Origin of the sequence: Marinobacter sp. (assembly GCF_034669625.1) — a bacterium.
GTDB lineage: Bacteria > Pseudomonadota > Gammaproteobacteria > Pseudomonadales > Oleiphilaceae > Marinobacter.
The window spans coordinates 57,672-113,335 of sequence record NZ_JAXMOY010000008.1; the positions used below are offsets into that span (position 1 = coordinate 57,672).

The following is a 55,664-nucleotide window of genomic DNA, read 5'->3' on the forward strand; positions in this document are numbered from 1 at the left end:
ATCGGGCACGTTTGGTGGTACGAACGCCGACATTGGCAGACACCACCGACTTGGTCCGGAAGATTCGCACAGAAGTCGCTCAGAACCTGCCGGAACTGGATATCTCCGTCGGGATTCTCGGGCAGGGGCCGCCACGCACCGCTCCGGTTGAAGTGCGTGTCTATCATGCCGATGACGGCGCCCGAGCGTTGGCGACCGAACATATTTATTCGATCCTTCGTGAGGTTGATGGCACCGTAGACGTCCGCCACGATCTGGATATCGGCGTGCCCAGCATTGCCATCAATGTTGACGACGCCACCGCGGCCCGTTATGGCTTGACCCGTGCCGACGTTGCCCAAAGCCTGTATGGCCAGAGTTTTGGTGCTATGGCTGAACGCTATCGCCAGGAAGATGACCCGATACCCATCGTGCTTCGCTCGCGCGAAGGTACCTTGTTGTCGTTGTCGCGCCTGTTGTCAGTGAACATCTACAACAATCGTGGCGATGCCATCCCGTTATCTGCGGTGGCTACGGTAGAAACCACTTGGGAACCTGCGGCCAGGTACCTTCGCAACGGAGTGCGAGTGAACGCTGTAACTGCCAATCTGGAAAAAGGTTACAGCTTCAGTCAGGCGCTGGATGGATTGAACGCGAAGCTGGCGGACCATCCGCTGCCACCGGGAATACGGTTGGAAATGGGGGGCGATGCCGAAGGCTCAAACAACGCCAACAGCGCGCTGCTCACCGCCGCGCCCATTGGCATGCTGCTGTTGCTGTTCTTCCTGTTGCTTCAGTTCAACTCGTTCCGGCGGGTCGGCATTATCCTGCTGACGGTACCCTTGGCCACGGTGGGCATATTCCCGGGACTGGTGCTGTCTGGCTCTCCCTTTGGCTTTCAATCGCTGCTGGGGGTCATTGCTCTGGTGGGCATCGTGGTCAATAACGCCATTGTTCTGCTGGACGTAATGGATCGGGAGCTGGAAAAAGGCCGCGCCATTAAAGATGCGGTCAGAATCGCAGTAGAACGCCGCACCCGGCCGATTCTGCTGACCACCGCCACCACTGTGGCTGGTCTGTTGCCGTTGGCGCTTTCCAGCTCCACCCTGTGGCCACCCATGGCGTGGGCGATCATCTCCGGTTTGCTGGCCTCGACCGTGCTGACTCTTCTGGTGATTCCAGCTGTGTGTACCAAGCTGATCAAGTTGCCTGTGGCTGAGCCTGAAAACGCTCCCGCATAACGAATTCAGGCCGGGTAGCTACCCGGCCTGAAACCTGTTCGTCACCTTAACCATCAAACCAGCCCGCTGACCCACCGGCACCTCCCGATTCGGGAATACAATCGCCTCCGGCTCGGCGCCCACTTTGTAGCACGTCTCGCCATCTTCCCAAATCACCGTGCCCTTTGGGTACAGCGTGAAATTCGACACATCATCCGGCACATGAAACCGGAAAGCCGGGCCGGTATTCAAAACCTCATGGACTACCTCAAACACCGTCAGCTGCTCCGGGCTCTGAGTCGTTGATGCGGGTGCACCACAAAACCGCCGCCGCAAAGCCCGATCAATGCCGTTAAAACGCTGCAAATTATTCTGACCAAATGGCCGAACCTTCCCAAGCTCAACCGTAAAACTCTCAGCACTTAGCTGGCTGGCGGAAAACGAAGAAAACACCGTTGATTCTTTATGCTGAAGCAGCAGCGTGCCTACCTCCGCCTCCAGCAAAAACGCACACTGCTCCCGCGGCACCGAACGCCCCGGCACAAACGGATACAATGCAAACCGCTCCTGCTTCGATGGCCGAATCGCCGTATGCAAATCGTAATGGCTCAAAGCCAAGGCCGAGTGTCCTGCCGCAAACTTCCGACAGATCGCTTCAATGAATCGAGCCCTATCCGCTTCCGGCAAATGCGCATACTCAGCTTTCCCGTGGGCCCCGTTAAATAGCCGGTTCATATTCACATCCAAAAACCGTTTCCCGGCTGCCATTGCGGGCGGGTTACCGAGTATTAGCAGCAGCGGGCAAGCCAACGGCCACGCACCTGAGAGTAACTCCGACACCAGCCCGTTTAACACCTCAATCGGCGCAGTCTCGTTACCATGAATTCCAGCAGAAACGATCACCGCCTCGCGGTTTGGGTTCTGCCTATCGGCAGGAGGCGTTAGCCACAGCGCGCCTGCGGCTATCCGGGCAATATGGGTGCCGTCGGCAAGCTGTGCGGTGACTTCAGGAAGCTCAGAGGATGCGTGAGAAAGGGTATGTGAAAGCCAGTCGGGAGAAGTACTGAAAAGGTGTGTTTGAACGTTCATAAGCCCCTCCTGCCAGCCTTCCGCGAAAGTCGAAGCCAAAACCAAGAGAATCAGGAGTTAGCCGGCCGCTGATGCCGCAACAAATAGTTTTCCAGTTTACGAAACACGAAAACCAGAATGAACGTCAAAACCAAATATATCAGCGCGACAAAAATAAACGCATCAAACGGCGCATAGAACCGCGAATAAATATTTCGCGCTGCACCGGTAAGATCCACAATTGTTACGATGCTCGCAATCGCACTCGCATGAAGCATAAAAATAACCTCATTAGAATACGCCTGCACCGCCCTGCGCGCAGCGCTCGGAAGAATAATTCTACGCATCCGCAAAAACCAATTCATACCGTAGGCCTTCGCTGCCTCAATCTCACTATTGGGCGTAGACATAATGGATCCGCGAATAATCTCAGTGGTGTAGGCCGCGGTATTCAGCGTAAACGCCAACAAAGCTGGGTAAAGCGGCTCCCTGAAAACCTCCCACCAGAAGGTCTCCTGAATCCCCGGAATCTGCGCCACACCGTAGTAAATGATATACAGCTGAATCAGCAGCGGCGTGCCCCGAAATAAATAGGTGTACAGCCAGATAGGCCCCGAAACAAACGGATTCTTCACCGTGCGAAGAATGGCCAAAGGCACCGCCACAGCCAGTCCGATCACCAAAGACAAAAATACCAGGTGCACGGTGGTAACCAGCCCGTCCCAGTACTCCATCAGAGTCATGGCAGTGAAGATTTCGTTGGAATTCAGCCATTCGGCAATAAAATCAGGCATTTTTTAATTCCCCTGAACCACGCCGACGTTGGCTCGCTTATCAAGCCAACGGATAAACAGCTCGGTGCCTGCTGTCAGGGCGAGGTAAACCGCCGCAACAGGAATAAAGAAATGGAACGGCATCCGCTCAGCCTTCGCCGCTTCCTCTGCTACCTGCACCATATCGGTGAGGCCGATGATCGATACCAGCGCCGTTGTTTTCAGCAACACTTGCCAGTTATTCCCAATGCCAGGTAAAGCATGGCGCATCATCTGGGGGATCATCACTCTTCGGAACGTATGCCGGCGGGTGAAACCATAGGCCTTAGCCGCTTCAATCTGGCCAACATCCACCGAAAGGAACGCGCCCCGAAACGTTTCCGTCATGTAGGCACCGAATATTAGCCCGATGGTCACTACGCCAGAGATGAACGGGTCGAACTGAAAAAAGAAATCGATTTCCCGGGTTTCCCACAAGTAATCTGAAAGGGCGTTTACCGCTACCTGCCCGCCGTAATAGAACAGCAGCATCATTACCAGGTCGGGTACACCACGGATCAGCGTGGTATAAGCGGTTGCGATGCCTGTCAGTACGCGGTTGCCAGAAAGCTTGGCAGAGGCGCCTAGAAGGCCAAGGGTAACCGCCAGTGCCAACGACAGAAATGCCAGCTCAATAGTAACCACGGCACCTTCTGCGAGGGCGGGGCCATAGCCTTTCAGGTCAAGCATGAGAGCGTCCGGGATGCTGGGAGCAGCCAGCAGGCTGCTCCCGGAGTGGTTTAAATCTTGATATCGTAGTTAAAATACTTGGCCATGATGGCGTCGTACGTGCCATTCTCTTTCAGTGTCTTGAGAGCGGCGTTGATGTCTTTGGCCAGCTTGGTGTCACGCTTGCGCATGGCAACGGCAACACCTTCGCCCAGCTTCACAGGCTCACCCACCTCTTTGAAACCATCACGGTTCAGAATGGTTTGCTCGCCAACCGGGTAATCCACAAACGCAACATCAATACGCTGACCTTCCAGGTCAAGAACCATGTCTTCAGCGGTGGTGTAACGTTTGATGGATACTATGCTGTGCATGTTTTCTGTCACGTAAGTGTCCATGGTGGTGCCGCGCTGAACGCCTACAGCCTTACCCTTCATGGCGTCCATATCGGTAACGTCAGTATTGAACGATTCAGGGCCGAACCAACCGCCAGGAGTGATGTAGTAAGGGTCGGAGAACAGCACGCGCTTTGCACGCTTCTCGGTGATCGACATGGAAGACATGATCAGATCGAATTTACGGGCGATCAGGCCAGGAATCATGCCTTCCCATTTCTGAATAACGAACTCGCAATTGGCTTCCAGCTCTTCGCACATGGCGCTGGCGAGCTCGACCTCGAAACCGGTCAGTTCGCCATTTTCATCTTTGTACTCAAAAGGCTCGTAAGGTACGTCAAAGGCGATGCTCAGGTCTTGAGCCTGTGCGCCACTTGCGAACATGGCCATGGCGCAACTTGCTGCAATCAATAATTTCTTCATGTGTCACTTCTCCACTCGTTTGCCATCTAGGCTTTATTCTTAACAGAAGTTGTTGATTCTAGTCCCGGGTTCAAGATAGCACCGGTGCTTAGAACTTGGGAGCTAGAAATTGTTGCATCCGTTCGGATTCCGGGTGATCAAACACCTTTTCCGGCGAACCTTGCTCCTCGATCACGCCCTGATGCAAAAACAGGACCTGACTCGACACATCTCTGGCAAAAGCCATTTCATGGGTCACCACGATCATGGTTCGGCCTTCCTCGGCCAGGCTCTGCATTACCTTCAATACTTCGCCCACCAACTCCGGATCCAAAGCAGACGTGGGCTCGTCAAACAGCATGACTTCCGGCTCCATCGCCAGAGCTCGGGCAATGGCTGCCCGTTGCTGTTGCCCGCCAGACATCTGAGCGGGGTAGTAGTCTTTGCGCTCGTAGATGCCGACTTTATTCAAATAGGCTTCGGCCCGCTCGATGGCTTCTTTCTTGGGGACCTTGAGCACGTTGACGGGTGCTTCGATGATGTTTTCCAGCACGGTCATGTGTGACCACAGGTTGAAACCCTGGAATACCATCGATAGTCGTGCCCGAATCAGTTCGACCTGGCGGTTGCTCGCGGGTATCCGCTCGCCTTTGCGGTTGTGTTTGAACCGAACGGGGGCGCCGTGAACGATGATGTCACCGGAGGTCGGGGTTTCCAGCAGGTTGATGCAGCGCAGGAAAGTACTCTTGCCAGAGCCGGAGCTGCCAATTAGAGACACGACGTCGCCCTTACGGGTTTCGAGGGAAATACCCTTGAGGACTTCGAGATCGTTAAAGGTTTTGTGAATGTCCCTACAAATCAGAGGCGCTGCATCCGCCATGGGGTGACTCCTGGGGGCTGTCGTTCAAAGGCGCATGTTTTACGGACTGTCGCCGTGGAAATCAACACCATTTTGTTGGATTTTCGTGAAAGCGGGGATATTAACCTGTCGTACATTTTGGCGGATTCATTCAGCAATGCAAATATTTTGGTTTCGGTCCGTGTTTGAGTTGGGGTTTGGGCTTTTGTCGGCTTGTGCCCAAGCAGGTTTCGGCTACTGTTTAGGCAGGTGCGCATAACAAACGAAGAGCAGATGATGACCAAATCAAAAGCAAGCAAGGCGCAATTGGCTGAGTTGTTTCGTTCTTTTATAAAGTCCGAATTCGTTATCACCGATGACGAAACCCTAAAGCCATATGAATGCGATGGTCTGGCGATGTATCGGGAGCTGCCGTTGATGGTGGTGTTGCCAGAAACCGTAGAACAGGTGCAGCGAGTCATGCGCATCTGTCATGAGTATAAAGTGCCGGTTGTCGCTCGGGGAGCGGGCACAGGATTAAGTGCCGGGGCCATGCCACATAGGGAAGGAGTGGTGTTGTCGCTGGCGAAGTTCAATCGCATTCTCGAGATCGATCCGGTCAGTCGTACAGCGCGCCTGCAACCTGGTGTACGCAATTTGGCAATCAGTGAACAGGCGGCTTCGCATGGCCTTTATTACGGGCCGGACCCATCTTCACAGATCGCCTGCACCATTGGCGGCAACGTGGCTGAGAACGCCGGTGGTGTGCACTGTCTGAAATACGGGCTGACGGTAAACAACCTGCTCAGTGTGGAAATGATTACCGCAGAAGGTGAGCGCGTGACCTTGGGCAGTGATGGGCTGGATGCTTGCGGTATGGATTTGCTGGCTTTGCTCACCGGCTCCGAAGGTTTGCTCGGGGTGGTTACCGAAGTGAAAGTGAAGCTGCTGCCCATTCCGGAGGTGGCCCGAGTGATCATGGCCGGCTTCGACAGTATAGAAAAAGCCGGCGACGCCGTAGGCAGCGTGATCAACCACGGCATCATACCCGGTGGACTGGAAATGATGGATAGCCCGGCGATTATCGCCACCGACGACTTCTGCGGCGCGGGTTATCCCCGGGAAGCCAAAGCTTTGTTGTTGTGTGAGGTGGATGGCACCGAAGAAGAAGTGGGTGAGCATATCGCTGAGGCTGAAACGCTCTTCAGGAAATTAGGGGCTACGTCTATTCGTACCTCGACAAATGACGAAGAGCGTGCTCTGTTGTGGAAAGGTCGTAAATCCGCGTTTCCGGCGGTAGGGCGGATATCGCCCGACTACTACTGCATGGATGGCACTATCCCGCGGCGCTATCTGGCCAAGGTTCTTTTGGAAATGGAACAGATGTCGGAAGAGTTTGGCCTGTTGGTCGCCAATGTTTTTCATGCCGGAGATGGCAATCTTCACCCGTTAATCCTGTTCGATGCCAACGTACCGGGTGAGTTCGAAAAAGCCGAAGCGTTCGGCAGCAAGGTTTTGGAACTGTGTGTGGCTGTTGGGGGCTGCATTACCGGTGAGCATGGTGTGGGGGTGGAGAAAATCCGGCAGATGGCGGTGCAGTTTAACGACCAGGAGCTAGAACAGTTTCACGAGGTAAAAGCGGCCTTTGATCCGTTGGGCATTCTCAACCCCGGCAAAGGCGTGCCTACCCTCAAGTTTTGTCAGGAATACCGCTCCCTGGAGCACAAACAGCATAGGCACGAACAGCCGGGAGCGCATCATGGCTGATCAGATCAACGCTCTGCAGGAGCAGCTACAGCAAGCTCGTAGCAATGGCCGCACGCTCAATATTGTCGGTGGCGGCACCAAGGCGTTCATGGGGCGCGCCGCCGACCCGGATGCCGACACCCTGAGTATGGCGGGGCACACAGGCATTGTTGAATACCATCCGGTGGAGCTGGTTTTGACGGTACGGGCCGGCACCACCCTTACAGAGATTGAAGCGGTGTTGGCCGAACAAGGACAGTGCCTGCACTTTGAGCCACCTCGTTTCGGGGAGTCGTCCACCATTGGCGGCATCTTGGCGTGCAACCTGTCTGGGCCGGCCCGGCCTTGGGCGGGGTCTGTGCGGGATCAGGTGCTGGGTATTCGCTTGCTGAATGGAAAAGGGGAGCATTTACGATTTGGCGGTCAGGTGATGAAAAATGTGGCCGGTTACGATGTCTCGCGCTTGCAGGCCGGGGCGATGGGCACTCTGGGTGTGATGACTGAACTCAGTCTGAAAGTTATGCCCAAGCCGGCCGCGACCATCACATTGGTGAGGGATATGGCCATGGGTGAGGCAGTGAACTACATGAATCGCCGCGCAGGCGAACCTAAGCCGATCACTGGTGCCTGCTGGGTTGATGGCAAGGTTTATGTGCGACTTGCGGGGGCTCGCTCTGCTGTCGAAGCGACGGCGGAGAAGTGGCAAGGCTCGGTGCTGGACGACGGTGAGCAGTTTTGGCAACAGATCCAAGATCAAAAGCACCGTTTTTTCGCCGATACCGACGCACCGCTGTGGCGTTATTCAGTGGGTTCTTCCGCCAATCTGCCAGTTCTGGACGGTCATTGGATGGTGGATTGGGCTGGTTCGCAACGTTGGTATCGCGGGGAAGCGGAGCTTGAGGATCTGGAATCCATTGCCGGAGCTGCTGGCGGGCAGGTCAGCTTGTATCGAGGCGGAGATCGCACCGGTGAAGTGATGCACAGCCAGCCCGAGGCATTGAAAGTTATCCAGCGCCGGGTGAAACAATCCTTTGATCCCGACGGTTTGTTCAATCCCGGCCGTCTCTACAGTTGGTTGTAATTATGCAAACAAATCTGGTTCAACAATTTGCCAACACCTCCGACGGTCAGGAAGCTGAAGATATCCTTCGGGCCTGTGTTCATTGCGGCTTTTGTACCGCCACTTGTCCGACCTATCAGGAGCTGAATGACGAGCGAGACGGCCCGAGGGGCCGGATCTATTTAATGAAGATGTTTTTGGAAGGGGGCGAGGTTACCGAGAAAACCCGCGAGCATCTGGACCGCTGCCTGACTTGCCGAAGCTGCGAGACGACCTGCCCCTCCGGTGTGCAGTATGGCCGGTTGGTGGACATTAGCCGGGGCTTGCTGGAACGGGAGTTACCTCGTCCGCCCCAGCAGCGGTGGCTGCGCTGGGCGCTGACGCGGGTTCTGCCGGAGCGCCGGCTGTTTGGGGCATTGCTGCGCGTGGGGCAAGCTGTTCGACCGGCATTGCCGGGTAAGTTGCGCATTAAAGTGCCTCCGCGCCGAAAGCCCAGCCCTTGGCCTGCCTCGAGTCATTCGCGGGTGGTCTTGGCATTGGCTGGCTGTGCCCAGCCAACGGCGGCACCGAACACCAACGCGGCCGCTGCTCGGGTGCTGGATAAGCTTGGTGTGACGCTGTTGGAAGCACCGGAAGCAGGCTGCTGCGGCGCTGTGAATTATCACTTGTCTGAGCACGAGCGCGGGTTGGAACAGATGCGCCGTAACATCGATGCTTGGTGGCCTGCGATAGAAGCAGGAGCCGAGGCGATTGTGATGACGGCGTCTGGCTGTGGTGCCATGGTTCAGGATTATGGCCACTTGCTGAGAGAAGATCCGGTGTATGCTCGCAAAGCCAAGCGCGTGAGTGAGCTTTGCATGGATCTGGGGGCGTTCTTGCTAAACGAAGATCTGGGGCCGTTAAAGGCTCCCGTCGAGCAGGGCAAAGTGGCCTTCCATTGTCCCTGTACTTTACAGCATGCGATGAAGCAGAGCGGGGTGGTCGAGCAGTTGCTGGCCAAGGCGGGTGTTGAGTTGGCCGCCACCCGAGACTCACACCTGTGTTGTGGCTCCGCGGGCACCTACTCGATTACCCAGCCGGAAATGAGCCAAAAACTGCTCGATAATAAGCTCAATGCGCTGATGGTGGATACACCCGTGCGAATTGTTACCGCCAACATTGGCTGTCAGCTACACCTGGAGACCAAAGCTCAGGTGCCGGTGAATCATTGGATTGAATTGCTGGATCGATAACCCTGTGCCCGAGTGCCGTAGCGGTATGCGGTATAGTTTCGGGCTCGGCCCTATCGGAATTATCGATCGGGTGTTCGCCAACAAGACTTCACAGGATGTGAAACCATGCCAAGGATTGCAGCAGCGTTGCTGTGCTTGCTGGCGGCTGTGTCCGCCCAAGCTGAAATATACCGCTGGACCGATGCGAGCGGATCGATTCATTTTTCTGACACGCCGCCTAACATGACGGGCCATTCCGCCATCACCGTTCGTGAGCCGGTCACCGTGCCGTTAAGCGTTAATATTCGCCAATCCGAAAAGGTTCGCCAGAGCCGGAAATCGATTGAGCGTATGCTTCAGCCGAAGAAAGAGCAGCGATTTGCCAAGGCCGCGCAAGAGAGGCAGCAAAAAGCCTCGCAGTGTGAAACGTACCGAGCACAGCTCGACCGAATACAGGTGCAGTTGCGAGCCGGCTACGGTAATGATCAGGGTAATCGTTTGAGGCAAAAGCGGAGAAAGGTCAGTCAGTTATACAGTAATCACTGTGTTTTGGACTAGGCGCCCTCTCGGTTAGCGCGCATTGTTATTTGTTGCTGGTTGCCGTTAGCTATCTACCTAATAAAAGGAGGTAGACCTTGTCCCATTTTCAACTCGCTTTACTGCTTGGTATGACCGTCGCTCTGGGGCCTTTGGCTCTGGATGCTTACTTGCCGGCTTTCCCGAGTATTGCCCGAGATTTCGCGGTTCCTCATGCAAGCGTAGGGCTGACGCTAAGTGCTTATGTCGCCATTATGGGGCTTGCGCAGCTGGTGGGTGGCCCTTTGTCCGATCGATACGGGCGTCGGCACATATTGCTGTTCGGTTTGGCGGTGTTCGCCGTTGCCTCGGTGATGGTGGCCCAGGCGGGAGCGTTGAGCGAAATGGTGTTCTGGCGCGTGGTGCAGGGTTTTGGCGGCGCTTTCTGTGCCGTTTCAGTGCCGGCGATTGTCCGGGATCAGGTTGGTGGACAAGAAGCTGCCCGGTTGTTCGGTTTGATCGGCTTGATCATGTTTATTGCCCCCGCCGCGGCTCCGGCACTGGGTGCTGCCATGCTGGCGCTCGGTCACTGGAACTGGATCTTTTTGGTGTTGGCGGTGTACAGCGTCTTTTTGGCGGTGGTGCTAAAGCTGGCGTTGTTTCCTAGGCTCAAGCCCAGGCCGAGAACTTTCACGCCAGTGAAAACGCTGGTAACCAATTACATGTTGGTGCTGCGCCATAGAACCACCATGCGTTTTGTGGGTATTCAGGTGTTGTGCTTCAGTTCCATGATGCTCTTTATTACCCACTCTTCCTTTATTTACCAAGAATGGTTTGGTGTATCGAACAGTGCCTTTGCGATGTTGTTTGCCGCTAACATTGTGCTGATGGCGGTGATGAATCTGGCGAACCGACCGTTGCTTCGACGGTTCTCATCCGTTGTCCTGCTCAGAGCTCAGGTGTTGATGCAGTGCACGGCTTTTTTGTTGCTGGTAACGGTGGTTTTGCTTGGCGGGCCTTTCTGGGCGGTGGCCGCATGCTTTATTGCCGCAATTGGCTGCCAGGGCGGTATTGTGCCCAATAACATGGCCAACGCGCTGGAGTTCTTTCCGCACCTTGGCGGCACGGCTTCCGCTATGCTGGGCGCATCCCAGTTCACCATTGCCGGCATCGTGAGTGCGGTGTCGTCATCCGTCAGCGGAGATGCTCTATTGCCAATCGTGGTGAGCATGTTGGTGTGCTCGATAGGTGCTGTACTGCTGGCGTGGGGTGCGCCAAAAGCCGTGGCTCGGGAGCCGGCGGTTTCGTCCAGCTAAATGCAGCGTTTTTTTAACGGAGGGCTCTATGGCTCAGGCTAAAGACAAGTTGTTGGTTTTTTACGATGGTGCCTGTCCGACCTGCATCCGAGATCGCCGTTGGTATGAAAAACTGGCTGGTCGGGGCGGAGACTCTGTTGGCTGGCTGGACATCACCGGACGCGACGAGGAATTTAAAGCCCAGGGTGTAGACCCGGATAAAGCCCTGAGAGAGCTTCATGTGAAAGACAGTGAGGGTAAGATCCATCAGGAAATGGACGCCTACATCTTGCTGATGTCGCGGGTGCCGGTACTGAAGCCGTTGGCTTGGCTGATTGGACGGCCGATTATTCGCCCCAGTTTGGCGGCACTTTATCATCGCTGGGTTGCTCGCAGGCTCTCCACACGCTCCGAAAACTGAAATCCCGGGTCAACTTGTTGACTCAAACGGCCGGATCACTGGTGTAGAAAATTATCGAAGCTGTATGATGCGGCCTCTATTTACCTAATTGACGGGAGACCCCATGGCAGAGTTGAACGCATTGCAGATCGATACCGGTCCTGAGCCCGCACACACCGTTATCTGGTTGCACGGTCTTGGTGCCAGTGGCCATGATTTTGAGCCGGTGGTGCCCGAGTTTGCTTTCTCCCGCGACACACCGGTGCGGTTTATCTTTCCGCACGCTCCTGAACTGCCCGTAACGATTAACGGCGGTATGGTGATGCCTGCCTGGTACGATATTTTGGCCATGGATGTCGATCGCAAAGTGGACGCCGAGCAGCTTCGCGCTTCTGCGGCGATGGTAGCTGACTTGATCAAGGCCGAGCGGGAGCGAGGTATTGCCAGCGAGAACATCATCCTTGGTGGTTTTTCTCAGGGCGGCGCCGTGGCGTACGAACTTGCTTTGAGTTACCCGGAACGTCTGGGGGGCTTGTTTGCATTGTCCACCTACTTTGCCACCGCAGATTCGATTGAATTGAGTGAAGCGAACCGCAGGCTACCGGTTTTTATTGGTCATGGCCGGTTTGACCAAATTGTGATCGAGCGTTTGGGGCAAGCTGCACATCAGGCCCTGCAGGAGCTCGGCTTTGAGCCTGAGTACCAAAGCTATGGCATGGAGCACAGCTTGTGCCTGGAAGAGGTGAGGGATCTGGACGGCTTTTTGGCAAAGCGGGTGACTGAAGCAAAGTGAACGATCAGCCTGCATCCAAGCCTGCGCCGTCCCTGATGGGTGGTGCAAGTATCATTGCCAGCGTTTGCGTGGGCGCAGGTATGCTGGGCTTGCCCAGCTCCGGGGCCGGAGCCTGGACAGTCTGGTCCGGCATGGCGTTGCTGCTTACCATGGTGGTCATGACGCTATCCGGTTGGATGCTGCTGGAGGCTTTCAAGCATTTTGATTTGCGGGCGTCGTTCAATACCGTCACCAAATCTTTGCTGGGTGCCCGGGTGAATGTGTTTAGTAACCTGACGGTTTATTTTGTGGGTGGCATTTTACTGTATGCCTACATCACCTCGTCCGGTTTGATCATTCAAAGCATGACCGGTGTCGACAGCAAGCTGGCATCCGTGGTTTTTGTGCTCCTTTTTTCTCTGGTTGTTTGGCACTCAACGCGCGCGGTAGACCGGCTCTCGGTGGTACTGGTCACCTTTATGCTGCTCAGCTTCGTGCTGGGGGTGTCTGGTCTTGCTGCCCGGATAGATCTCGGCACCCTTTTCGATACAGCCAACGTGAATGGCCAATACGCGCCCTACGCCATGGCCATGTTGCCAGTGGCTTTAACCTCATTTGGCTACCATCACTCGGTCGCGTCATTGCGCGCCTATTACGGCGAAGAGCGAAAGGCACAGAAGGCAATTCTTGGCGGCACAGCGGTGGCGCTGAGCTTCTATCTTGTCTGGCTGGTGAGTATCTTTGGTAATCTGCCGCGGGCGGATTTCGGTCCGGTTGTGGCTCGGGGTGGTGATGTGGATGTGCTGTTGGCCACGCTTGGGTTTGCCATCGATTCAGAGCGAGTGGCTACGACAATCAGTGCCTTCTCGTCTGCTGCGATCCTGTCGTCTTTCGTCGGCGTTGGCTTAGGGACGTTCGATTTCATGGCCGATCTGGTCGGTTTCAACAACGATCGCAAAGGGCGCGCTAAAACCTGGGCTATTACGTTTATCCCGCCGTTGTTGCTGTCTCTGCTTGCTCCATTCGGTTTTGTGTTGGCAATAGGCTATGCCGGTGCGGCAGCGGCCATATGGGCTTGTATCGTGCCGGCGCTGCTGGCCCGTAAATCAAGAATGCTGGCAGATGGCTATACTGGCTTCTTGGCACCGGGTGGCAAGGTCGCCATTATTCTGGTGTTGGTCTTTGGGGGGGCGACCATTGTGTTCCACTTTATGGGGCTGGCGGGGTTGTTGCCGGAGGCTGATCTGGCGGTTATGTAGGTTCTGGGCTGGATCTTTAAGGGTGAGCATGGATACCGCGCCCGATTTATGCTGAATCGGCTTGCCTGTTGCTTACATTGTTTTCTTCAGAAACGAAAAAGCCCGCTAAAAAGCGGGCTAGATCGTGAAATTAGTGGTGCCCGGAGGCGGAATCGAACCACCGACACGAGGATTTTCAATCCTCTGCTCTACCGACTGAGCTATCCGGGCGTGTTGAGCTATGTGCTTCAACGGGGCGCTATTAAACCGGTTTAGGGTTTGCGAGTCAAGGCCAGTCGGCAAAAATTTCTTAAAATTTCCTTGCTTGATCAGACCTTGACCAAAAAGCTTACTTTTCGGGCGGTACGTACCCTTCGGCCTTGTCGAAAGGTTCGTTATTAAAGAAACGATCCATCTGGGCTTGCAGATACTTACGGGTGTTCACATCCATCAGACTTAGGTGCTTTTCGTTGATCAGCATGGTCTGCTGGTTCTGCCATTCATCCCAAGCGGCTTTGGAAATGTTTTCAAAGATATCCTGACCTTTGGGGCCGGGCATCGGAGGCATGGACAGGCCTTCCATTTCCTTCTGGTACTTTCGGCAGAATACAGTGCGGCTCATGATGGCTCCTGTGTTGAGGTTGTTGCTGCGAGCATGATAACAGATCGGGTTAGAGCAGGGTGCTTTGCTCCGGCTCGGTCAGCAGGCTACGAATGGGGGCTGGTAGCCCCAGCGCCAACGCTTCGTCTCGATGCAGCCAGCGTTGGCTACCTGAGTCTGTGATCTTCGTGCTGCCAAAAACTGGCATGCGTGCGGGTTGTATGTGCAAGTGGTAGTGGCTGAACGTGTGGCGAAAACCGCTGATCAGTTCAGGGTCGCGGCACACTAGTCCCAGATCTTTCTCACAGGCTTCCTGGAGCTCTTCGGCACCGTAGGCGGGGTCCAGCTCGGGAAGGCTCCAGAGGCCACCCCAAATGCCGCTGGGCGGACGCCGCTCCAGCAGGATCCGGCCTTCAGTGTCTTCAAGTATCAGCATCCAGGTGGTTTTTTCCGGCTTTTGTTTTTTCGGTTTGGAGCCCGGGTACAGGTGAGTTTGCCTTTCGGCGTAGGCGGTACATCCGTTGCCAAGGGGGCAGCTGTCGCACTTGGGTTTGCTGCGGGTACACACCATAGCGCCCAAATCCATAATGCCCTGGGTGTAATCGCGCACACGCTGATCGGGTGTGTGGGTTTCGGCGTGTTCCCACAGCTGTTTCAGTACGGCGGATTGCCCCGGCCAGCCGGATACGGCGTGGTAACGGGCCAATACGCGCTTTACGTTACCGTCCAGAATCGCTGCGCGCTTTCCGAAGGCTTGAGCCAGAATGGCCGCTGCGGTCGAGCGGCCGATGCCGGTGAGTGACTCCAGTGTTTCCTGGTCTTGTGGGAACTCGCCGTTAAAGTTTTCGACGATTTGCTTGGCGGCTTTGTGCAGGTTGCGAGCCCGAGCGTAGTAACCAAGGCCGGACCAGTGGCTGAGAATGTCATCAACAGGCGCCGAAGCGAGTGCATGAACGTCCGGGAAACTGATCATGAAAGCTTCAAAGTAGGGAATGGCCGTGGCTACCTGGGTTTGCTGAAGCATGATTTCAGAAACCCATACCCGGTAGGCATTTCGGTCATAGTGCCACGGCAGGTCGTGCCTGCCGTGTTTGTCGTACCAGTTAAGCAGATTGTCGGCGAATCGGTCGGGCATTAGTTGAACAGACCTTTGAGAGCATCTTTAACTTTTTCGCCTTCTTCGCCGAGTTTCTCTTTCAGCTTTTCGTCGACCTTATCTTTGGCTTTCTGTTTGGCTTCTTCGACCTTTTCTGCAGCTTTGGCCTTGGCGCTGTCGAGCTCTTCCTTTGCTTTCGCTCGTGCGGCATTGGCGGCAATGTCTTTCAGTGCATCGCGGAAGCGGGATCCGTCAAAAGAACACAGGCCGGCCGGGTCGTCAGCGAAGTTACCACGGCACTCGACCGGAATAACCACGTTTTTGACGTATTCGGTGGTGCGGCAGGCCTGATCGCGGTGGATGTCGCCAATGATCCGTAGCCCGACCTCGTAATCGAGTTCGCTTTGATCCAGTTCAACGGTACCGTTGCCTTCTAGGCGCATGCCGGCTAATTCTGCCACCAGATCGGTGTTGTTCAGAGTGTTGCCGTCGATCTTCAGGGTGCCGCGCATGTCGTTGAATGGCGTAGCTGTGCCCCAGTCCGTAGCAGTCAGCTCATCCTGATTGACCAGGGCGATACCCTGGCAGGCCATGCGGGTCAGGTTCATTTTCCGGAACTCGCCCTCGGCCAGGTTGAAGTTGATTTCGCCCTTGGCGTTATTGCGCAATGCGGAGATGCGATTGCCGTTGGTGTCTACGGCCAGTTTCAGGTTGGCACCGCCGGACAGCATGTCGACTTCAGCGAGTTGGGTGAGCAGCGGCAAGGTCTGAACATTGCTGACGTCAGAGCGGATGTTCCACTTCGGGTTGTCCGTGCGGGCGTCAATCGTGACGTTGGCGCCGAAGGTGCCGTAGTAAAGCTTGCCACTGAACTCGTCAACCTTCAGCAAGCCATTTTTAGCAGTGGTGCTGGCTTTGATTTCGTTGATGGTCAGGTTGCTGACAATCAACTCGCTTAGGCCGAAGTTGACGTCGAGCAGCAGCGAGCGCAGGGTTTCCAGTGGCAGCAGATCGGTTTCCGGCTGGTTGGCCGAGGCGGTTTCTGTTGCCGGGTTTTCGGTCTCGCTTTCAGACGTGGCGGCCGGCTCTGCTTCGGTAGCTGGTGGTAAGTAACGGTCTGCGTTCAGCTTGTCGCCTTGCAGGTTGAATACGAGGCCGCCGTTGCTCAGGGTATAGCTGCCGTTACCGTTGAAGTTGGTGTCGTCCAGAGCAATCTTCAAGTCGCTTAACGCTACGGTTCCGGGCTCGCCGCCAAGGTTAGTAGAAAACGCGATGGCTTTGAGTACATCCGTGTCTGCGGTTTCAATGGCGGGCTGGCCAAGATTGCTAAGAAGCTGCTTCAAAGAAAACTCGGAAATCGCTAGTTGGCCATCCAGTGCGGGCTTTTCGCCGAAGCCTTTTACATTGAGATTGGTGCTTAGCTTCAGATTGGCCAGAGTGGCTGTGAAGTCGCTCAATGACGCGGTTTCATCTTCGAGGTTTGCGGCTAGTGATCCGCTTAACTCGGCTGTTACAGCTTTGCCGCCAAACGGTTCGCCGTTCATGTCGAACACAGCTTTTAGACCGGATACTGCAAATTCATTCAGCGCTTGATTGGCTTTCAGGTTGGCGCTGATGCTGCCATCAACTGCCAGCTTCGGCTGAGCTGTTTCCACTTTAAATTGGATGTCCAGCGGGAACTCCGAGCCCAACGTGATGTTGCTGGCCGCCACAGAAAAGTCTTCCAGTATTACCGACTGCCCCGTGCTCAGGTCGTTGTAATGAATCTGGGCATTGCTGATTTCCACGTTCTCGACGTTGAAGTTAAGGGCTTCACCACCTTCGGTGGCCTCCGCTGTTTCCTCTGTGTTTGTGGGCGCTTCAGTGGTTTCCGCCATCTCAGGTTCTGAATCATCGGCTGGTTTTTCGACCATGATTCGCGACCAATTGCCTTCTCCCTGCTTGTTTACTTCGAGGTGTGCTTCCAGACCGCTGAGGACGAAGGTGTTGACCTGCGGTGACATGGTGATCAGCGACCAAAAATCGATCTGGGCAATCAGTTGTTCGAGCGCTACAAAGCGCTCACCTTCCAGTGTTGCCTCTACGGTATTCAGTTCGAGGCCAAGGGGGATGAACGACCAGCCAATGTCGCCGTCCAGAATCAGGTCCAGGTTGGTTTGCTTTTCGACTACTTCCTCGATCTGCGGCTTATAGTCATTTGGATTGATCACGGCGACAGCAATAGCAACGGCTGCGACCGCCAGAATGACAAGGCCGATGATGGCATAGAGCGCGTAGCGAATGACTTTCATTACGGAGTTCCTTTTCTTCCCTGGTTGGAAAGTTACCTGATGTATTGCGAATGAATTACCCAAAGGATAACGCAGGGTTACTAAATTAACAGTGCAGGAATATGACAATGCGGTAGTCTTGGTTCAAAATACACCGCAAATCGTGTCGGGGAAAATGCTTTGACACGCAAACTAGCATAATAAACATAACAAGGAGTCGGATGTGGCTATCACTGTTTCAATTGAACTGAACCGTGAACTGGACATTCAGGCAAGCTATGACGAAGTGTTCGACCTGCTGGCAGATGTGCCTGAATCCGTCAGCCATTTTCCCAAGGTGGAAAAGCTGGTTGATCTGGGCGACAACACTTATCGCTGGGAAATGGAAAAGGTTGGTATTGATAAACATGCCATCCAGTCTGTTTACGCCTGTAAATACTATGCAGACAAAGACGCCGGGAAAATTACCTGGGAGCCGGTCAAGGGTGAAGGCAATGGTGTGGTGAGTGGTTCTTGGGTCATTAGCGCCAAAGACGCGAACACCACGAGTTTGCGCTTCCAAACCAGTGCAGCCCTGACTCTGCCCCTGCCGAGCTTGCTAAAACTCGCCATCAGCCCTGTTATCAAGCACGAGTTCAATAGCCTGGTTGACACCTACATGAATAACCTGAAAAACGCGTTCTAAGCCTAATTCAAGCGATAAAGCCCTTTGCGGGACTCCTGTTGTGTAAATCGGTATAATTCGTAAACATCAAAGTTTTCGGTAGCAAGCCAGTTTTTACAACGGAGTCTCCATGGCTGAACGTAAGGCTCGGGTAGAGCGAAATACCCTAGAAACCCAGATCACTGTTGAGATCAATCTCGACGGTACCGGCAAAGCCCGTTTCGACACAGGCGTGCCTTTTCTCGAACATATGATGGACCAGATCGCCCGCCATGGTTTGATCGACCTGGATATCACCTGCAAGGGCGATACCTATATTGATGACCACCATACCGTGGAAGATATCGGTATCACCTTGGGCCAAGCCTTTAAACAGGCCGTGGGCGATAAAAAAGGGATTCGTCGATACGGCCACGCCTATGTACCTTTGGATGAAGCTCTGTCCCGCGTTGTGATCGATCTGTCAGGCCGTCCAGGCTTGTGCATGAACATACCCTACACCCGTGCTGTTGTTGGCGGTTTTGACGTGGACCTGTTTGAAGAATTCTTCCGCGGGTTTGTGAACCATTCGATGACAACCGTGCACATCGACAACCTGAAGGGTAAAAATACCCACCACCAGATTGAAACGGTGTATAAAGCATTCGGCCGTGCCCTGCGCATGACGATTGAGATGGACGAGCGCATGGCCGGTATCATGCCGTCTACCAAAGGCGCTCTGTAAACCGGTTGCCAACAGGAATCTGAACCACCATGAAGACCGTCGCCATCATTGACTACGGCATGGGCAACTTGCACTCCGCGCGTAAAGCCGTGGAACATGTTGCCCCGGATTGCACCGTGCTGGTCACCGACAACGCCGATCAGATACGCGAAGCCGACCGGGTGATCCTGCCCGGCGTTGGCGCCATCCGTGATTGCATGGCTGAAATTCGCCGCTTGGGAGTGGATAAGCTGGTTAAAGAAGTCTCCCAGGATCGCCCGTTCTTGGGCATTTGCGTTGGAATGCAGGCGCTGATGGCCAGAAGTGAAGAAAACGGCGGCGTCGAAGGCATCGGCCTGTTTCCCTCAGAAGTACGTTATTTCGGTGACAACCTGACCGAAAACAATGAGCGCCTGAAGGTGCCTCACATGGGTTGGAACCAGGTTCACCAAGCCATGGGCCACCCGTTATGGCACAACATCCCTGACGGTGACCGCTTCTACTTCGTGCACAGTTACTATGCCGAAGCCAACGGCAACGCTCACATGGCTGGCCGCACCCATTATGGTGTGGATCTTGCGGCTGCGGTGGCGAAAGACAACATTTTTGCAGTGCAGTTCCACCCGGAGAAAAGCGCAAGGGCGGGTCTGCAATTACTGGAAAACTTTACAAACTGGACTGGAAACCGCTGAACGCGGGCAGGGAACAAGACATGCTGATCATCCCCGCAATTGATCTTAAAGACGGCAAGTGCGTAAGACTGCGCCAAGGCCGCATGGACGACTCCACCGTGTTCGGAGACGACCCTGTCGACATGGCTACCAAATGGGTCGAAGCTGGCGCCCGCCGCCTGCACTTGGTCGATCTCAACGGCGCTTTTGCCGGTGAGCCTGTTAACGGCGAAATCGTTAAAGCCATCGCCAAAAAGTACCCGGACCTACCGATCCAGATCGGTGGCGGCATTCGCTCGGCTGAAACCATCGAAGCTTACCTGAAGGCGGGCGTTCAATGGGTCATCATCGGCACCAAAGCGGTTAAAGAGCCCGAGTTCGTTACCGAAATGTGTAAACGCTTCCCTGGCCACATCATCGTGGGGCTGGACGCCAAAGACGGCCGAGTAGCCACTGACGGCTGGGCTGAAGTCTCAGAAGTGATGGCCGTTGATCTGGCCAAACGCTTCGCCAACGACGGCGTAGATTCCATCGTCTACACCGACATTGCCCGCGACGGCATGATGCAGGGTGTAAACGTGGAAGCCACAGCCGCTCTGGCAGAGCAGGGTGGTATCCCGGTTATCGCCTCCGGCGGTGTCACCAATATGGACGACCTGAAGCGTCTGGCTACTGTGGCAGACAAAGGTATCCTTGGCGCCATTACCGGTCGTGCTATCTACGAAGGCACTCTGGACGTGGCGGAAGCTCAGGCCTACTGCGACAGCTTGAATAACTGAGGACACATCATGGCACTGGCAAAACGCATCATTCCCTGCCTTGATGTAGATAAAGGCCGCGTGGTTAAAGGCGTAAATTTCGTGGATATCCGTGACGCCGGCGATCCTGTGGAAGTGGCTCGGCGCTACAACGAGCAGGGTGCTGACGAAATCACCTTTCTGGACATTACGGCCAGTCACGAAAGCCGCGATACCACCTATGAAACCGTAGAGCGTATGGCGGCGGAAGTCTTCATCCCGCTGACCGTTGGCGGCGGCGTGCGCACCGTCGATGATATTCGCAATCTGCTGAACGCCGGTGCCGACAAAGTGTCTATCAACACTGCGGCGGTATTTAATCCGGAGTTCGTGCGCGAAGCCGCGGAGCGATTTGGTCGTCAGTGCATTGTGGTCGCCATTGATGCCAAACGAGTCAGTGCCGAAGGCGAAGCGCCCCGTTGGGAAATCTTCACCCACGGTGGCCGGAAGCCGACCGGTCTTGATGCCGTTGAATGGGCTGAAAAGATGGTCGAAATGGGTGCGGGTGAGCTGTTGCTGACCAGTATGGATCGTGACGGAACCAAGATCGGTTTTGACCTTGGCTTAACTCGCGCCATCAGTGATGCGGTATCGGTGCCGGTGATTGCTTCGGGCGGGGTAGGTGAGCTTCAGCATTTGGCTGATGGCGTTACCCAGGGTGGCGCTGATGCCGTGTTGGCGGCGTCTATTTTCCACTTCGGGCAGCACACGATTCCTGAAGCCAAAGCCTTTATGAAGGCTCAGGGTATCGAAGTCCGCGATTAATTGCTTTTGGCGTAAGCAGGTCGAATGGCCTGCTTTTCCCCTTCTGCAAACATCTCTCGATTGTCGTTGCGAATCGCCCAAATCCCTCGAACGGTTGCAATGGCAATGCCCTGTTTATCCAATTCCGACAAGTGCTTTTCAAGGTAGTCCACCGTGACGGTGTGCGGATGGCCGATTCCGATGGCGGTGCCTTTTTCTTTTGCGGTTTTGATCAACCGCTGGAATTGCTTGTCAACAAACGCTTCCGTTTGTTCGTGGTCGAGAAATACGTCGCGGGTCAGGCTCGGGATTTGGTAAGCGCTGGCAACGTCTCCGGCCACAGAGCTGGCAATGGTGCGGCTATCAACAAAGTAAACCGGATAGCGGCTCAGCTCTTTCATCACCCAGTCCATAGGTTGCAATTGCTGGGTTAACAGGCTGCCCATGTGGTTGTTCACCCCTGTTACATGGGGGATGGATTGCAGCGCGCGCCGGAGGGTAGTGGTCACGGTCGCTTCGTCCATGTCCGAGGTCAGTCCGCCCGGACCCAAACCGAAATTACGGGTGTTGGCCATGGGTGCATGCAGCATAATTTCTTTATTATTCGAGTAGGCCTCTTTGGCCAAGCGCACCGTGTGGCGGCGATAGGGTAGGAATGCCAGCGTAAGCGGCTGGTCCAGTTGCACCAATCGCTGACCTTCATGCAGGTTGTGACCTACATCATCAATGATGATAGCGATGGTCGGCGGTAGGGCTTCGGCCGGTGTAGCGCTGTATGCCACTCCTGAACCAAGCGCTAAAACCGCAGCAAGCGCGAAGCCTGTGAGACGCCTGTTCACTGCTCGCTGTCCTTGGTGCCAGACAAAATGCTCATGCCTTTCAGCAGGTTCAGAGCGGAGCGCAGCTGATAATCCCGGTCTTCTGATGACTTGCGTGCTTGCTCATTTTGCTCGCGCTCTTGGCGAGCTTTCTCTTCATTCTCACCTTCCAGGTGACCACTTAAATCAGCCTCGGTAAAGAACGGACGGCTGTCCAGTTCGGTCAGTTCGGCTGGGCGGACTTCGATATCGGGGGTGATGCCTTTTGCCTGAATCGAGCGGCCGTCTGGCGTGAAGTAGCGCGCCGTGGTCATCTTGATGGCGTGGGTTTCGTCCAGCGGAATGATGGTCTGTACGCTGCCTTTGCCAAAAGACTGGGTGCCCATAACAACCGCCCGCTTATGGTCTTGCAAGGCGCCGGCAACAATTTCCGAGGCTGAGGCGGAACCGCCGTTAATCAGAACCACAATGGGAGTGCCTTCCATAAGGTCACCTTTTTTAGCGCTGAATCGAAGGCGAGAGCTTTGAATGCGGCCCTCGGTGTAAACGATCAGACCGCTATCGAGCAGGGCATCGGAGGCTTCAACCGCGGCTTGAAGAACACCGCCCGGATTGTTGCGCAGGTCAATCACCAGGCCCTTAAGGTCGTTGCCGTAATCCTCTTCCAGTTTGCGCAGTGCCTGCCGGAACTGACGGCCGGTTTCAGCCTGAAATTGGGTGATGCGAACGTAGCCATAGCCGCTTTCCAGCATGCGAGATTTTACGCTAGTGACTTTGATGATATTTCGGGTGACGTCAATCTCGATGGGGGCGTTTTGGCCGTCACGCATGATGGTCAAGGTGAGCACCGTGCCGGGTTTGCCGCGCATCAGGCTCACGGCTTCTTCCAGTGACATACCTTTCACCGGCTTTTCGTCGAGCTTGATGATCAAGTCGCCGGCTTGTACTCCGGCCTTTTGGGCCGGAGTGTCGTCGATCGGGGAGATGACTTTCACGAAGCCATTTTCCATGCCCACTTCAATGCCTAGGCCACCGAACTCGCCGGAGGTGCTTTCTTCAAGCTCTTCGTAGTCTTTCGGGGCGAGGTAGGTTGAGTGTGGGTCCAGGTCGGAAAGCATGCCTTTGATGGCGCTTTCAAGAAGCTCGCTGTCGGAGACTTCTTCTACATAAGCGCCTTTGATTCGGGCGAAGACTTCGGTGAACTTGCGCAGGTCTTCCAGTGGAAGCTGTTTCTCCGGGTCCGGTAGCTTAAGTTCAACCTGCTGGCCATCTTGCAGGCCTTGGATCACCTGATGGGGTTGGCTGTCTTGGGCGAAAGCCAGTCCAGGAAAAGTGAAAGAACAGGTTGCCACGAGTGCGAGATAGCGTAATGGTGAAATCTGGAGAGAGCTTGGGACCCGTTTCATTCACATACCCTGTTTGGTTTCCAATAGTTGGACGCGAAAATTGATAGCCACAGTATGGCGTTCACAAGAACGTTTGTCAGCCCTTCAGTTCTCAGCTTAAAGTTTGTTTAGCCAGGTGCGCGGGTTGACCGGTTTGCCGTTCTTGCGCACTTCAAAATAGAGCGCTGGATCTTGAGTGCCACCGGTGCGGCCAGCCAAAGCAATGGTTTGGCCGGGTGTCACCCAGTCGCCAGGAGAGGTGAACAGGCTGCTGCTGTGGCCGTATAGCGTCATGTAGCCATCGCCGTGGTCGATGATGGTCATCAGGCCGAATCCGCGCAGCCAGTTGGCAAAGACTACCCGGCCATGGTGTACGGCGGTTACCTCGGCTTCTTCCGCGGTGTTGATGATCATGCCGTTTCGGCGCAGTTTGCCGTCAGCGTAAAGAGCCCCGTATTGGCTGGCCACTTTCCCTTGTACCGGCCAGCCGAGTTTGCTGCGTTGTGATTTAAAGGGGCGTGACTCGTTGGGAGACGGGATGTTGGCTATCGCCTGCTGGACTTCTTCGAGGAGCTTTTCGAGCCGTTGTTGATCCGCTTCGAGGGTCTTCTTTTCATCGCGGCGTTCTTGAATGTCGCTCTTCAAGGCGATCAAGGTTTTGTTTCGCTCTTTGCGACTCTCGGCCAGGCGGCCTTGGCGTTGCTCCAGGCCGGCTTCGGTCTTGGCCAATTCTACCCTTGTCGCCTGAACGTCAGCGCGAGCTGCTTTTAGTTCACGTAAGCTTTGCTGGAAGGCTTCCAGTCGTTCGACGGTATCTTTGCTCAGATACTCGTAATAGGTCATGGTGCGAGCAAGGTTGCCCGGTTCGGTTTCGTTCAGCAGAACTTTCAGGGCGGGGGCCTCGCCTTCCATCCAGGCCGCCCGGATTTGCTTCATCAGGCTTTGGCGCTGAATGTTCAGGGTGTTGGCGAGTTCGTTCTCTTGCTTTCTCAGCTCGCCCAGCCGCTTTTTCTGCTCGGCCGCCTGATTGCGAAGCTCTCTGCGTTCCCGTGTGAGTTTGCTGATGTTCCGCTCGGTGTTGGCGAGCTGTTGTTCCAGTTTTGAGCGGTCTTCTTCTGCATCGGCCAGCCACTCATCGATATTGGCGATGCGCTGCTTCAGCGCATCAACCTGTTCGGGCGTGACGTCCTGCTCGGCATGCAATGGCGCAGCCCCCATGAGGAGGGCCAGCGCCAATACCGTAAGACGTTTCAAAATACTCGCCGTTATAACAATCAGCCTATGTCAGCCAGATTTTGTCCGGTCATCTCTTCCGGTGCTTTATCTCCCATCAGAGTCAGCAGCGTGGGCGCGATGTCGCTCAGGCTACCGCCATCTTTCAGGGTGACCGCGCGAGGGCCGGTATAGACCAGAGGCACCGGGCCGATGGTGTGAGACGTGTGAACCTGACCCGAAGTGGGGTCGGTCATCTGCTCGCAGTTGCCATGGTCAGCAGTGATCAGTGCTTCACCGCCCACTTCGTTCAGCGCTTCAACCACACGCTGCACGCATTGGTCGAGGCACTCGGCGGCTTTGATTGCAGCGTCCAGCTTACCTGTGTGGCCAACCATGTCGCCGTTGGCGTAGTTGCAGACGATCAGGTCGTACTTGCCGCTCTTGATCGCTTCTACCAGTTTGTCGGTGACTTCCGGTGCGCTCATTTCGGGCTGCAGGTCATAGGTGGCGACTTTGGGAGACGGCACCAGAATGCGATCTTCGCCTTCAAATGGGGTTTCCATGCCACCGTTGAAGAAGAACGTGACGTGAGCATACTTCTCGGTTTCGGAAATCCGAAGCTGGGTCTTCCCCAGTTTCCCCATGTATTCGCCCAAGCCGTTGGTTAACTGTTCGGGGGGGTAGGCGCAAGATGTCTTAATGTCAGCCGCGTATTCCGTCAGCATAACGAAGTCCGCCAGTTCCGGGTGCTTGCGGCGATCGAAACCGTCGAAATCCGGCTCTACAAACGTGCGCGTCATTTCCCGGGCGCGGTCGGCACGGAAGTTCATGAAAATGACCGCGTCGCCATCGTTGATAGTGCCTTCCGCTTGGCCGTCTTTATGGATGCGGGTCGCTTTCACGAACTCGTCGTTCTCGCCGCGCTCGTAGGCTTGTTCCAGTGCGGTTACCGGGTCGGCGCAAGTGAACTCGGCTTCGCCCAGAGTCATTACGTTGTAAGCGGCTTCTACACGGTCCCAGCGGTTATCACGGTCCATGGCGAAATAGCGTCCGACGACGCTGGCAATGCGGCCAACGCCCAGACTTTCCATCTTGGCCGCGGCTTTCTCCAATGATGGACGAGCGCTGCGCGGGGGCATGTCGCGGCCATCCAGGAACGCGTGGATATACACTTCTTTCGCGCCGCGAGCGGCAGCCAGTTCAGCGGCCGCCAGAATATGATTCTCGTGGCTGTGGACACCGCCGGGAGACAGCAAACCCATAATGTGAACCGCTTTGCCGTTGTTGGCGGCTTTATCGATAGCGTTGCACAGGGCCGGGTTGTTCTGGAACTCGCGGTCTTCCAGATCTTTATCGATGCGCGTCAGGCTCTGATACACCACCCGGCCAGCGCCGAGATTCATATGGCCGACTTCCGAATTGCCCATCTGGCCTTGGGGTAGGCCGACAAACATGCCTGAAGTGTTGATCAGAGTTTTCGGCTGGTTGTGCCAGAGCGTGTCCCAAAACGGGGTGTTGGCGTTTGAGATGGCGTTGTCGTCAGCCGGGTCACGGTGGCCCCAGCCGTCGAGGATAATCAGTGCAGTGGGCTTACGCGTCGCGGTCATCGTATTGTCCGGTTGGTTGTAGAATTGACGAATAAAAAGTGGGGTAGATTGTAACCGTTTTCATTTGTTCAGGCCACGCGGTAAAGCTCAGGGCTCCTCGCCTTCTTTGAGCGGGTGTGGGTGTGTATAATCCGGCCAAACTAATTTTCAGGGTAGCGCTCCATGGATCGTCTGTTTGAATTTGTTGTTAATCACTACATTCTGGTGTCAATTTTCGTGGCTCTGATTCTGGCGATTCTGCTCCTTGAGTCTCGTCGCGGTGGCGCAAAAATTTCTGCCCAGGGTGCGGTTAGTCTGATTAACCGGGATGAAGCTGTGGTGCTGGATATTCGTGATCGCAAAGACTTTGGTGAAGGTCGCATTACGGGTGCGATCAACATTCCGTTGAGTGGCCTGAAAGATCGTCTTAACGAATTGAGCAAGCACAAGGAAAAGCAGGTTGTGGTGGTGGATAAAATGGGCCAACACTCTGCGATGGCGGTCAAGCAGCTTAAAGAAGCCGGGTTTTCAGATGTTGTTCGTTTGAACGGCGGCATTGCCGACTGGAAGGCCAGCAACTTGCCTCTGGTTAAAAAGTAATAGGGCTTGATCTGATCGGCGATCTATCGCACTGTTTCATATTACTTGTCCGGAGCAGGCGGTAGACTGTCCCGGCAACGCGCGAACAGGACAATGGGCTCTGCCCATGCTACGAAATAAAACGAAAGGACGGATCATGGCTGAGAATCAGCAAGCCGCAGGCAACGAAAACCAGAACCAACCCCAGTTTGCCCTTCAGCGTATTTATGTGAAGGACCTCTCTTTTGAATCACCGAATGCCCCCATGGTGTTTCAGGAGCAGTGGAAACCGCAGGTAAACCTAGACCTGAATACCGCTCACACCAAAGTCAGCGACAACCAGTACGAAGTGGTGCTGTCGATGACGGTGACGGCTAAGCTGGACGAGAAGGTTGCGTACATTGTTGAGATTCAGCAGGCCGGTGTATTCATGGTGGCTGGTATCGAAGGTGCTCAACTCGGTCAGATGCTCGGTGCTTATTGCCCGACCATTTTGTTCCCCTATGCGCGTGAAGCCATTGATGGAACCGTGAGTAAAGGCAGCTTCCCAGCGTTGATGCTGGCGCCGGTGAACTTTGACGCTATCTATGCTCAGGCACTGAAGAAGAAGCAAGAAGAAGCGGCCGGTGAGGCCGGCTCAGAGCAAACGCACTAAGCATTCCGCGTTTCCAAACAAAAAAACCGGCCAAGGCCGGTTTTTTTGTGCCTGTTTGATTATTGTCAATAAAGAGTTGACGAAATATGTAAACTAAATAATAATCGTTCGCATTACGATTATTGGTGATAGTTTATGTTTAATCAAAAACGGGCGCATTTCTGTTTGCCATTTGCGCTAGCGTTGCTGGGGAATGTCGGGATAGCAGAGGCTGAGGCTCTTTATCTGGATGAGCTGGTGGTTACCGGTACTCGCAGCGAGCGCTCGCTGCTTGATACGCCCGTGCGAACTGAAGTGGTCACTGCCCGGGAACTGAAGAGTACCCACGCTCGCAGTTTGAAAGAAGCGTTGCAGTATGTGCCCGGGCTTCAGCTTCGGGAGATTCATGGCAAACCCGGTTATGAAGTTTGGCTTCAGGGCGTCGAGGCCGATCGCGTATTGGTTCTGATCGATGGTATGCCCATGACGGCAACCACCGGTTCAGCTACTGATGTTAGCCAGCTATCGGTGCTGGACATCGAAAAGATTGAGGTGGTTAAAGGCGCGGTCTCGGCACAGTACGGCAGTTCTGGAATCGGAGGTGTGATCAATGTGATTACGCGCCCGACCCAGCCCGGTATGTCGGGAGAGTTCACTGTCGATGCAGGCTCTTATGGTGACCAGAACCCCTCCGGTGATGCGGCCGATCCGGCGCGTTACAGTGCTCGCGCGACAGTTCAGGGCGGTGTCGATCAGCTAATGCTGCGGCTATCGGCTTCACAGCAGCATTCGGACGGTATTGATCCGGAGCCTGAAAACTGGTCCCAACCTGGCGACGAGTATGATCGGACAGATCTCAGTTTGAGAGCTGATTGGGCATTGGCAGACGAACACCGACTCAGCGCTGCGATTGCCCGCTTCGAGGAAGATTCCGAGTCTCGATATCGGCTTGCCCCCCCGGTGAACGCTGATCAAGGTAAGCGCGAGACCGTACAGAGAACCCGGTTTTCTATTTCTGGTGATCACGGCCTTGCTGGCGCTGTGCGTGCTGGCTGGTCTGCCATCCACGAAACGCTCAATGACGATACTCTGAAGTACTCCGCAAGCGGTCGCTTTGATGACCGGCGCGCTGAATCAGCATTGTCCAAATTTTCGGCCGATCTTGGTAGTCCATTCGGGGCTCGTCATTACTTGCAGGGTGGGGTGGATTTTAGCAAAGGGACGCTCGACCAGACCATTGACGGAACCTCTGAGTTAAATGGTCGGCAGGAGCGTGAAGGCCAAGAACTTTGGTTTCAGGATACTTGGATGGCGACCGGGAATCTGGAGCTGATTCCCGGCGTGCGAATCCAGAATGACTCCAGTTTCGGAATCCATACCGCACCAAAGCTTAACGCTCGTTATGACCTTTTCCAAACTGACACCTTGAGTGCTTTCATCAGAGCCGGTGCCGGTGCAGGTTACCGGGTGCCCAACCTGAAAGAGCGTTATTTCCTGTTTGATCACAGTTCTTTGGGTTACATCGTGAAAGGCTCGGAAAGCCTGAAGCCAGAGGAGTCGCTGAGTTACCAGTTGGGGGCCGGAGTGTCCCGAGGGCGTACCGTCTGGTTGGAAGTCAATGCCTTCTATAACGATATCGAGCAGTTGATCCAAACCTCTGATACCGGCGAGGTCAACGATGGTGTGGCCGAATACCGGTACGAAAACATCGCTGAGGCCCGAACCTGGGGCTTCGAGACAACTGCGGGCTGGGAGCCGGTCGCGCCGTGGCGCTTTACCGCGGGGTACACCTATACCCGCACCGAAGACAAGCAAACCGGAGATGAGCTCAATCAACGGCCCCGGCATCAAGCTGACTTGGGTGTGGATGGCCCGCTGCCTTTGCCAAGCCTAACGTGGAGTGCTCGTGTTCGTTATCAAAGTGACGAGTACACCAACGCATCCGAAAGCAGTAAATCCCCCGGTTACACCACCGCCGATCTTAAGCTCAATTATCAGCTCTCCGACCAAATTCGACTGTTTGCCGGGGCTGACAATATCACCAATGAGCAGCGCGACTTTTCTAATGCCGATGAAGACCTGCGGCCCGTAGCCGGCCGCTTTGCCTACGCAGGACTGTCGGTTTCGTTCAGTAAATAAGCCCACTCCCTTAATGATAAAGGACTAAAAGGAGATTACCGATGACACTTTTTGATGCTCGACCACCAACGCTTGTATTTACGGTACTCATGCTGGCCGCCTGTGGCGGGGGCGGTAGCGAAAAAGACATTAGCAATGCCGACGCTGCCGAAGAACCCGAGCAGGAAGGTATATCGTCCAAGCAGTTGCCGGCCGCCAGCGAGACGGTCTACCTGAATCTGGAAACCGGGGCCTTTGTGGAAGCAAATGGCGATTGGCATATCGCGGCGAATCGTTTGAGTTTTCAACTAAACGGAGGGGCTTCTGGCGACAGCACGGTCGGTGGTGCAATAGCCGTTGAACAGAGCGATTTTTACGACGCAAACGGCGAACCTGATGTCAGTGTGTTTACCAATGCCACCGCCAACTCGGAAGAAGAGCATCTGCTGGGTGTTTTTCAAGAGCCGGACGCTTGGCAGCAGGACGCTTTTTACAGCGCATTCGGCGCTGCTGACGTTTGGTCGACGTACGACCCGGCTACAGGTGTGATCTCCGAGAAAGAGGACGTGGGTTACCTGGTGCGTTCTGCGGAAGGCGATAGCTATGCTCGTATGCGTGTGGTGGATTTCAATTTCCCTACCCGGGCGGGCAATGGCATAGAGAGCTTTACGTTTGAGTTTGATGTGCAAGCTGCCGGAGCGAGTCAATTCAGCTCTACGCCTATTGTCTTCGCAACGCCACCCGATTATGACGGAACAGATGCTTGTTTTGATTTTGATGCTGCAAACGTAGTCGATTGCGCCAGCAGTTCGGCTTGGGATGTCCAAGTGGGTTTCTCTGGGCGAGATTGGTACCTGAAATCGAGCAGTAGCGCATCGGGCCAGGGTGGGGCTGCGGGCCCGATGCCGTGGGCCGAACTTGCGTCCTATAACGCTGATCCCGGGGTGCCTCAGCTGTACACCACCGACTCTACCGGAGGCGTCTTGTCAGAGTACCCCTGGTATGCCTACAACCTGACCGGCCAACACAAAATCTGGCCTAACTTCCGTACCTTCCTGATCAAGTCTGACGTTAGCGACACTGCCTCGAGCGTATGGGCACTGCAAATCGTTGGTTATTACGACGAGAGCGGCGCCAGTGGGCAGCCGGTTGTGCGTTGGTTAGAAGTTAATCCCGAACAAGCTCAGGAGTAAGGTATGGAATCGGCAATGATGGATAAAGAGGTGGGCGAAAAAACGCTGGCGGAATGCTGGGAAGCTTTGCTGGCGACACAGCCAAATATGAGGATTCGCTCGGCGGCCGATGTGTTAGGTGTCAGTGAAATGGAATTGGTGCGGTTGCGTGGCACTGATGCGTTGATTCCTTTGCAGGATCGCTTTCCCGAGCTTCTCGAAGCGCTGGAGAGTGTTGGCCCGGTAATGATCCTGGCGCGTAATAACGAGGTGGTTCATGAAGTGACGGGCACCTTCAAAGGCTTTACCACCGGGAAATCCGGTGTGATGGGGCTTGCGGTCGGGGAGATCGACATCCGAGTGTTTTTCACGCATTGGGCTTGGGGTTACCGGGTTCAGGAGCAAGTGCGCTCTGGTTGTCGGGAGAGTTTTCAGTTTTTCGACCGATATGGAGCCGCGGTTTTCAAGATTTATCGGGTGGCTGAGACCGATGCGGCAGCTTGGTCGCAACTGACTGAGACTTTTGCCGCTGATCGGCTGGCGCCTTTCGAGCCTTGCGGTAAACGCCCGGTGCCTGACCGTGCGGAAGCTGGGAGTGTCGACGTGGACGCGCTGCGTGATGGTTGGCAGAACCTGAAGGACGTTCATCATTTTCACGCATTGCTGAAGCGAGTCGGGGCTGACCGGTTGACGGCGCTGGAGCTTCTGAGGGGCGAATGGGCGACCGAGCTGCAATGTGCCGGTGGTGATGTATTGGATCACCTGCTTGAGTTATTGCGGGATAAGCGCTGTCCGGCCATGTTTTTCGTGGGTAATCCGGGCATTGTCCAGATTTTTACCGGGCAGGTTGCCAATCTGAAACGCTCGGGTCCTTGGATGAACGTGCTGGATCCAAGCTTTAACTTGCACGTTAACACCGCGCAGATCACTTCCTGGTGGCTGGTTCGCCGGCCATCTTCGGATGGCACCATTACCTCTGTCGAAGCTTTCAATGCAAACGGTGAGTTGGTGCTGACGGTGTTTGGTGAACGCAAGCCGGGTATACCGGAATCCGAACTCTGGCGAGAACAGGCGGCCGCTCTGGAGGCTGTTTCATGAGAGCACGGATATTGCTGATGGCATTGAGCTGGTTGATGCCTGTCTTGGTTCAAGCTGAGCCGACGCGGGTGGTGACCGCCGATGGCGCCATTACTGAGACCGTCTATCGGCTGGGAATGGAGTCTCTGTTAGTTGCTGTCGATACCACGAGCGGTTTCCCGGAAGAAACCCAATCGTTGCCCAAGATCGGTTACTTGCGCGCGTTGCCCTTTGAGGGGGTGCTTGCAATGAGGCCGGACGTGTTGATTACGTCGGAACAAGCGGCCCCTCAGGATAATCTGGACCGGCTGGTCAAGGCCGGCGTGCAAGTGGAAACGCTGCCAATGGCGTGGACACCAGAAGCTTCTCTGGAACGGATCGTTGCAGTGGGAGACATACTCCACGCACGCCCTCAGGCCGAAGCTTTGGTCACTGAGCTTTCGTCAAAGATTAGTCGGGTCCAGCAGGATGCAGCCAATCGCGTGAAGCGTCCCAGAGTGTTGTTTATTCTGGCCGCCGGCAATCATTCAGTGATGCTGGCGGGGCAGGGCACTGCAGCTTCGGCATTGCTGGATACCGTGAACGCCGATAACGCTGTGACGGCAATTCAGGGTTATAAGCCGGCCAGCCGAGAAGCAATTCTTGCCTCGCAACCGGACGCCATTGTTATTGCTGAGTCGACGCCGGGGCAGTTCGATATCAATAAATGGCAGGAACTTGCTCACCTGGATGCCTGGAAGTCGGGGCACCATATGGTGGCCGACAGCATGCTTCTGTTGGGGTTCGGGCCCCGATTGCCCGAAGCGATGGATGCGCTAAACCGGGTTTTGCCTTCCGGCTCTGCCGTGGTGAACGATGATTCGTGACGCGGCTGGCCGCTTTGGCTACACCCCTGCTTTGATCATCGTGGTGTGTGCAGCAGTATCCATCGCTTTGCTATCGGTCGCCAGTGGGGCATACCCATTGGCGATCCCCGACATCCTAAGGGTACTTGCGGGCAGGGAAGCCAGCGATCCGGTGGCCTCTCTGGTGTTGCTGGAAGTGCGTATGCCCAGATTCCTGTTGGGGTTTCTGGTGGGAGCTGTGCTCGCCGTCTCCGGGGCTTTGCTCCAAGGGTTATTCCGTAACCCGCTGGCTGACCCGGGCTTGATAGGTGTCTCGGCAGGGGCGTCTTTGGCCGCCATCATGGTCATTGTGCTGGGCGGTACCTGGCTGGGAGGCTGGCTGGAATTCGCAGGAGAATGGGCATTGCCCATCGCGGCATTCCTTGGCGGCAGTGCGACAGTGTTTCTGGCTTGGCGAATTGCCAATCGAAGCGGACAAACGCAGGTGGCAACCTTGTTGCTTTCGGGGATTGCCATCAATGCGATTGCGGGGGCGGCGACAGGCCTGCTGACTTTTTATGCAACCGATGATGAGCTTCGATCGCTGACCTTCTGGACCATGGGTAGCTTGGGTCATGCCGATTGGGATGATCTGTTGATCGGCGCCCCGTTTATGATTCTGGCACTGATTGTTGCTCCCTGTTTGGCGCGGCCTCTGGATGCGTTTTTGTTAGGGGAATCCGTGGTTGGGCATCTTGGTTATCCAGCAGACACCGTGAAGAAAGCAGCGATTTTGGTCGTTGGCCTTGGCGTTGGTGCTGCCGTTGCTGTCAGTGGTTTGATTGGCTTTGTCGGGTTGATTGTGCCGCACCTGGTTCGCTTGGTGTTAGGTGCCAGTCATCGCGTGGTTCTGCCCTTTAGTGCCTTGATTGGCGGCACCCTGTTGGTCGCGGCAGACTCACTGGCGCGAGTTGTGGTGGCGCCCGCAGAGTTGCCGATAGGATTAATGATGGCGTTGATTGGCGGCCCGTTTTTTCTTGGGCTGCTGATGCGGCGGAAGGTGGTTTAATGACTTTGCTAGTAAACAATCTCAGTGTATTGCTGGGAGGCGTGACGATTGTTCGTGACATCAATCTGTCGCTTGAGCCGGGTGAAGTGATGATGTTATTGGGGCCGAACGGTGCCGGAAAATCGACCTTGCTGAGGGCCTTGTCGGGGGAGCTGCCCTTCTTGGGACAAATCGTCATGGCGGGGCGCCAGCTTGTTGATTGGAAACCGTCGCAACTGGCACGCCGACGTGCGGTGATGCCTCAGAAAGTGGACGTAAACTTTCCATTGACGGTGGAGGAAGTGATCGCCATGGGGAGGGCTAGTACTTCTAAGGGCAAACCGGATGGGATAATCGACCGGCTTATGGTGGAGCTGGATATTACTCACCTTCGTCACCGCATGGTGCCCGGACTGTCAGGGGGAGAGCAGCAACGTGTTCAGTTGGCCCGTGTTCTGGGGCAGATTTTGGATACTTCAGGGCCGCGATTGCTATTGCTCGATGAATGCACTTCAGCTCTTGATCCCGCACACCAGCAATTGGTCATGGAGGTTATACAGCGATTGGCGCGAGAGCAGGGCATAGCCGTACTCGCGATTGTTCATGACTTGAACCTGGCGGCCCAGTTTTCGGATCGTCTGCTGATCATGCAGGCAGGGCGGTGCTTCCGTGAAGGTACCGCCCCGGAGGTACTGACCCAATCCGTGCTGAAAGCCGTGTATGGCTACCGGGCGAGGGTGATTTCACTGCCGGAAGGTTACCCTCTGGTCGTACCTCTGGGCAGCGGCGACGCTCAACTGGCGTCGGGGAAACCGAGTTGTCGCCAAGCTTCGTAAACGAGCACTGCGGCGGTGTTGGATAGATTGAGGCTGCGGCTTTCAGGGCGCATGGGCACCCGAAGCCTGCGATCTTCGGGAAGTCCGTTCCTGACGTCTTCCGGCAATCCGCGAGTTTCAGGGCCAAACATCAGGTAGTCGCCGTCCTGATAGGCAACCTCATGGTAATGCCGAGAGCCTTTCGTGGTGAGCCCGAACAGGCGCTCGGGTTGCTCTGCTTCCAGAAAACTCTCGTAATCCTTGTGGATCTTTACCGTGGCGTATTCGCTGTAGTCCAACCCGGCACGCCGCATCTGTTTGTCTTCGAGAGAAAATCCCAAAGGCTCGATCAGATGCAGCTGACAGCCTGTATTGGCGCAGAGCCGGATAATATTGCCGGTGTTCGGCGGTATTTCCGGCTCATACAAAACAACGTGTAACACTCGCGTTAACGCTCTACAGCCAGGGCAACGCCCAAGCCGCCGCCGATGCACAGAGTGGCCAGGCCTTTTTTGGCATCACAACGCTGCATTTCGTGCAGCAGGGAGACCAGAATCCGGCAGCCGGAGGCACCGATGGGATGGCCAAGGGCAATAGCGCCACCGTTGACGTTGACCTTGCTGGTGTCCCAGCCCATTTCCCGGTTCACGGAAATTGCCTGAGCCGCAAACGCTTCGTTGGCTTCGATCAGATCCAGATCGGCAGCTGTCCAGCCGGCACGTTCCAGACAGCGCTGGCTGGCGGGGATCGGGCCAGTGCCCATGATGGTGGGATCAACGCCGGCGTTGGCGTGGGCTTTGATGGTGGCCAGAGGCGTCAAACCCAGCTCTTTTGCTTTCTCAGCACTGCATACCATGACCGCAGCGGCGCCATCGTTCAGTGAAGAAGCGTTGCCGGCCGTGACCGAGCCATCTTTCTTGAACGCGGGGCGCAGTTTGGCAAGGCCCTCAGCAGAGACACCATCCCGTGGGCACTCATCTTTGTCCACCACGATCGGATCGCCTTTGCGCTGGGGAATGCTGACCGGAACGATTTGGCCATCAAAGCGTCCGTCATTCTGGGCAGCTACGGCTTTTTGCTGAGACGCCGCGGCGAATTCGTCCTGCTCTTCACGGCTGATGCCGTACTTCTCAACAATGTTCTCGGCGGTGATGCCCATGTGATAGTCGTTGAAAGCATCCCAAAGGCCGTCGTTGATCATGGTGTCGACCATGTTCCAGTTGCCCATGCGTTGACCGTTACGGCTGTTGGGCAGTACGTGAGGAGCCTGGCTCATGCTTTCCTGACCACCGGCAATGATCACCTCGGCATCGCCGCAACGGATGGATTGAACCGCCATGTGCACAGCTTTTAGACCGGAGCCACAGACCTTGTTGATGGTGATCGCCGGCACGGATACCGGAAGGCCGGCATGGATGCTGGCTTGGCGTGCGGGGTTCTGGCCGCTGCCGGCTGTCAGTACTTGGCCGAGGATGACTTCGTTAACTTGCTCGCCGGCAATGCCGGTGTCTTCCATCAGAGCCTTGATGACAGCCGCACCGAGTTGGTCAGCTCGGAGGCTAGACAGACCGCCGCCGAAACTGCCAACGGCGGTACGTTTTGCAGCAACAATGACAACATCACGCATGGAAACTCTCCGTTGTATAAATACAGGTTCAGCCGATTGGCTGCCCGAGAATAAAATTTGTTGGCAGGTATTGTAGCGGGAAAGCCCCTGTGCGCCAAAACCACCAAAGTCGCGTTATGGTGTCAGTACCTGCGTGATACGCATAAGCCGCTCGTTGCGGATAGCCGTGCCTAACTCTTTGCCTTTGAAACCTTGGTTCAAAAGTTCTTGCGGGCTGACGCCGGTAGCTGATCTGGCTGCAAGGCGAAGTGGCTCGGCATGCGTTTTATGGGGCGTGCAGATAAGTGTTTCCAATAACTGCTCAAAGCGCTCAGGGCGGCGCCATAGATCGGCTTGGTCGAACAGTTCCAGTACCGCCTTTGCGGGCAGGGGTGTGCCAGTGTCGATGGAGAATCGCTCTGCAAACAGGCACGTCAGTCGAGTGAGATCCCTGCATTCGTTGGGGCTTTTCATGGCTTTTGCCAGGGCGCTGGCCTTGTGCTCCGGCACTGCGCTCAGCAGTGCCGCAAACCTTTGGGCGCTAGAGCTGTTCTGCACGCTTATGCACTGCAAGGCTTGGAGGCCTGCCTCGAAACATTCGGTATCGGCCAGTTCGGGTGCCAAAATGGCCAGAGCTCCCAGCTCTTGAAGCACCTGAAAAAAGACGCCGGGAGACTTTTCGTGCAGTGCGCGCTGAATTTCCTGCCAGACTCGCTCCGGCACCAAATGCTCCAGTTCACCGTCGCCGATCATATCGCGCATCAGTGTCATGGTCTGCGGACAGATGGTGAAACCCAGCGGGTGGAATCGAGCGGCGAAACGGGCGGTCCTGAGAATGCGAAGCGGGTCTTCGGCGAAAGCGTCGGAGACATGGCGAAGGGTTTTCTGTTCCAGATCGGTCAGGCCATTGAAGGGGTCGACCAAGGTTCCGTCTTCGCGTTCAGCCATGGCGTTGATGGTCAGGTCACGGCGGTTCAGGTCTTCTTCGAGCGTGACGTCCGGAGCACTGTAGACGGTAAAGCCGTGATAGCCTCGGCCTTGTTTTCGTTCGGTGCGGGCGAGGGCGTATTCTTCTCCGGTTTTCGGGTGTAGAAATACAGGGAAATCGGCTCCGACCTGGCGGTAACCCTTTTTCTTCATGGTTTCCGGCGTGGCGCCGACCACAACCCAGTCGTGATCTTTGACCGGAATGCCCAGCCGTCCATCGCGCACTGCGCCGCCCACAAGGTAGATTTCCATGTTGTTCGCCCTGATTGATATTGAGTGCCGTGTTTGGCTGAAATCGTAAGCGCGATTATCGGTGGCTTGCAGGAGTGACGCAAATCGAAGGGCTGGGGATAGTTTCGGGGGGCAGGTTGCGTGCCCCCGGAGTGGTCTGTGTTTGCTTAGAAAGCAGCGCCAAACTCAATGGCGGCACCGACATCAGCACTGCTGAACAGGGCGCCAAGATCCAGATGAGCGCCCAGCACGTTCAGGCCGAAACCGGCGGTGAGCTGGGTGGTCTCTTCAATGCCATCGTTGTCACTGTTGCTGGCTAGGTTGTGGCGTAAACCGGCGCGCAGCTGGGCGTAGCGCCAGACATCAAATTCAGCACCGACGGCCAGCCACTGGGTGTCGTCTTCGTAGCCGAAAGCTTCCTTTTTAGTCAGGTCCAGCTCGGCGGTTACAACATGGAAACTGCCTTTATGAGCGATGCCGGCGGTGAGCATGGGCTTGAGTTCCAGCGTATATTTGTCTTCCTGTGCGGGGCGGCTTTGTGCCGAATCCAGCTCCATCGGGATCAGGTTTTTCACAACCACGCCGGCGTTCCATTGCTGGTTTTCACCGAAAGCGTAGGCTGCGCCGACGTCCAGGTTAAATCCGCTTTTTTCGGTTTGGGAATCGTCACCGTCAAATTCGTCATCTTCAAAGCCGGAAACGGTTTCTGTGTATTGGAAGGTGCGCAGTTCAACGTATTTTGGCGTCACGCCTAGCTGAAAGCTTTCGCCATTGTTCAGCTGGAAGGTTTTAGCAACACTGACACCGGCTTCCACCACTGCCGACGCGAGGATTCGACCGCGGGACTTTAGGTCACGGTCCAGATCGGCAACAAGGAGCTCCGCAGTCGTGGCATTTTCCAGGTTCTCCAGGTAGGCATTGTCGTCCTCATCGAGCTCGCCTCTGACGGTCGCGCGGAGATTGGCGTTGGTCATAAAACCAACAGAAATGGAGTCCGTAGGAATCGCGAAGGCCAGGCCAAGTCCGGCATCGACCCGAACCGTATCCTTGTCAAACTTGATCATCCTTTCCCGGAGATCTTTTGCCAAGTCACGAGCATCTTGAGGGTTGGAGGCACGATTTAGTTCCTGAAACTGATCAATAACATCTTGAATGCCGTCAATCTGATCGACGGTGTCTTCTTCGTCCGCTGCACGAATGTTGACCGATGGCACCATCAAACCAAAATCATCCGCCCAGTCGTGCTGTTGTGACGCCATCATGGCCGGGTTGGTACTGGGCGCGGCAGACGGTGTAGCCACGGCGACGCCGGTTCCGGCCATGGCAAAGGAGCGTGATGACATGAAAGCTTGAGGGCTGGCCAATGTCGACGTGGTGGCGATGGACAGGCCGATGGCTAAAGTCAGTTTGTTAAAACGATTGACGTTCATGCTGAGCCTGCTTTGTATGTTGTTGTGTAAAAAGAAATGACATATCTAGAAGGTTAGGCCAAGGGGGTAAGATAAACAGCACGTATGGCGTAACGGTTTGTTTTAAATTCGTAAACAGAGGCAAGAATCTGCCGGTTTGTTGATCAGTAAACGCCGTTTTTGTTGAAAAGCTATTCTAATCATTTGGTTATCTATGATGGCGTGATTTTTTCATGGTCATGGTGACCCTGTATTCCGGAGACAAGATAATGACACTGAGATGGTGCTTTCTGCCCGTGTTGCTGACCATGATGTTGGTTGGTTGTGCGACCGGAGGTAAGCAAGATGCCTCGAGCGAATTCGAGCCGATCGTAGTTAAGGTGAGCGGTTTTGGTGTATACGAGCAAGCTCAGAAAGGCCGTGTAAATCCTCAGCAGCGATTGATGGCGCTCAGGGCTTCGAAGCTGGATGCCTACCGCAATCTGGCGGAGCGGGTATACGGCACCGTGATCTATGGCCATGCTACGGTGAATGATTTCCAGCTAAAGAATGACAGCTTCCGCGCCTACGTGGACAGCTATATTCGTGGTGCCCGCACGGTGTCCGTGGATGAGCATCCCGGGGGTGTGGTTGAAACCGTTATGGAGTTGAAGCTTGAGCCCCGTTTCCGGAAGTGCGCGTCTGAGGTGGCGGATGACCAGGTGCGGGATGTCTGCGCAATCCCTATGCCCAGTCACTACGAGCCGGTAAACGAGGTGGAAACCGGTGATGTGGCAAGCAAAAAGGTTGGTTCACTTTATTATCTGGATTAAGCCGGCCGTGTGTTGGCAGATTTTGGGAGCGTTATGACTCGCATCGTTATTTTTTGTTTGATGGTGACTTGCTCGGGTTGGGCGGGCGCAACGGCTCTTGAGGGCGTTGGTCACGCCAACATCCGTGAGGGCAATCTGGATCAAGCCCGCGCCGAAGCCCGGCAAGCAGCCATGCGAGACCTCGCCTTGCAATATCAGGCGCAAGTCAGCACGCAGGATACGGTGGAGAACGGGCAGCTTACTCAGTCCAAAACGGAGTTGTCTTCGAACGTGGAGCTTCGTAGCGCGACCATTGTGGACGAATATCAGCGTGGGAATTTGTTGCGAGTGATTGTTCGGGCTGAGCTTTCTGATCAGTCCGGAGGCGCGGGTGCCACTTGTCAGGCCGGGGAAGCGTCAGGTCTGCGTAAACGCGTGGCGGTGACGGGGTTCCCGATTGTGATGCCGTCTCAAGGTGGTGATCCGGGGTTAGATAATGCGGGTGAGCAGTTGCCGCAGGCCTTGGTGGCGAAAATACAAAAACAGGGCACGCTCCAGGTGCTCGGTGCCACATCGCTTCGTTTGTTCAGTAACTTACCCGATGCGCCGACAACGCAGGTGAATATGGCTAGTAATCGTCTCACCAACGTCGTGCAGTTGGCCCGCGAGCTTGGCGCCCAGTTTGTGGTGTCGGGTGTGATTCGAGATATGGGGTTGTCTGATCCCGATTCTTGGGGAAGTTCGGTATTTGAAAAAATGCAGCGAGGTCTGGGATTTGGTGATAAGACTCGGCGCTTCGAAGCTGAGGTGATGGTGTTTGACGGCTTCAGTGGCTCGCCCGTATTCCGTAAGCGTTTCGAAACCGTTGCCAATTGGAGCCCAGCCGGTGCTGGCACGGCTGGCTTTGCGTCTGCCGGGTTCGAGAAAAGCGAGTGGGGGGCTGCAGTTTCGGGCGTGATCGACGAGATGGCGGCAACGGTCAGCAGCGCTTTGAACTGTCAGCCCTTTATGGCTCGCATTACCCGTGTGGTTGATGGCAAGGTCACGTTGGCATCCGGTGCGACCGCGGGCTTGCGTCCCGGCGACCAACTCAACATCTATCGCAGTCAGCGTTATTTCGATTCACTGGGGGGGACGCCAGAACTTGCTGATGCAGGGGTGACGATCACGCTAGACAGTGTTCACCCGGACTTCAGTACCGGTAGCCTCGGGACTACCGGGGGGCAGATCAATGTGCAGCGCGATGATCTGGCAATCATCTGGTGAGCTCAGGCAGCGGCCTCGGTCGCTGCAATGTCCCGGATCTTGCTAACCATGGCGCGCAGGCCGTTGCCGCGAGTGGGGGAGATGTGACGGATCAGGTCGAGTTGCTCGAACAGTTCGTCAATATCGGTCGCCAGCAGTTCTCGGGGTGATTTTGCGTTCAGGGCCACCAAAATGATGGCCGCCAGGCCGCGAACGATCATGGCGTCAGAATCTATCAGCAGGAACAGTTTGCCGCTGTCTTCGTCGTACTGATGAATAACCCATACCTGGCTTTGGCAGCCATGCACGTAGTTCTCTTCGGTACGCGCCTCATCCGGAAACTCGGGTAATTGCTTGCCCAGATCGATGATGAAAGCGTAACGATCTTCCCAGTCATCCAAGAACTCAAAGGCGTCCAGAACGTCTTCCAGTGAGGTTTTTTGGCCGAGAGGGTTGTCCAGAAATTGCTGCTTACTAGCGGTCATAGCATACCCAGTTCAAGTTTGGCTTCATCAGTCAGCATGTCGTTGTTCCAAGGCGGGTCGAACGTGAGCTCCATCGTTACCTTATCGACGTTGGGCACGTGCTCTACCTTGCGCTTGACGTCTTCGGTAATCACCGGGCCCATACCGCAGCCGGCTGCAGTCAGGGTCATTTTGATGTAGATATGGTTGCCGTCTTCGGTGCCGTTTTCAATTTTGCACTCGTAAATCAGCCCCAGATCGACCACATTGACCGGGATTTCCGGGTCATAGGCGCTGCGCATGGCTTCCCAGACCTGGTTCTCGTTCACCGTGCCATCTGCCGGGGTTTCGAAGCTGCTTTCCAGCGGTTTTTTGCCCAGAGCATCGGCGTCGTGGCCTTCGATGCGAGCCAGATTGCCGTTGACCGCAACGGTGAATGTGCCGCCCAGTGATTGGGTGATGGTCACAAAGGTATCCGACGGAATCATGATTTCAGTTCCGGCGGGTACCAAACGTGCCTCCACTTCGCGCTTCGTCAGGACAACTTCCCGTTCTTGCATGCTCAATAAAGCCTCTGTTTAAGACACCGTAAAGCTCTCGCCACACCCACACTCTGCGGTAGCGTTGGGGTTGCGGAAACGAAACAGGGAGTTGACTCCCTCGGTGACAAAGTCGATTTCAATGCCGTTAACCAGGGGTAGGTGTTCCCGCTTTACGTAAACATCCACACCGTCGATTGAGAAAATACGATCGTCGGTCGCGGCTTCCTCTACCCACTCGGTTTCATATTTGAAGCCGGAGCAGCCACTCTTTCTTATGGCGAGGCGAATGCCCTTGGCGTCCGATTTTTTATCCAGTTGTTTGCGAACGTGTTTGACGGCCGTAGGCGTCATGGTCACGTTGACATCGTTCGGGGTGAAGACTTCGGCTGACATGTTTCCACCTCCTCAGGTAAACAGGCGCTGAATTTTCTGAAGGCCGGCGAACAATTTCTCGACCTCTTCCAGCGTATTGTAAAACGCAAATGAAGCCCGGGCTGTACCGGGTACTCCGTAGAAATCCATCAGCGGCATGGCGCAGTGATGGCCAGTGCGGATGGCGATGCCTTGCTGGTCCAGCAGGGTGCCAATGTCACTTGGGTGCAGTCCGGCGATCTTGAATGACATCACCGGTACTTTGTTTGCGGCCGTGCCGATAACTTCCATGCCGGGAACGGTATCCACCAGCTCGTTGGCGCGGGCCAGAAGCGCGTTCTCAGCGGCTTCCATGGCTTTTCTGTCTAAACTGTCCAGGTAATCGATGGCCGCAGCCAGTCCTACCGCTTCAGCAATAGCCGGCGTGCCTGCCTCGAATTTATACGGCAGAACATTCCAGGTGGTACGCTCGAACGAAACCCGTTCGATCATCTCACCACCGCCCTGATAGGGGGGCATCTGTTCCAGCAGTTCTGCACGACCGTACAGTACACCTATGCCGGTTGGCCCGAACAGTTTGTGGGATGAGAACACGTAGAAGTCACACCCCAGAGCCTGAACATCAGGCTTGAAATGGGGCACTGCCTGGGCACCATCAATCAGCGTCAGCACGCCCTGGTTTTTGGCCTGCTCGATAAGCGAGGCGATCGGGTTTACCGTGCCCAGTACGTTGGATACGTGGGTGATGGCCAGAATACGGGTGCGTTCATTCAGCAAGCTGTTGAAGGATTCAAGGTCCAGTTCGCCGTCCGGAGTCACCTGCACTGGCACAACCTTGGCGCCCGTGCGTTCGGCCACCATCTGCCAGGGCACGATATTGGCGTGGTGCTCCATGTGGCTGACCAGAATCTCATCACCTTCTTTCAGGCGATGCGCCAAACCATTGGCGACCAGATTGATCGCTTCAGTCGTGCCGCGGGTCCAGATGATCTCGCGGGTGCTGGGCGCGTTCACAAAGCTGCGTATGGTTTCTCTGGCGCCTTCAAAGGCAGCTGTGGCCCGATCCCCCAGAGTATGGGCGCCCCGGTGCACATTGGAGTGCATTTCCCGGTAGTAACGGTCCATGGCGTCCAGCACGGCAATCGGCTTTTGGGCCGAGGCGCCGTTGTCCAGATACACCAGTGGCTTCCCGTTCACCTCTTGGGCCAGAATCGGAAAGTCGCGCCGGATGCGTTCAACATCAAACGCTTTGGTGCTGTTTGCCATGGCCAGATCGCTCATGCCTTCAGATCTCCTGGAAGGTTTGCTCGAAGAATTCGTTCAGACGTACCTGGGCTGTATCCCGTACGACTTCTACCGGTATCTGGCTAACCAGTTCGTTGATGAACGCCATGGTCAGCAGCACGTTTGCGTCGCGGCGACCAATGCCTCGTGACAGCAGGTAGAAAATGGATTCTTCATCCAGTTGGCCGATGGTGGCGCCGTGAGCACACTGCACATCGTCGGCATAGATTTCCAGTTCCGGCTTGGTGTCGATTTCGGCACCGTTGTTCAGCAACAGGTTTTTGTTGTTCATATCCGCAAAGGACTTTTGAGCGTCCTGATGAATATGAATGCGCCCGTTGAAGATCGCGTGGGATTGATCTGCCGCGATATTCCGGTAGGTCTCTTCGCTGTTGCAGTTGGCCGCCACATGGTCAATGGAGGTGTGGTTGTCGTAGTGCTGTTTGCCTTGAGTGACCACCACGCCGTTGAGCTTAGTTTCGGCGTTTTCGCCGACCAGTCGCACCTGCAGGTCGTGGCGGCGTAATGGGCCGCCAAAGCCAACGCAGTGGCTTTCAAAACGTGAACCGCAGTTTTGCACAACGCCGGTTGCACCGATGTGCCGAACCGAGTCGCCTTCCATGTTCAGGCGAATGCTGGTGACGTTCGCGCCATCTGCAAGGGTGAATTCGGTAACTGTGTTGACGAACGCAGGGGCGTCGCCGCTGGATATGTATTCTTCTACCAGCGTGATCTGGCTGTTTGCTCCGGCTTCGACAAAAACGCGCGGAAATGCAGAGCCACTGGCATCTGCTGCGGTCTCGTGAATGATGAACAACGGTTGATCCAGAGTCGCGCCAGGTGCAAGGCGCACGAGCAGTCCGTCGTCAAAGCGAGCTCCGTTCAAGCGAGCGAATTGCGCCTGATCGTGGTCGAGCGTGCTGCCCAGTTGCAGGGCGAGTACATCCGCTTCTGCGTTGTTGATATCGCTGAAGCTCTGGATGGTGATGCCGTCCAGATCCGGGTATTCGCTGGCTTCGGGGATTAAGATCCCGTTACGGAAGACAACCTTGTAGCCGGAAACAGCCAGACTATTGCCGGTTTTACCTTCTGCCGGCAAGGAAATCGCCATCGCGTCCGACAGCTGGAGATACTTGCTGGAGTACTTCCAGTTTTCGGTTTTACGGGTTGGCAATGGCATCTCGACCAATAGGCTCGCCCGTTGTTTGCGCAGCGCCAGCAGCGGTTCAGGCAGAGTTTGCCCGGCCGGGTGCAGGAAGGCGCTGGAAAGCATTGGTGCTTGTTTCATTCCACGGCCTCCTGATCAGTTGCTGGCGTCTTCGTCTTTGATTCCCAACCAGCCGTAACCGCGCTCTTCCAGTTCAAGTGCCAGTTCACGGCCGCCGGATTTAACGATCCTGCCGCCTGCCAGAACGTGCACGTAATCGGGCACGATGTGGTTGAGCAGGCGCTGGTAGTGGGTCACCATCAGGATGGCGCGGTCTTCTGCACGCAGGGCGTTGACGCCGTTGGAAACGACTTGTAGAGCGTCGATGTCGAGGCCGGAGTCGGTTTCGTCCAGAATTGCCAGCTTCGGCTGAAGCAGTAGGGCCTGCATGATTTCGTTACGCTTTTTCTCACCGCCGGAGAAATCTTCGTTAACGCCACGCTTGAGGAAAGACGGGTCCAGATCGACTTGCTTGGACACTTCTTTGGCCAGCTTCATGAATTCGGCAGCGTTCATTTCTTCTTCGCCGCGATGCTTGCGCAAGGCGTTCACCGCGGTACGAAGGAACTGCAGGTTGCTCACGCCGGGAATTTCGACCGGGTACTGAAACGCCAGAAACACACCTTCACGGGCGCGCTCTTCAATGGCAAGGTCCAGCAGGTTTTCACCGTTCAGGGTAACTTCACCGCTGGTGACTTCAAATGCTTCATTGCCTGCCAGAACCTGTGACAGGGTGCTCTTACCGGAACCGTTGGGGCCCATGATGGCATGAACTTCCCCGGGCTTGACTTCCAGGTTGATGCCTTTGAGGATTTCTTTGTCCTCAACGGATGCGTGCAGGTTTTTGATGCTCAGCATTTGTTGCTTCTCTCTTTTAACCGTCTGAATTCTTTGTGTTTGCCGTCGTACTTAACCAACAGAGCCTTCGAGGCTAACTTCCAGTAGCTTGCCGGCTTCAACCGCAAACTCCATCGGCAGCTCTTTGAACACCTCTTTACAGAAGCCGTTCACGATCATGGACACGGCCTGCTCTGGCTCGATACCACGCTGGCGGCAGAGGAACATCTGCTCGTCGCTGACCTTGGATGTAGTGGCTTCGTGTTCCACGATGGCTGACTTGTTCTTGCTCTCGATGTACGGGAAGGTGTGGGCACCGCAACGATCGCCGATCAGCAGCGAGTCACACTGGGTAAAGTTACGTGCGCCATCGGCCGCCGGGCCGAATTTCACCAGCCCACGGTAAGCGTTGGAGCTGCGTCCGGCAGAAATACCTTTGGAAATGATCGTGCTCTTGGTGTTTTTGCCAAGGTGAATCATCTTGGTGCCGGTATCGGCTTGCTGGTGGTTGTGGGTCAAGGCAACGGAGTAGAACTCGCCGACGCTGTTATCACCACGCAGTACACAGCTGGGGTATTTCCAGGTGATGGCAGAGCCGGTTTCGACCTGAGTCCAGGACACCTTGGAGTTTTTGCCGATACAGGCCGCACGCTTGGTGACAAAGTTATAGATGCCGCCTTTGCCGTTCTCATCGCCTGGGTACCAGTTTTGTACGGTAGAGTATTTGATCTGGGCGTCATCAAGGATGACCAGCTCAACCACCGCAGCGTGCAGCTGGTTTTCGTCGCGCATCGGGGCCGTGCAGCCTTCCAGATAGCTCACGTAGCTGCCTTCTTCGGCAATGATCAGGGTGCGCTCGAACTGGCCGGTGTTGGCAGCGTTGATCCGGAAGTAAGTGGATAGCTCCATCGGGCAGCGAACGCCTTTCGGGATGTACACGAAGGAACCATCGGAGAAAACGGCCGAGTTCAAAGCGGCGAAATAGTTGTCGCCCGCCGGAACCACGCTTCCCAAGTACTTTTTCACCAGTTCCGGGTGCTTGTGCACCGCTTCGGAAATCGGGCAGAAAATCACACCGGCTTTTTCAAGCGGTTCTTTGAAGGTGGTAGCTACAGAAACCGAGTCAAAAACCGCATCAACCGCAACGCCCGCCAACTTGGCACGTTCGTGCAGCGGAATGCCCAGCTTTTCATAGGTGCGCAGAAGCTCCGGATCGACTTCGTCCAGGCTTTGGGGCATGTCTTCTTTTTTCTTGGGCGCCGAATAGTAGGAAATGGCGTTATAGTCGACTTTCGGGAAATCGACGTGCGCCCATTCGGGTTCTTCCATGTCCAGCCAACGACGATAAGCCTTAAGGCGCCATTCAAGCATGAATTCCGGCTCTTGCTTGATTTCTGACAGGCGGCGGATTACATCTTCATTGAGGCCGGGTTCGAAGGTGTCGGATTCAATTTCGGTCACGAAACCATGTTCGTATTCCCGTTTGATCAGCTCTTTCACCTCATTGTCGGTGGTCGCCATGATCGTCGCTCCGTAATTCTCTCATCTGGGGCATGGTGCCCTGTGTTTCGCCGAGGCCTGAGTGGCTACATTTCCCGACGGATGTCATTTCGTTTTGCTGGCGTTGCAGTGGTCGCTCATATCGGTGAGTGCGCCCTGCAATCTTTTTTGGATGATGGGGAGGTAGATGTGAAAAGGCCTCTCCCATTGCTTCTGGCGAATGATTATACAATACCAGAGTAATTTAGTCAGGTATTAAATCGGTCGTGTAGGGATTATACCTTAATCAAGCGCACAGCCCTACAGTCGGGCTATCGTTGACATGCCGAAGTTGGTCTATGCTTGAGGAGGTGCATGCGATGGTTCTTGCTAAAAGGTCGCATTGATTATTTTCGGCTAACGCGTGTACGCTGGCAGGGTGTGATATGGCCTCGATAGGGAAATAGATAGCGGGAGGGAGCAGTATGGTACCTGATAATCAGTCGTCTGAAGCTTCGGCAAGGTCTTTAGGTGGGCGTGTCAGTTCGTTGATCAAGATTCAATTAGCGCGAGGAAAAGTCGGTGTTGAAACCGTTGCGGGTCAATTGAATATGAGTCGTTACACGTTGCACAAAAAATTGAAGCAGGAAGGGTTAACGTTTGCAGCTTTACTTGAGCAGGTTCGGCGCGAGCAGGCCATCGCCTATATGAAAGATAAGTCCAAGCCGTTGGTGGAAATCGCCGAACAGCTTGGTTTTTCGGAGTTGAGCGCATTCAGCCGGGCGTTCAAGCGCTGGATGGGAACGCCGCCGGCTGAATATCGCTCGCTTCGAATGTCCTGATTAGACTTTTTTGAAAATCAGGGTGGCGTTTGTTCCGCCAAAACCGAAGCTGTTGCTCATCACCAGATCCAGGTTCTGGTTGTCCATGCGTTCACGGACAATCGGGAAGCCTTCAGCACCTTCGTCCAGATTCTCGATGTTGGCCGATGGCGCGATAAAGCCTTCTCTTTGCATGATCAGAGAGTAAATGGCTTCGTGGACACCAGCTGCACCCAGAGCGTGACCGCATAATGGCTTGGTAGAGCTCAGGGGTGGAATCTTGTCGCCAAAGGTGGTCCGGAGTGCTTTCAATTCCGTGATGTCACCGGCAGGTGTGCTGGTGCCGTGGGTGTTGATGTAACTAATCTCACCATCGACATTGGCCATCGCCTGTTGCATGCAGCGAATAGCACCTTCTCCGCTCGGGGCAACCATGTCAGCGCCGTCTGATGTGGCACCAAAGCCTACCAGTTCGGCCAGAATGGTCGCGCCACGTGCTTCCGCATGTTCCAGCGCTTCCAGCACCAGTGCGCCGCCGCCACCGGAAATAACGAAGCCATCGCGGTCTGCATCGTAGGTGCGAGAAGCCTGCTCAGGTGTGTCGTTGTACTTGGTGGATAGCGCGCCCATGGCGTCAAACATCAGGCTGAGTGTCCAGTGGATGTCTTCGCCGCCGCCGGCGAGCATGACATCTTGACGACCCAGTGCGATTTGATCTGCCGCATGACCGATGCAGTGTGCACTGGTGGCGCAGGCAGACGTGATGCCGTAGTTGATGCCTGTAATGCCGAAGGCCGTGGTAATAGAGGCGTTGATGGCGCTGCCCATCGTGCGGGGAACGCGGTACGGGCCAACCCGGCGAATGCCTTTGTCGCGATGGGTGTCGATGGCGTCCAGTAGCTCAACGGTCGACGCGCCGCCGGTACCAAACACCGCGCCTGTCGTGTTGGCGCGAATTTGTTCGTCGGTAAGGCCGGCTTGTTCGATGGCTTCTTTGGTCGCCAGGTAGCTGTAACCGGCTGCCGGGCACATGAAGCGCCAGATTTTACGATCGATCAGTTCCGACAGATTCAGGTCGATACGGCCTGAAATGTGGCTGCGTAAACCGTTGTCCCTTGCCTCTTCGCTCAGCGCAATGCCGGAACGGGACTCTCGCAGGGACTCCGCGACTTCTTTTTGATTGGTTCCAAGGCTGGAGACAATCCCCATGCCGGTGATTACAACACGACGCATCTTGCTAGCTCCTAAAAGTCGTCAGTGGAGGTGAACAGGCCAACCCGCAGATCTTTGGCGGTGTAGATTTCACGCCCATCCACTTCCATTCGGGCATCGGCAATCGCCATGGTCAGTTTGCGGCGAATCAGACGTTTAATATCCAGATAATAGGTGACCTTTTTGTTGCTAGGCAGCACCTGGCCAAAGAATTTTACTTCACCGGCGCCCAGTGCCCGGCCTTTACCTTCACCACCGCCCCACGCTAGATAAAAGCCGACCAGTTGCCACATGGCATCCAGCCCCAGGCAGCCAGGCATAACCGGGTCGCCTTGGAAGTGAACTTTGAAAAACCAGAGATCCGGATTGATATCCAGCTCGGCCACGAGGCTGCCTTTTCCGTACAGGCCGTCTTCAGCGCCAACGTGGGTGATGCGGTCGACCATCAGCATTTCATCGATGGGCAAACGCATATCGCCAGGAAACAATTCGCCATGACCGCAACGGATCAGGTCTTCTTTGTCAAAGTGATCAGGGTACATATTGCAGGTGTCTCTGTTTCAATATTTGATACACCTACTTTAACGCCTGTTACAAAAACAGCTATTGACCTTTAGTGGATGATTAAGGGTTTTCGTCAAACGCTTCGGGTAGACGTGGGTTTTGAGACCGATGATTCACCGTACCCGCTTTAGGGTATTTTGCGTACAATGGCGCCAACAAACTGATGACAAAAGGAAAGTGTTGATGACTGCGTACATGATTCTTAAGCACCTGCACATGACGGCAGCGTACCTGACCTTCACTCTGTTCGCGCTGCGTTTACTGTTGGATGCCGTTGGCCGGCCCGGCTGGAGAGAAACGCCACTGCGTTGGATTCCCCATGCTAACGACACCGTCCTGCTGGTTGCGGCTATTTCACTGTTGTTTGTGGCGGGTTACGCGTCAAGCATGCCGGGCTGGTTGATTGCCAAAATATTCCTGTTAGTGGGTTACATTGTGGCGGGTGTCTTTGCCACTAAGCTCAAGTTCTCAACGCCGGTTCGTGTCATCGCGGCGATTGTCGCTCTGGTGCAGGTGAGCGTTATTTTCCACTTGGCGATGGCGAAACCTGTCTTTGGTTGACGTGGTCGCCATTCGATTCATGGCTGCTGGATTTGAAAGCGGGATATCAACGTTCTCAGTGATTCTGATTGTTCATGTAACGCCTCGCTCACCGTCTTGGTATTGCCAATATGCTGTTCCAGAGATTGGGAGCTTTCGCTGAGCGCACTTGCGCGCCTTCCGACTCGGCCAACTTCATCACGCTGAACGTTGATCGCCTCATCGACCTCATGGGTAAAGTGACCGAGGTCGTCAAAGGTTTGCTTGAGTGCGACGAGGTGGGTCTTGAGTGTGGTCAGGGTGTCGCGGTTGGTATCGCCGGCTGACCGGGTTTCGTCCAACAGTTCGTGAGTGCTATCGACTTGCGTAACCAGTTCACCAACCCACTGACGAATTTGCTTGGTGGATTCCCCGGTGCGGCGGGATAGGTTTCGCACCTCATCCGCAACCACGGCAAAGCCACGCCCCTGTTCACCGGCGCGGGCGGCTTCTATGGCGGCGTTCAGAGCCAGCAGATTGGTTTGTTCTGCAATGTCGGCGATGACGCTGATGACTTGTTCGATTCTTTCGCTGGAGCCGCGGAGCGCTTCGATGGACGTGGTTACGCGGTTTATTACGTTGACCGCATGCTCGGCGGCTTGTTCGCTTTCACGCAGCTGGCGCTGAACATCATTGTTGCCTTTGACGGCATCGGTTACCTGGGTTCGGGAGGCATTCGCCGACTGCTCAATGTGGCTGGCGCTTGCGGTAATGGAATCCATTGAAGCAACAACGTCCTGGATTTGCCGGTTGTTGTGTTGCGAGGAAACGTGCACCGCGTCTGCCTGTTCATCCAGGTTGGCCGAGCGCAGTTGCAGAACTTTGGCGGCCTCGGTGACGTCCTCGATGAAGAGGCTGAATTTGGCAATCAGGCCGTTAATGGCAAGAGCCACGGCGGATACTTCGTCGCGCCCCGATACCGAGAGCGGCATGGATAGATCGGAAGAAGCCTCCATGGTACGGAGGCGTTTGGCGATCAGCTGCAATCTTGTGGTGACAGTGCGGCGGAGCCAGTAGGTCAGTAACATTGTGCCCAGCAACACGATGAAGGCACCTGCTAGTAAGAGCCGCTGTTGCTGGTTCAGAAATGCAAGCAGGGTGCTCGCGCCGGTATCGGCCTCTTGGCGGCGCACCGAACGTTGGGCATCAATCTGGTTAAGCATGGGGTCGAGTGCCTGGTAAAGCTCGAAATCCACAACTTTACCCGCCGCATAGTAGCTCGTCTGGTCGATCGGCTTTTTCAGGGCTGCGAGCAGGTCCAGAACGGCTTGGTGGGCGTCGGTGTTCCGCTGGGTCCAGGTTTTCAGGCGGGGGTTGATGGTTGCGGCGTGCCATTGCGTCTGGATAGCCGCCGCAGTGTGTTCGAACTGCTCGGTAATTTCATCCCATAGCAATAATTGGGCTTTAATCTTGTAGGAAAGATCCTTGAGTTGACGATGGCTGCGGTCAAGGTCGGTCAGCAGCCAGACATCCGCCATTTGCTCGCGCACGAGCTGGTCGGTGGCTTCTTCGGCTTCACGGACAACAGACATTGATAGCCACGCCAGCGCAGCCAGCGCAAGCAGACAAAAACCGGAAAACAGCATCAGGCGTTGATGCACTGTCAGGCTCATCGCGAACTTCCTCTCAAGAGATTCGCAATGAGCATAGATATGGCATGTGACAGTTTTGTTGCAGTTGAGGAAGGCAGCGCACAATCTGGCGCGGTGTGATTACTCCAGTTTCTCTGTCAGTTTGTCCAGTTTTTGTTGCACTGCGCGGAGCTGGCGGACGATCTCGTCCCGTTCATCATGTGCCTTTTGCGCCGCCTCGGCATTCTGTTCCTCGCCCATCACTTCAAGAATCGCCCCGATCATCATGTTCAGGAACACGAAGGCGGTGAGGAAGATAAACGTCAGGTAGAAAATCCAACTGAGTGGATAGTCCGCCATGGTGGCATACATCACATCGGTCCAATCTTCAAAAGTGGCGACCCGGAACAGGGTCAGCATGGCGATAGCGACATCGCCCCAGAGCTCTTCATCGACGCTGGCGAAGAACATGGAGCCAATCGCCGCGTAGATATAAAAGATGATGAACATCAGCAGAGCAATGTAGCCCATCCGGGGAATGGCTTTGAGCAGTGAGTTGATCAGGAATCGCAGTTCGGGCACCACCGAAACCAGTCGCAAGACCCGGAACACACGAAGTAGGCGGCCGAGGAGCACCGCCTCGGAATTGTCGAGTGGGATCAGGCTGCCGATCACGACTAACGTGTCGAACAGGTTCCAGCCATCCATCAGAAACCTCCGCTTGGTCGGGCAGGCGGCAAAGCGAAAGAGTATTTCAATCAAGAAAAACAGCGTGATGCCATTGTCCAGTACCGTTAGTGACTGTTCGACCAACGGGGGCAAGTCATAGGTTTTTGCGCCAATGGTTAGCGCAGACAGGATGATTATGGCAATGACGGCGCCTTGAAAAATCTTGCTGGATTCAATGCGCTTGAGTTGTTCGAAACTGTTGGAAGAGGACAGCTCAACAGACATCACTAGGGCTCCGGGTAAAATGAATCGTGGCAATTCTAATGATCTGGTGAGGTCGGTGGTAGCTTTGTGTTGAGATCAGGCCAGGTCTTTTGGTTAAGCTTGGCCGGTGGTTTCGAAAAATGTCAGAAATTGACGTTCATCCTGCTGTGCGTCGTGCAAGGATATTTTCTTGAAACGAAGTTGGGTGCCCGGTGGCCGTTGGGCCAGAGCATCCAGGCTTCTGGGTGTGACCACGCCCAGTTTCGGATAGCCGCCGATGGTTTGCCGGTCGTTCAGAAGAATAATGGGCTGGCCGTCCGCGGGTACTTGAATCGCCCCCAGACTGGTGCCTTCTGAAATCAACTGGCGGTCTGAAACGTTCAGAGTTGGGCCCGTCAGTCGTGCGCCCATACGGTCAGCCTGGCGGCTCAGGATGTAGGTGCTGTTGAAGAAGGTCGAGAGCGTTGCTTCAGGAAATCGCTCGACTTGAGCGCAAGGAATAACACTCAGTGTCAGCCGCTCGTTGTAATCGGGAATCCACTGGCTGGGTATCTTCCGATTTGCTACCGGCGAGATGGCCGGTTTGCAGGGTAGAAAGTCGCCTTCCTTAAGCGGTTGACCATTGTTGTGCAGGCCGCCTGTGTTCTCCCGGAAAACGGTGGCGCAGCTGTTGCCCAAACCGGTGTCGACCCCCAACCCGCCGCGAACGGCCAGATAGCAGCGAACGCCGGATCTCGTAGTGCTCACAACCACTGTATCCCCGGGGGAAATCCGAATCGTCGTCCAGAGCGGTTTTGGCTCGTCATTAACGGAAAGCTGCACCTCGGCGCCGGTCACGACGATCTGGGTGTTCAACCCGCTGATGAATTCCGCGCCGCCAAAAGTGATTTCCAGTGCAGGCGTACCGAACGCATTGTCTAACAGGTAATTGGCCCAAGCCCACGCGTGCCGATCCATGGCGCCGCTGGTGGTGAGGCCCATGTGCATCACGCCTCGGCGGCCGGCGTCTTGTAACAGGGTGAAAAAGCCCGGTCTGGTGACGTGAAAGCCTGCTTGAGTCCTCATTCGATTTGCCCGCCCAGCGCGAGGTATTCGTCGCGTTGAATCGCCCGAAACCGAACGTGTTGTCCGGCGCTTAACCGTGAGGGTTGCGCCCGGCGAGGATCAAACATGGTGAGCGGTGTGCGCCCAATAAGATTCCAGCCGCCCGGGGAATTCAGTGGATAAATCGCAGTCTGGCGGTCGGCAATGCCAAGGCTGCCGGCTGGAACGTTGGATCGAGGTGTGGCGAGTCGGGGCGCTTCCAGCTCCTGCGGAACTTCTCCGAGATAGGCGAAGCCGGGTGCGAAACCGATCGCAAACACGTGATAGGTCTGCTCGCTGTGACGTTGAATCACCTGATTGGTTGTTAATCCTGCCCGTTCCGCGATGGCTTCGAGATCCGGGCCCACGCTGGGGTGGTAGTACACCGGGATTTCGATGATGTCTGCTTCATCCACTGCGGCAGGTTGTTCAGGTAACTCATCCAGGGCGGCGTGTATATCTGAAAGCAAACTCGAATAGTCGTCTTTCAGCAAATCATAACGCAGCATCAGCGACGTATAGGAAGGCACCAGATCAACAAGGCGCTGCCCCAGCCGATCGGATAAAACCTCTGCGGCGATGCGGATCTTTGCGGTAAGGGCGATATCGATACGGTCGCCAAAATACAGGGTAAGGGTATCGATGCCGGTCACTTGAGACTGCCAGCGCATCAATGAAGATCCTTCAGGGCCTTGCGGATAGCTTCAGCAGCGGCGATTGAATCCGGATTGTCACCGTGGACGCACAAAGAATCAGCTTCAAGTTGCAGCGGTTCACCGTCAATGCTTTGTATCGGAGTGCCGGTGGCAAGATTGCGAGCCTGTTCAATAATGATGTTTGAGTCTTTATGCACGGCGCCGGACCGGGTTCTCGGGACGATAAATCCGCGTTCGTCATATGCCCGGTCGGCAAAGGCTTCCAGTATCAGTGGCACGGCGTGTTTTTCACAGAGCGCCTTTAGTTTGCCATTGTCCGCGGTGGACATAGCCATAATCGCAAGGTCATGGGGGGAGCGGCTAATGGCGAGCAGAATGCTTTCGAGAATCGCCTCATCACGCATCATGTCGTTATACAGCGCGCCGTGGGGCTTTACGTAACTCACGAGGCCGCCTTCTGACGCGGCTATGTGGCTAAGAGCACCGATTTGATATCGGATCATCGCAGTAATTTCCGCAGGTGGAACTGACATCGAACGACGGCCGAAGCCTTGCAGGTCGGGGTACGAGGGGTGTGCGCCAAGGGTTACGCCGTGCTTGAGCGCTAACTGAACGGTGCGCTGCATGGTGATCGGGTCACCGGCATGGAAGCCGCAGGCAATGTTGGCCTGATCGATGAACGGCATAATGTGCTCGTCCATGCCCATGGTCCAGGCGCCAAAGCTTTCACCTAAGTCGCAGTTCAGTAGCATTGCAGTCTCCGAAAGGGGCTCATAACCAGTGTATATACTACCTGATCGTGGCCGGAGAGAGTTGTTCTTTGCTCTAAGTGGTGTGGCCCAGAATGAGCCGCCATTCGTCAGCGCTAACGGGCATGACGGAAAGTCGGCTGCCTTTTCGAACCAGTGGCAGCTGGTCCAGACCCTCCCGATTCTTCAGGCGATCGAGGGAGATCAGTGCCGGTAGTTTTTCCACGAACTGCATATCGACGGCTTGCCAGCGGGGCTGCTCTGGCGTGCTTTTGGGGTCGTGGTAGGGCGATTCTGGATCAAACTGCGCCGGGTCAGGGTAGGCACTTTGGGTAACCCGAACGATGCCAGCAATGCCAATGTGCTTGCAGCTGGAGTGATAGATAAACACCTGGTCGCCTGCGGCCATCTGCCGCAGGAAATTGCGAGCCTGGTAGTTCCGAACGCCATCCCAGGGAATGGGGGTGCCCGGTTGCTTCGCAAAATCATCAATGCTGCATTCAGAAGGTTCTGTTTTAACCAGCCATTTGGCCATTAGCGTCAAGCTCTTTAGACGGTGTGTGGAAGGACGCCAACATAGATGGCGCCGAAGTGGCAGGCGCTG

At 55.3% G+C, this 55,664-nt stretch carries 58 protein-coding genes and 1 tRNA gene (2 of these 59 cut by a window edge); 26 read left to right on the forward strand and 33 right to left on the reverse strand.

Features of this window, described 5'->3' with window-relative positions; genetic code table 11:
• Window positions 1-1,220, forward strand: partial view of an efflux RND transporter permease subunit gene (locus VOI14_RS09030; RefSeq protein WP_323751718.1) — the final stretch only. 1,807 nt of this gene lie to the left of the window's left edge; only the last 1,220 of its 3,027 coding nucleotides appear in the window; its start codon lies off the left edge, out of view; the stop codon is at window positions 1,218-1,220.
• An 18-nt stretch (window positions 1,221-1,238) separates the two neighbouring features.
• On the opposite strand, the gene astE is transcribed toward VOI14_RS09030, so the two are convergent.
• From astE to VOI14_RS09055, 5 genes are all read right to left on the reverse strand, one after another.
• Window positions 1,239-2,288 (reverse strand): succinylglutamate desuccinylase, encoded by a 1,050-nt coding sequence (astE, locus tag VOI14_RS09035; RefSeq protein ID WP_323751719.1) that lies wholly within the window; start codon window positions 2,286-2,288, stop codon window positions 1,239-1,241.
• 50 nt (window positions 2,289-2,338) lie between these two features.
• On the reverse strand, window positions 2,339-3,061 hold the full coding sequence (locus VOI14_RS09040; RefSeq protein ID WP_323751720.1) for an ABC transporter permease: 723 nt from the start codon (window positions 3,059-3,061) through the stop codon (window positions 2,339-2,341).
• Between the two features lie 3 nt (window positions 3,062-3,064).
• Entirely contained in the window at window positions 3,065-3,769 is a 705-nt protein-coding gene (locus VOI14_RS09045; protein WP_323751721.1) for an ABC transporter permease, read from the reverse strand.
• A 50-nt stretch (window positions 3,770-3,819) separates the two neighbouring features.
• Window positions 3,820-4,566 carry a transporter substrate-binding domain-containing protein gene (locus VOI14_RS09050; protein WP_323751722.1) on the reverse strand — a complete coding sequence of 249 codons (747 nt, stop codon included), beginning with the start codon at window positions 4,564-4,566 and terminating at the stop codon, window positions 3,820-3,822.
• A gap of 88 nt (window positions 4,567-4,654) precedes the next feature.
• On the reverse strand, window positions 4,655-5,425 hold the full coding sequence (locus VOI14_RS09055) for an ABC transporter ATP-binding protein (RefSeq protein WP_323751723.1): 771 nt from the start codon (window positions 5,423-5,425) through the stop codon (window positions 4,655-4,657).
• Window positions 5,426-5,677: 252 nt separating this feature from the next.
• Between VOI14_RS09055 and VOI14_RS09060 the strand changes: the two genes are divergently transcribed.
• The 8 genes from VOI14_RS09060 to VOI14_RS09095 all read left to right on the forward strand — a co-directional run bounded on the left by VOI14_RS09060 (window position 5,678) and on the right by VOI14_RS09095 (window position 13,642).
• Window positions 5,678-7,150, forward strand: a complete 1,473-nt coding sequence (locus VOI14_RS09060; protein WP_323751724.1) for an FAD-linked oxidase C-terminal domain-containing protein — start codon at window positions 5,678-5,680, stop codon at window positions 7,148-7,150.
• Window positions 7,143-8,210: a glycolate oxidase subunit GlcE gene (glcE, locus tag VOI14_RS09065; RefSeq protein ID WP_323751725.1), complete on the forward strand. Its 1,068-nt coding sequence runs from the start codon at window positions 7,143-7,145 to the stop codon at window positions 8,208-8,210. Before VOI14_RS09060 ends, glcE begins: the two co-directional genes overlap by 8 nt.
• Before the next feature lie 2 nt (window positions 8,211-8,212).
• On the forward strand, window positions 8,213-9,421 hold the full coding sequence (glcF, locus tag VOI14_RS09070) for a glycolate oxidase subunit GlcF (protein WP_323751726.1): 1,209 nt from the start codon (window positions 8,213-8,215) through the stop codon (window positions 9,419-9,421).
• Between the two features lie 105 nt (window positions 9,422-9,526).
• Window positions 9,527-9,958 carry a DUF4124 domain-containing protein gene (locus VOI14_RS09075; protein ID WP_323751727.1) on the forward strand — a complete coding sequence of 144 codons (432 nt, stop codon included), beginning with the start codon at window positions 9,527-9,529 and terminating at the stop codon, window positions 9,956-9,958.
• A gap of 77 nt (window positions 9,959-10,035) precedes the next feature.
• Window positions 10,036-11,232, forward strand: coding sequence for a multidrug effflux MFS transporter (locus VOI14_RS09080; RefSeq protein WP_323751728.1), 1,197 nt, complete (start codon window positions 10,036-10,038; stop codon window positions 11,230-11,232).
• 28 nt (window positions 11,233-11,260) lie between these two features.
• Window positions 11,261-11,632: a DUF393 domain-containing protein gene (locus VOI14_RS09085; RefSeq protein ID WP_323751729.1), complete on the forward strand. Its 372-nt coding sequence runs from the start codon at window positions 11,261-11,263 to the stop codon at window positions 11,630-11,632.
• Between the two features lie 103 nt (window positions 11,633-11,735).
• Window positions 11,736-12,404 carry a carboxylesterase gene (locus VOI14_RS09090; RefSeq protein ID WP_323751730.1) on the forward strand — a complete coding sequence of 223 codons (669 nt, stop codon included), beginning with the start codon at window positions 11,736-11,738 and terminating at the stop codon, window positions 12,402-12,404.
• Complete coding sequence (locus VOI14_RS09095; RefSeq protein WP_323751731.1) at window positions 12,401-13,642, forward strand: aromatic amino acid transporter; 1,242 nt, start codon at window positions 12,401-12,403, stop codon at window positions 13,640-13,642. Before VOI14_RS09090 ends, VOI14_RS09095 begins: the two co-directional genes overlap by 4 nt.
• 134 nt (window positions 13,643-13,776) lie before the next feature.
• Here the strand turns inward: VOI14_RS09095 and VOI14_RS09100 are convergent.
• The 4 genes from VOI14_RS09100 to VOI14_RS09115 form a co-directional block, all read right to left on the reverse strand.
• A tRNA-Phe gene (locus VOI14_RS09100) sits at window positions 13,777-13,852 on the reverse strand.
• A 118-nt stretch (window positions 13,853-13,970) separates the two neighbouring features.
• On the reverse strand, window positions 13,971-14,243 hold the full coding sequence (locus VOI14_RS09105; RefSeq protein ID WP_323751732.1) for an oxidative damage protection protein: 273 nt from the start codon (window positions 14,241-14,243) through the stop codon (window positions 13,971-13,973).
• 49 nt (window positions 14,244-14,292) lie between these two features.
• Window positions 14,293-15,357, reverse strand: a complete 1,065-nt coding sequence (mutY, locus tag VOI14_RS09110) for an A/G-specific adenine glycosylase (protein ID WP_323751734.1) — start codon at window positions 15,355-15,357, stop codon at window positions 14,293-14,295.
• Complete coding sequence (locus tag VOI14_RS09115) at window positions 15,357-17,609, reverse strand: AsmA family protein (protein ID WP_323751735.1); 2,253 nt, start codon at window positions 17,607-17,609, stop codon at window positions 15,357-15,359. The genes mutY and VOI14_RS09115 overlap by 1 nt, the downstream gene beginning before the upstream one ends.
• Window positions 17,610-17,811: 202 nt before the next feature.
• Between VOI14_RS09115 and VOI14_RS09120 the strand changes: the two genes are divergently transcribed.
• From VOI14_RS09120 to hisF, 5 genes are all read left to right on the forward strand, one after another.
• Complete coding sequence (locus VOI14_RS09120; protein WP_323751736.1) at window positions 17,812-18,273, forward strand: SRPBCC family protein; 462 nt, start codon at window positions 17,812-17,814, stop codon at window positions 18,271-18,273.
• A gap of 109 nt (window positions 18,274-18,382) precedes the next feature.
• Window positions 18,383-18,976: an imidazoleglycerol-phosphate dehydratase HisB gene (gene hisB / locus VOI14_RS09125; RefSeq protein ID WP_323751737.1), complete on the forward strand. Its 594-nt coding sequence runs from the start codon at window positions 18,383-18,385 to the stop codon at window positions 18,974-18,976.
• A gap of 29 nt (window positions 18,977-19,005) precedes the next feature.
• Window positions 19,006-19,647, forward strand: coding sequence for an imidazole glycerol phosphate synthase subunit HisH (gene hisH / locus VOI14_RS09130; RefSeq protein ID WP_323751739.1), 642 nt, complete (start codon window positions 19,006-19,008; stop codon window positions 19,645-19,647).
• A gap of 20 nt (window positions 19,648-19,667) precedes the next feature.
• Entirely contained in the window at window positions 19,668-20,405 is a 738-nt protein-coding gene (gene hisA / locus VOI14_RS09135; protein WP_323751740.1) for a 1-(5-phosphoribosyl)-5-[(5-phosphoribosylamino)methylideneamino]imidazole-4-carboxamide isomerase, read from the forward strand.
• A gap of 9 nt (window positions 20,406-20,414) precedes the next feature.
• Window positions 20,415-21,188: an imidazole glycerol phosphate synthase subunit HisF gene (gene hisF / locus VOI14_RS09140; protein WP_323751741.1), complete on the forward strand. Its 774-nt coding sequence runs from the start codon at window positions 20,415-20,417 to the stop codon at window positions 21,186-21,188.
• Here hisF and VOI14_RS09145 read toward each other — a convergent pair.
• The 4 genes from VOI14_RS09145 to gpmM form a co-directional block, all read right to left on the reverse strand.
• Window positions 21,185-21,949 (reverse strand): divergent polysaccharide deacetylase family protein, encoded by a 765-nt coding sequence (locus VOI14_RS09145; RefSeq protein ID WP_323751815.1) that lies wholly within the window; start codon window positions 21,947-21,949, stop codon window positions 21,185-21,187. The two genes, hisF and VOI14_RS09145, sit on opposite strands and share 4 nt — an antisense overlap.
• Window positions 21,950-22,002: 53 nt before the next feature.
• Complete coding sequence (locus VOI14_RS09150; RefSeq protein ID WP_323751742.1) at window positions 22,003-23,391, reverse strand: S41 family peptidase; 1,389 nt, start codon at window positions 23,389-23,391, stop codon at window positions 22,003-22,005.
• Window positions 23,392-23,487: 96 nt separating this feature from the next.
• Window positions 23,488-24,588 carry a murein hydrolase activator EnvC family protein gene (locus tag VOI14_RS09155; protein WP_323751816.1) on the reverse strand — a complete coding sequence of 367 codons (1,101 nt, stop codon included), beginning with the start codon at window positions 24,586-24,588 and terminating at the stop codon, window positions 23,488-23,490.
• 56 nt (window positions 24,589-24,644) lie between these two features.
• Complete coding sequence (gpmM, locus tag VOI14_RS09160; protein WP_323751743.1) at window positions 24,645-26,192, reverse strand: 2,3-bisphosphoglycerate-independent phosphoglycerate mutase; 1,548 nt, start codon at window positions 26,190-26,192, stop codon at window positions 24,645-24,647.
• Window positions 26,193-26,354: 162 nt separating this feature from the next.
• Between gpmM and VOI14_RS09165 the strand changes: the two genes are divergently transcribed.
• The 8 genes from VOI14_RS09165 (at window position 26,355) to VOI14_RS09200 (ending at window position 34,459) form a co-directional block, all read left to right on the forward strand.
• The gene (locus tag VOI14_RS09165; RefSeq protein WP_323751744.1) at window positions 26,355-26,771 is read left to right on the forward strand and encodes a rhodanese-like domain-containing protein; all 417 of its coding nucleotides are present in this window, start codon (window positions 26,355-26,357) and stop codon (window positions 26,769-26,771) included.
• A 136-nt stretch (window positions 26,772-26,907) separates the two neighbouring features.
• Window positions 26,908-27,405: a protein-export chaperone SecB gene (secB, locus tag VOI14_RS09170; RefSeq protein ID WP_323751745.1), complete on the forward strand. Its 498-nt coding sequence runs from the start codon at window positions 26,908-26,910 to the stop codon at window positions 27,403-27,405.
• Window positions 27,406-27,540: 135 nt separating this feature from the next.
• Entirely contained in the window at window positions 27,541-29,523 is a 1,983-nt protein-coding gene (locus VOI14_RS09175) for a TonB-dependent receptor (RefSeq protein WP_323751746.1), read from the forward strand.
• A gap of 41 nt (window positions 29,524-29,564) precedes the next feature.
• Window positions 29,565-30,695, forward strand: coding sequence for an HmuY family protein (locus VOI14_RS09180; RefSeq protein WP_323751747.1), 1,131 nt, complete (start codon window positions 29,565-29,567; stop codon window positions 30,693-30,695).
• Window positions 30,696-30,698: 3 nt separating this feature from the next.
• Window positions 30,699-31,772, forward strand: coding sequence for a hemin-degrading factor (locus tag VOI14_RS09185; RefSeq protein ID WP_323751748.1), 1,074 nt, complete (start codon window positions 30,699-30,701; stop codon window positions 31,770-31,772).
• On the forward strand, window positions 31,769-32,617 hold the full coding sequence (locus tag VOI14_RS09190; RefSeq protein WP_323751749.1) for a heme/hemin ABC transporter substrate-binding protein: 849 nt from the start codon (window positions 31,769-31,771) through the stop codon (window positions 32,615-32,617). The genes VOI14_RS09185 and VOI14_RS09190 overlap by 4 nt, the downstream gene beginning before the upstream one ends.
• Window positions 32,607-33,644, forward strand: a complete 1,038-nt coding sequence (locus VOI14_RS09195) for an iron ABC transporter permease (RefSeq protein WP_323751750.1) — start codon at window positions 32,607-32,609, stop codon at window positions 33,642-33,644. The genes VOI14_RS09190 and VOI14_RS09195 overlap by 11 nt, the downstream gene beginning before the upstream one ends.
• Window positions 33,644-34,459: a heme ABC transporter ATP-binding protein gene (locus VOI14_RS09200; protein WP_323751751.1), complete on the forward strand. Its 816-nt coding sequence runs from the start codon at window positions 33,644-33,646 to the stop codon at window positions 34,457-34,459. The genes VOI14_RS09195 and VOI14_RS09200 overlap by 1 nt, the downstream gene beginning before the upstream one ends.
• On the opposite strand, the gene trmL is transcribed toward VOI14_RS09200, so the two are convergent.
• The 4 genes from trmL to traF all read right to left on the reverse strand — a co-directional run bounded on the left by trmL (window position 34,417) and on the right by traF (window position 38,692).
• The gene (gene trmL, locus VOI14_RS09205) at window positions 34,417-34,881 is read right to left on the reverse strand and encodes a tRNA (uridine(34)/cytosine(34)/5-carboxymethylaminomethyluridine(34)-2'-O)-methyltransferase TrmL (RefSeq protein WP_323751752.1); all 465 of its coding nucleotides are present in this window, start codon (window positions 34,879-34,881) and stop codon (window positions 34,417-34,419) included. The two genes, VOI14_RS09200 and trmL, sit on opposite strands and share 43 nt — an antisense overlap.
• A gap of 5 nt (window positions 34,882-34,886) precedes the next feature.
• Window positions 34,887-36,065: an acetyl-CoA C-acetyltransferase gene (locus VOI14_RS09210; RefSeq protein WP_323751753.1), complete on the reverse strand. Its 1,179-nt coding sequence runs from the start codon at window positions 36,063-36,065 to the stop codon at window positions 34,887-34,889.
• Window positions 36,066-36,179: 114 nt separating this feature from the next.
• A complete protein-coding gene (locus tag VOI14_RS09215) occupies window positions 36,180-37,283 on the reverse strand; it encodes a multifunctional CCA tRNA nucleotidyl transferase/2'3'-cyclic phosphodiesterase/2'nucleotidase/phosphatase (RefSeq protein ID WP_323751754.1) in 1,104 nt (367 codons plus the stop codon).
• Window positions 37,284-37,429: 146 nt separating this feature from the next.
• Entirely contained in the window at window positions 37,430-38,692 is a 1,263-nt protein-coding gene (traF, locus tag VOI14_RS09220) for a conjugal transfer protein TraF (protein ID WP_323751755.1), read from the reverse strand.
• Window positions 38,693-38,940: 248 nt separating this feature from the next.
• Between traF and VOI14_RS09225 the strand changes: the two genes are divergently transcribed.
• Together VOI14_RS09225 and VOI14_RS09230 are read left to right on the forward strand one after the other, a co-directional pair.
• Window positions 38,941-39,483 (forward strand): LPP20 family lipoprotein, encoded by a 543-nt coding sequence (locus VOI14_RS09225; RefSeq protein ID WP_323751756.1) that lies wholly within the window; start codon window positions 38,941-38,943, stop codon window positions 39,481-39,483.
• A gap of 33 nt (window positions 39,484-39,516) precedes the next feature.
• Window positions 39,517-40,728, forward strand: coding sequence for a flagellar assembly protein T N-terminal domain-containing protein (locus VOI14_RS09230; protein WP_323751757.1), 1,212 nt, complete (start codon window positions 39,517-39,519; stop codon window positions 40,726-40,728).
• Window positions 40,729-40,730: 2 nt separating this feature from the next.
• On the opposite strand, the gene VOI14_RS09235 is transcribed toward VOI14_RS09230, so the two are convergent.
• From VOI14_RS09235 to sufB, 7 genes are read right to left on the reverse strand one after another with little or no spacing between them, the layout of a single operon-like run.
• Window positions 40,731-41,192, reverse strand: coding sequence for a SufE family protein (locus VOI14_RS09235; protein ID WP_323751758.1), 462 nt, complete (start codon window positions 41,190-41,192; stop codon window positions 40,731-40,733).
• Window positions 41,189-41,731, reverse strand: a complete 543-nt coding sequence (sufT, locus tag VOI14_RS09240) for a putative Fe-S cluster assembly protein SufT (protein WP_133007492.1) — start codon at window positions 41,729-41,731, stop codon at window positions 41,189-41,191. Before sufT ends, VOI14_RS09235 begins: the two co-directional genes overlap by 4 nt.
• Window positions 41,732-41,749: 18 nt before the next feature.
• Entirely contained in the window at window positions 41,750-42,106 is a 357-nt protein-coding gene (locus VOI14_RS09245; RefSeq protein ID WP_323751759.1) for a HesB/IscA family protein, read from the reverse strand.
• 12 nt (window positions 42,107-42,118) lie between these two features.
• Window positions 42,119-43,366, reverse strand: a complete 1,248-nt coding sequence (locus VOI14_RS09250; RefSeq protein WP_323751760.1) for a cysteine desulfurase — start codon at window positions 43,364-43,366, stop codon at window positions 42,119-42,121.
• 4 nt (window positions 43,367-43,370) lie between these two features.
• Window positions 43,371-44,657 (reverse strand): Fe-S cluster assembly protein SufD, encoded by a 1,287-nt coding sequence (sufD, locus tag VOI14_RS09255; RefSeq protein WP_323751761.1) that lies wholly within the window; start codon window positions 44,655-44,657, stop codon window positions 43,371-43,373.
• Between the two features lie 15 nt (window positions 44,658-44,672).
• Window positions 44,673-45,434, reverse strand: a complete 762-nt coding sequence (sufC, locus tag VOI14_RS09260; RefSeq protein WP_323751762.1) for a Fe-S cluster assembly ATPase SufC — start codon at window positions 45,432-45,434, stop codon at window positions 44,673-44,675.
• A 51-nt stretch (window positions 45,435-45,485) separates the two neighbouring features.
• On the reverse strand, window positions 45,486-46,934 hold the full coding sequence (gene sufB / locus VOI14_RS09265; protein WP_323751763.1) for a Fe-S cluster assembly protein SufB: 1,449 nt from the start codon (window positions 46,932-46,934) through the stop codon (window positions 45,486-45,488).
• A 443-nt stretch (window positions 46,935-47,377) separates the two neighbouring features.
• Here sufB and VOI14_RS09270 point away from each other — a divergent pair, with 443 nt between their 5' ends.
• Complete coding sequence (locus VOI14_RS09270; RefSeq protein ID WP_323751764.1) at window positions 47,378-47,734, forward strand: helix-turn-helix transcriptional regulator; 357 nt, start codon at window positions 47,378-47,380, stop codon at window positions 47,732-47,734.
• On the opposite strand, the gene fabB is transcribed toward VOI14_RS09270, so the two are convergent.
• On the reverse strand, window positions 47,735-48,946 hold the full coding sequence (gene fabB, locus VOI14_RS09275) for a beta-ketoacyl-ACP synthase I (RefSeq protein ID WP_323751765.1): 1,212 nt from the start codon (window positions 48,944-48,946) through the stop codon (window positions 47,735-47,737).
• An 11-nt stretch (window positions 48,947-48,957) separates the two neighbouring features.
• Window positions 48,958-49,467, reverse strand: coding sequence for a bifunctional 3-hydroxydecanoyl-ACP dehydratase/trans-2-decenoyl-ACP isomerase (fabA, locus tag VOI14_RS09280; protein ID WP_323751766.1), 510 nt, complete (start codon window positions 49,465-49,467; stop codon window positions 48,958-48,960).
• 205 nt (window positions 49,468-49,672) lie between these two features.
• On the opposite strand from fabA, the gene VOI14_RS09285 reads away from it, so the two are divergent.
• Window positions 49,673-50,050 carry a SirB2 family protein gene (locus VOI14_RS09285; protein WP_323751767.1) on the forward strand — a complete coding sequence of 126 codons (378 nt, stop codon included), beginning with the start codon at window positions 49,673-49,675 and terminating at the stop codon, window positions 50,048-50,050.
• Window positions 50,051-50,067: 17 nt separating this feature from the next.
• Here the strand turns inward: VOI14_RS09285 and VOI14_RS09290 are convergent, their stop codons facing one another.
• The 7 genes from VOI14_RS09290 to trhA form a co-directional block, all read right to left on the reverse strand.
• A complete protein-coding gene (locus tag VOI14_RS09290; protein ID WP_323751768.1) occupies window positions 50,068-51,681 on the reverse strand; it encodes a methyl-accepting chemotaxis protein in 1,614 nt (537 codons plus the stop codon).
• Between the two features lie 99 nt (window positions 51,682-51,780).
• On the reverse strand, window positions 51,781-52,593 hold the full coding sequence (locus VOI14_RS09295; protein ID WP_323751769.1) for an ion transporter: 813 nt from the start codon (window positions 52,591-52,593) through the stop codon (window positions 51,781-51,783).
• A 93-nt stretch (window positions 52,594-52,686) separates the two neighbouring features.
• Entirely contained in the window at window positions 52,687-53,637 is a 951-nt protein-coding gene (locus VOI14_RS09300; RefSeq protein WP_323751770.1) for a biotin-dependent carboxyltransferase family protein, read from the reverse strand.
• Window positions 53,634-54,326, reverse strand: coding sequence for a 5-oxoprolinase subunit PxpB (pxpB, locus tag VOI14_RS09305; RefSeq protein WP_323751771.1), 693 nt, complete (start codon window positions 54,324-54,326; stop codon window positions 53,634-53,636). The genes VOI14_RS09300 and pxpB overlap by 4 nt, the downstream gene beginning before the upstream one ends.
• Window positions 54,326-55,063, reverse strand: coding sequence for a 5-oxoprolinase subunit PxpA (locus tag VOI14_RS09310; RefSeq protein ID WP_323751772.1), 738 nt, complete (start codon window positions 55,061-55,063; stop codon window positions 54,326-54,328). The genes pxpB and VOI14_RS09310 overlap by 1 nt, the downstream gene beginning before the upstream one ends.
• A 73-nt stretch (window positions 55,064-55,136) precedes the next feature.
• Window positions 55,137-55,595, reverse strand: coding sequence for an EVE domain-containing protein (locus VOI14_RS09315; RefSeq protein WP_323751773.1), 459 nt, complete (start codon window positions 55,593-55,595; stop codon window positions 55,137-55,139).
• 14 nt (window positions 55,596-55,609) lie between these two features.
• A protein-coding gene (gene trhA, locus VOI14_RS09320; protein ID WP_323751774.1) for a PAQR family membrane homeostasis protein TrhA crosses the window boundary here: on the reverse strand, window positions 55,610-55,664 show its final stretch. 623 nt of this gene lie beyond the right edge of the window; the window shows 55 of its 678 coding nt (coding positions 624-678); its start codon lies beyond the right edge, outside the window; its stop codon occupies window positions 55,610-55,612.

Bases quoted from the DNA above. Each gene is read 5' to 3' on its own strand.
- astE (WP_323751719.1), bottom strand. From the start codon at position 2,288: ATGAACGTTCAAACACACCTTTTCAGTACTTCTCCCGACTGGCTTTCA.
- VOI14_RS09040 (WP_323751720.1), bottom strand. From the start codon at position 3,061: ATGCCTGATTTTATTGCCGAATGGCTGAATTCCAACGAAATCTTCACT.
- VOI14_RS09045 (WP_323751721.1), bottom strand. From the start codon at position 3,769: ATGCTTGACCTGAAAGGCTATGGCCCCGCCCTCGCAGAAGGTGCCGTG.
- VOI14_RS09050 (WP_323751722.1), bottom strand. From the start codon at position 4,566: ATGAAGAAATTATTGATTGCAGCAAGTTGCGCCATGGCCATGTTCGCA.
- VOI14_RS09055 (WP_323751723.1), bottom strand. From the start codon at position 5,425: ATGGCGGATGCAGCGCCTCTGATTTGTAGGGACATTCACAAAACCTTT.
- VOI14_RS09060 (WP_323751724.1), top strand. From the start codon at position 5,678: ATGATGACCAAATCAAAAGCAAGCAAGGCGCAATTGGCTGAGTTGTTT.
- glcE (WP_323751725.1), top strand. From the start codon at position 7,143: ATGGCTGATCAGATCAACGCTCTGCAGGAGCAGCTACAGCAAGCTCGT.
- glcF (WP_323751726.1), top strand. From the start codon at position 8,213: ATGCAAACAAATCTGGTTCAACAATTTGCCAACACCTCCGACGGTCAG.
- VOI14_RS09075 (WP_323751727.1), top strand. From the start codon at position 9,527: ATGCCAAGGATTGCAGCAGCGTTGCTGTGCTTGCTGGCGGCTGTGTCC.
- VOI14_RS09085 (WP_323751729.1), top strand. From the start codon at position 11,261: ATGGCTCAGGCTAAAGACAAGTTGTTGGTTTTTTACGATGGTGCCTGT.
- VOI14_RS09090 (WP_323751730.1), top strand. From the start codon at position 11,736: ATGGCAGAGTTGAACGCATTGCAGATCGATACCGGTCCTGAGCCCGCA.
- VOI14_RS09105 (WP_323751732.1), bottom strand. From the start codon at position 14,243: ATGAGCCGCACTGTATTCTGCCGAAAGTACCAGAAGGAAATGGAAGGC.
- mutY (WP_323751734.1), bottom strand. From the start codon at position 15,357: ATGCCCGACCGATTCGCCGACAATCTGCTTAACTGGTACGACAAACAC.
- VOI14_RS09115 (WP_323751735.1), bottom strand. From the start codon at position 17,609: ATGAAAGTCATTCGCTACGCGCTCTATGCCATCATCGGCCTTGTCATT.
- hisB (WP_323751737.1), top strand. From the start codon at position 18,383: ATGGCTGAACGTAAGGCTCGGGTAGAGCGAAATACCCTAGAAACCCAG.
- hisH (WP_323751739.1), top strand. From the start codon at position 19,006: ATGAAGACCGTCGCCATCATTGACTACGGCATGGGCAACTTGCACTCC.
- hisA (WP_323751740.1), top strand. From the start codon at position 19,668: ATGCTGATCATCCCCGCAATTGATCTTAAAGACGGCAAGTGCGTAAGA.
- hisF (WP_323751741.1), top strand. From the start codon at position 20,415: ATGGCACTGGCAAAACGCATCATTCCCTGCCTTGATGTAGATAAAGGC.
- VOI14_RS09150 (WP_323751742.1), bottom strand. From the start codon at position 23,391: ATGAAACGGGTCCCAAGCTCTCTCCAGATTTCACCATTACGCTATCTC.
- VOI14_RS09155 (WP_323751816.1), bottom strand. From the start codon at position 24,588: ATGGGGGCTGCGCCATTGCATGCCGAGCAGGACGTCACGCCCGAACAG.
- gpmM (WP_323751743.1), bottom strand. From the start codon at position 26,192: ATGACCGCGACGCGTAAGCCCACTGCACTGATTATCCTCGACGGCTGG.
- VOI14_RS09165 (WP_323751744.1), top strand. From the start codon at position 26,355: ATGGATCGTCTGTTTGAATTTGTTGTTAATCACTACATTCTGGTGTCA.
- secB (WP_323751745.1), top strand. From the start codon at position 26,908: ATGGCTGAGAATCAGCAAGCCGCAGGCAACGAAAACCAGAACCAACCC.
- VOI14_RS09175 (WP_323751746.1), top strand. From the start codon at position 27,541: ATGTTTAATCAAAAACGGGCGCATTTCTGTTTGCCATTTGCGCTAGCG.
- VOI14_RS09180 (WP_323751747.1), top strand. From the start codon at position 29,565: ATGACACTTTTTGATGCTCGACCACCAACGCTTGTATTTACGGTACTC.
- VOI14_RS09185 (WP_323751748.1), top strand. From the start codon at position 30,699: ATGGAATCGGCAATGATGGATAAAGAGGTGGGCGAAAAAACGCTGGCG.
- VOI14_RS09190 (WP_323751749.1), top strand. From the start codon at position 31,769: ATGAGAGCACGGATATTGCTGATGGCATTGAGCTGGTTGATGCCTGTC.
- VOI14_RS09195 (WP_323751750.1), top strand. From the start codon at position 32,607: ATGATTCGTGACGCGGCTGGCCGCTTTGGCTACACCCCTGCTTTGATC.
- VOI14_RS09200 (WP_323751751.1), top strand. From the start codon at position 33,644: ATGACTTTGCTAGTAAACAATCTCAGTGTATTGCTGGGAGGCGTGACG.
- VOI14_RS09210 (WP_323751753.1), bottom strand. From the start codon at position 36,065: ATGCGTGATGTTGTCATTGTTGCTGCAAAACGTACCGCCGTTGGCAGT.
- VOI14_RS09215 (WP_323751754.1), bottom strand. From the start codon at position 37,283: ATGGAAATCTACCTTGTGGGCGGCGCAGTGCGCGATGGACGGCTGGGC.
- traF (WP_323751755.1), bottom strand. From the start codon at position 38,692: ATGAACGTCAATCGTTTTAACAAACTGACTTTAGCCATCGGCCTGTCC.
- VOI14_RS09225 (WP_323751756.1), top strand. From the start codon at position 38,941: ATGACACTGAGATGGTGCTTTCTGCCCGTGTTGCTGACCATGATGTTG.
- VOI14_RS09230 (WP_323751757.1), top strand. From the start codon at position 39,517: ATGACTCGCATCGTTATTTTTTGTTTGATGGTGACTTGCTCGGGTTGG.
- VOI14_RS09235 (WP_323751758.1), bottom strand. From the start codon at position 41,192: ATGACCGCTAGTAAGCAGCAATTTCTGGACAACCCTCTCGGCCAAAAA.
- sufT (WP_133007492.1), bottom strand. From the start codon at position 41,731: ATGCAAGAACGGGAAGTTGTCCTGACGAAGCGCGAAGTGGAGGCACGT.
- VOI14_RS09245 (WP_323751759.1), bottom strand. From the start codon at position 42,106: ATGTCAGCCGAAGTCTTCACCCCGAACGATGTCAACGTGACCATGACG.
- VOI14_RS09250 (WP_323751760.1), bottom strand. From the start codon at position 43,366: ATGAGCGATCTGGCCATGGCAAACAGCACCAAAGCGTTTGATGTTGAA.
- sufD (WP_323751761.1), bottom strand. From the start codon at position 44,657: ATGAAACAAGCACCAATGCTTTCCAGCGCCTTCCTGCACCCGGCCGGG.
- sufC (WP_323751762.1), bottom strand. From the start codon at position 45,434: ATGCTGAGCATCAAAAACCTGCACGCATCCGTTGAGGACAAAGAAATC.
- sufB (WP_323751763.1), bottom strand. From the start codon at position 46,934: ATGGCGACCACCGACAATGAGGTGAAAGAGCTGATCAAACGGGAATAC.
- VOI14_RS09270 (WP_323751764.1), top strand. From the start codon at position 47,378: ATGGTACCTGATAATCAGTCGTCTGAAGCTTCGGCAAGGTCTTTAGGT.
- fabB (WP_323751765.1), bottom strand. From the start codon at position 48,946: ATGCGTCGTGTTGTAATCACCGGCATGGGGATTGTCTCCAGCCTTGGA.
- fabA (WP_323751766.1), bottom strand. From the start codon at position 49,467: ATGTACCCTGATCACTTTGACAAAGAAGACCTGATCCGTTGCGGTCAT.
- VOI14_RS09285 (WP_323751767.1), top strand. From the start codon at position 49,673: ATGACTGCGTACATGATTCTTAAGCACCTGCACATGACGGCAGCGTAC.
- VOI14_RS09290 (WP_323751768.1), bottom strand. From the start codon at position 51,681: ATGAGCCTGACAGTGCATCAACGCCTGATGCTGTTTTCCGGTTTTTGT.
- VOI14_RS09295 (WP_323751769.1), bottom strand. From the start codon at position 52,593: ATGTCTGTTGAGCTGTCCTCTTCCAACAGTTTCGAACAACTCAAGCGC.
- VOI14_RS09300 (WP_323751770.1), bottom strand. From the start codon at position 53,637: ATGAGGACTCAAGCAGGCTTTCACGTCACCAGACCGGGCTTTTTCACC.
- pxpB (WP_323751771.1), bottom strand. From the start codon at position 54,326: ATGCGCTGGCAGTCTCAAGTGACCGGCATCGATACCCTTACCCTGTAT.
- VOI14_RS09310 (WP_323751772.1), bottom strand. From the start codon at position 55,063: ATGCTACTGAACTGCGACTTAGGTGAAAGCTTTGGCGCCTGGACCATG.
- VOI14_RS09315 (WP_323751773.1), bottom strand. From the start codon at position 55,595: ATGGCCAAATGGCTGGTTAAAACAGAACCTTCTGAATGCAGCATTGAT.